This is a genomic window from Luteimonas composti, from assembly GCF_042678665.1.
GTDB lineage: Bacteria > Pseudomonadota > Gammaproteobacteria > Xanthomonadales > Xanthomonadaceae > Luteimonas > Luteimonas composti.
Genome location: NZ_JBHTKU010000003.1, coordinates 110,073 through 166,489, shown reverse-complemented (window position 1 = coordinate 166,489; position 56,417 = coordinate 110,073). Strand labels below are relative to the sequence as shown.

The 56,417-nt window shown below is 71.8% G+C and carries 46 protein-coding genes and 1 riboswitch (2 of these 47 cut by a window edge); of the genes, 22 read left to right on the top strand and 24 right to left on the bottom strand.

Translation table 11 applies throughout. From position 1 onward, the window contains the following. Both thrA and ACFQ2D_RS09530 read right to left on the bottom strand, forming a co-directional pair. Positions 1-2,384, bottom strand: partial view of a bifunctional aspartate kinase/homoserine dehydrogenase I gene (gene thrA, locus ACFQ2D_RS09535; protein WP_280942282.1) — the 5' portion only. The gene continues 169 nt to the left of window position 1, outside the view; the window shows 2,384 of its 2,553 coding nt (coding positions 1-2,384); it begins with the start codon at positions 2,382-2,384; the stop codon falls past the left edge of the window. Between the two features lie 89 nt (positions 2,385-2,473). Further along, the gene (locus ACFQ2D_RS09530; RefSeq protein WP_280942281.1) at positions 2,474-2,653 is read right to left on the bottom strand and encodes a hypothetical protein; all 180 of its coding nucleotides are present in this window, start codon (positions 2,651-2,653) and stop codon (positions 2,474-2,476) included. A 255-nt stretch (positions 2,654-2,908) separates the two neighbouring features. Between ACFQ2D_RS09530 and ACFQ2D_RS09525 the strand changes: the two genes are divergently transcribed. From ACFQ2D_RS09525 to ACFQ2D_RS09515, 3 genes are all read left to right on the top strand, one after another. Continuing rightward, positions 2,909-3,712: a hypothetical protein gene (locus ACFQ2D_RS09525; protein ID WP_280942280.1), complete on the top strand. Its 804-nt coding sequence runs from the start codon at positions 2,909-2,911 to the stop codon at positions 3,710-3,712. A gap of 50 nt (positions 3,713-3,762) precedes the next feature. Beyond that, positions 3,763-3,869, top strand: a riboswitch (TPP riboswitch). A 72-nt stretch (positions 3,870-3,941) separates the two neighbouring features. Beyond that, entirely contained in the window at positions 3,942-5,822 is a 1,881-nt protein-coding gene (thiC, locus tag ACFQ2D_RS09520; protein ID WP_280942278.1) for a phosphomethylpyrimidine synthase ThiC, read from the top strand. A 255-nt stretch (positions 5,823-6,077) separates the two neighbouring features. Continuing rightward, the gene (locus ACFQ2D_RS09515) at positions 6,078-6,674 is read left to right on the top strand and encodes a DUF4136 domain-containing protein (RefSeq protein WP_280942277.1); all 597 of its coding nucleotides are present in this window, start codon (positions 6,078-6,080) and stop codon (positions 6,672-6,674) included. Positions 6,675-6,728: 54 nt separating this feature from the next. On the opposite strand, the gene ACFQ2D_RS09510 is transcribed toward ACFQ2D_RS09515, so the two are convergent. Next, the gene (locus tag ACFQ2D_RS09510; protein WP_280942276.1) at positions 6,729-7,106 is read right to left on the bottom strand and encodes a hypothetical protein; all 378 of its coding nucleotides are present in this window, start codon (positions 7,104-7,106) and stop codon (positions 6,729-6,731) included. Between the two features lie 312 nt (positions 7,107-7,418). Here ACFQ2D_RS09510 and ACFQ2D_RS09505 point away from each other — a divergent pair, with 312 nt between their 5' ends. The 5 genes from ACFQ2D_RS09505 to ACFQ2D_RS09485 all read left to right on the top strand — a co-directional run bounded on the left by ACFQ2D_RS09505 (position 7,419) and on the right by ACFQ2D_RS09485 (position 15,815). Continuing rightward, on the top strand, positions 7,419-9,725 hold the full coding sequence (locus ACFQ2D_RS09505; RefSeq protein ID WP_280942275.1) for a winged helix-turn-helix domain-containing protein: 2,307 nt from the start codon (positions 7,419-7,421) through the stop codon (positions 9,723-9,725). 55 nt (positions 9,726-9,780) lie between these two features. Then, on the top strand, positions 9,781-10,695 hold the full coding sequence (locus ACFQ2D_RS09500; protein ID WP_280942274.1) for a helix-turn-helix transcriptional regulator: 915 nt from the start codon (positions 9,781-9,783) through the stop codon (positions 10,693-10,695). 47 nt (positions 10,696-10,742) lie between these two features. Beyond that, a complete protein-coding gene (locus tag ACFQ2D_RS09495) occupies positions 10,743-13,367 on the top strand; it encodes a TonB-dependent receptor plug domain-containing protein (RefSeq protein WP_280942273.1) in 2,625 nt (874 codons plus the stop codon). Positions 13,368-13,696: 329 nt separating this feature from the next. Continuing rightward, positions 13,697-14,587, top strand: coding sequence for an RNA polymerase sigma factor RpoH (rpoH, locus tag ACFQ2D_RS09490; protein ID WP_280942271.1), 891 nt, complete (start codon positions 13,697-13,699; stop codon positions 14,585-14,587). A gap of 100 nt (positions 14,588-14,687) precedes the next feature. After that, positions 14,688-15,815 carry a helix-turn-helix domain-containing protein gene (locus ACFQ2D_RS09485; RefSeq protein WP_280942270.1) on the top strand — a complete coding sequence of 376 codons (1,128 nt, stop codon included), beginning with the start codon at positions 14,688-14,690 and terminating at the stop codon, positions 15,813-15,815. On the opposite strand, the gene ACFQ2D_RS09480 is transcribed toward ACFQ2D_RS09485, so the two are convergent. The 4 genes from ACFQ2D_RS09480 to tal all read right to left on the bottom strand — a co-directional run bounded on the left by ACFQ2D_RS09480 (position 15,718) and on the right by tal (position 19,823). Next, positions 15,718-16,383 carry a DUF2306 domain-containing protein gene (locus tag ACFQ2D_RS09480; protein WP_280942269.1) on the bottom strand — a complete coding sequence of 222 codons (666 nt, stop codon included), beginning with the start codon at positions 16,381-16,383 and terminating at the stop codon, positions 15,718-15,720. The two genes, ACFQ2D_RS09485 and ACFQ2D_RS09480, sit on opposite strands and share 98 nt — an antisense overlap. 143 nt (positions 16,384-16,526) lie before the next feature. Beyond that, complete coding sequence (gene zupT / locus ACFQ2D_RS09475; RefSeq protein WP_280942268.1) at positions 16,527-17,336, bottom strand: zinc transporter ZupT; 810 nt, start codon at positions 17,334-17,336, stop codon at positions 16,527-16,529. Between the two features lie 80 nt (positions 17,337-17,416). Next, a complete protein-coding gene (locus ACFQ2D_RS09470; RefSeq protein ID WP_280942267.1) occupies positions 17,417-18,700 on the bottom strand; it encodes an NAD(P)/FAD-dependent oxidoreductase in 1,284 nt (427 codons plus the stop codon). Positions 18,701-18,875: 175 nt separating this feature from the next. After that, positions 18,876-19,823, bottom strand: coding sequence for a transaldolase (gene tal, locus ACFQ2D_RS09465; RefSeq protein WP_280942266.1), 948 nt, complete (start codon positions 19,821-19,823; stop codon positions 18,876-18,878). Between the two features lie 129 nt (positions 19,824-19,952). Here tal and ACFQ2D_RS09460 point away from each other — a divergent pair, with 129 nt between their 5' ends. Then, a complete protein-coding gene (locus tag ACFQ2D_RS09460; protein ID WP_280942265.1) occupies positions 19,953-20,714 on the top strand; it encodes an NYN domain-containing protein in 762 nt (253 codons plus the stop codon). Here ACFQ2D_RS09460 and ACFQ2D_RS09455 read toward each other — a convergent pair. Then, a complete protein-coding gene (locus ACFQ2D_RS09455; protein WP_449280311.1) occupies positions 20,708-22,918 on the bottom strand; it encodes a primosomal protein N' in 2,211 nt (736 codons plus the stop codon). The genes ACFQ2D_RS09460 and ACFQ2D_RS09455 overlap by 7 nt on opposite strands. A gap of 792 nt (positions 22,919-23,710) precedes the next feature. On the opposite strand from ACFQ2D_RS09455, the gene ACFQ2D_RS09450 reads away from it, so the two are divergent. Further along, positions 23,711-24,637 carry a sigma factor-like helix-turn-helix DNA-binding protein gene (locus ACFQ2D_RS09450; protein ID WP_280942263.1) on the top strand — a complete coding sequence of 309 codons (927 nt, stop codon included), beginning with the start codon at positions 23,711-23,713 and terminating at the stop codon, positions 24,635-24,637. Next, entirely contained in the window at positions 24,627-25,205 is a 579-nt protein-coding gene (locus tag ACFQ2D_RS09445; RefSeq protein ID WP_280942262.1) for a DUF3106 domain-containing protein, read from the top strand. The genes ACFQ2D_RS09450 and ACFQ2D_RS09445 overlap by 11 nt, the downstream gene beginning before the upstream one ends. A 14-nt stretch (positions 25,206-25,219) precedes the next feature. Here the strand turns inward: ACFQ2D_RS09445 and ACFQ2D_RS09440 are convergent, their stop codons facing one another. Together ACFQ2D_RS09440 and ACFQ2D_RS09435 are read right to left on the bottom strand one after the other, a co-directional pair. Continuing rightward, complete coding sequence (locus ACFQ2D_RS09440) at positions 25,220-25,528, bottom strand: DUF4286 family protein (RefSeq protein WP_280942261.1); 309 nt, start codon at positions 25,526-25,528, stop codon at positions 25,220-25,222. 13 nt (positions 25,529-25,541) lie between these two features. Beyond that, positions 25,542-26,774 carry a DUF3667 domain-containing protein gene (locus ACFQ2D_RS09435; protein ID WP_280942260.1) on the bottom strand — a complete coding sequence of 411 codons (1,233 nt, stop codon included), beginning with the start codon at positions 26,772-26,774 and terminating at the stop codon, positions 25,542-25,544. 169 nt (positions 26,775-26,943) lie between these two features. Between ACFQ2D_RS09435 and ACFQ2D_RS09430 the strand changes: the two genes are divergently transcribed. Both ACFQ2D_RS09430 and sppA read left to right on the top strand, forming a co-directional pair. After that, positions 26,944-28,326 (top strand): MATE family efflux transporter, encoded by a 1,383-nt coding sequence (locus tag ACFQ2D_RS09430; RefSeq protein WP_280942259.1) that lies wholly within the window; start codon positions 26,944-26,946, stop codon positions 28,324-28,326. A 55-nt stretch (positions 28,327-28,381) separates the two neighbouring features. After that, positions 28,382-30,265 carry a signal peptide peptidase SppA gene (sppA, locus tag ACFQ2D_RS09425; RefSeq protein ID WP_280942258.1) on the top strand — a complete coding sequence of 628 codons (1,884 nt, stop codon included), beginning with the start codon at positions 28,382-28,384 and terminating at the stop codon, positions 30,263-30,265. 79 nt (positions 30,266-30,344) lie between these two features. Here the strand turns inward: sppA and ACFQ2D_RS09420 are convergent, their stop codons facing one another. Beyond that, complete coding sequence (locus ACFQ2D_RS09420) at positions 30,345-31,370, bottom strand: sugar kinase (protein WP_280942257.1); 1,026 nt, start codon at positions 31,368-31,370, stop codon at positions 30,345-30,347. Positions 31,371-31,502: 132 nt separating this feature from the next. Between ACFQ2D_RS09420 and ACFQ2D_RS09415 the strand changes: the two genes are divergently transcribed. From ACFQ2D_RS09415 to ACFQ2D_RS09400, 4 genes are all read left to right on the top strand, one after another. After that, entirely contained in the window at positions 31,503-32,549 is a 1,047-nt protein-coding gene (locus ACFQ2D_RS09415) for a LacI family DNA-binding transcriptional regulator (RefSeq protein ID WP_280942256.1), read from the top strand. Between the two features lie 194 nt (positions 32,550-32,743). Beyond that, positions 32,744-33,520, top strand: coding sequence for an SDR family oxidoreductase (locus ACFQ2D_RS09410; RefSeq protein WP_280942255.1), 777 nt, complete (start codon positions 32,744-32,746; stop codon positions 33,518-33,520). Continuing rightward, a complete protein-coding gene (locus ACFQ2D_RS09405; RefSeq protein WP_280942254.1) occupies positions 33,510-34,013 on the top strand; it encodes a methyltransferase family protein in 504 nt (167 codons plus the stop codon). Before ACFQ2D_RS09410 ends, ACFQ2D_RS09405 begins: the two co-directional genes overlap by 11 nt. A gap of 66 nt (positions 34,014-34,079) precedes the next feature. Beyond that, positions 34,080-34,514, top strand: coding sequence for a VOC family protein (locus ACFQ2D_RS09400; RefSeq protein WP_280942253.1), 435 nt, complete (start codon positions 34,080-34,082; stop codon positions 34,512-34,514). 7 nt (positions 34,515-34,521) lie between these two features. Here ACFQ2D_RS09400 and ACFQ2D_RS09395 read toward each other — a convergent pair whose 3' ends face one another. The 11 genes from ACFQ2D_RS09395 to ACFQ2D_RS09345 all read right to left on the bottom strand — a co-directional run bounded on the left by ACFQ2D_RS09395 (position 34,522) and on the right by ACFQ2D_RS09345 (position 50,000). Continuing rightward, positions 34,522-35,172, bottom strand: coding sequence for a DUF4124 domain-containing protein (locus tag ACFQ2D_RS09395; RefSeq protein ID WP_280942252.1), 651 nt, complete (start codon positions 35,170-35,172; stop codon positions 34,522-34,524). Then, positions 35,172-35,918 (bottom strand): DUF4124 domain-containing protein, encoded by a 747-nt coding sequence (locus tag ACFQ2D_RS09390; RefSeq protein ID WP_280942251.1) that lies wholly within the window; start codon positions 35,916-35,918, stop codon positions 35,172-35,174. Before ACFQ2D_RS09390 ends, ACFQ2D_RS09395 begins: the two co-directional genes overlap by 1 nt. A gap of 71 nt (positions 35,919-35,989) precedes the next feature. After that, positions 35,990-37,471 carry an FAD-dependent oxidoreductase gene (locus ACFQ2D_RS09385; protein WP_280942250.1) on the bottom strand — a complete coding sequence of 494 codons (1,482 nt, stop codon included), beginning with the start codon at positions 37,469-37,471 and terminating at the stop codon, positions 35,990-35,992. A gap of 147 nt (positions 37,472-37,618) precedes the next feature. Next, positions 37,619-42,076 (bottom strand): glutamate synthase large subunit, encoded by a 4,458-nt coding sequence (gltB, locus tag ACFQ2D_RS09380; RefSeq protein ID WP_280942249.1) that lies wholly within the window; start codon positions 42,074-42,076, stop codon positions 37,619-37,621. Between the two features lie 177 nt (positions 42,077-42,253). Further along, complete coding sequence (locus ACFQ2D_RS09375; RefSeq protein ID WP_280942248.1) at positions 42,254-42,814, bottom strand: L-threonylcarbamoyladenylate synthase; 561 nt, start codon at positions 42,812-42,814, stop codon at positions 42,254-42,256. A 61-nt stretch (positions 42,815-42,875) separates the two neighbouring features. After that, positions 42,876-45,434 carry a DNA topoisomerase I gene (locus ACFQ2D_RS09370; RefSeq protein WP_386795632.1) on the bottom strand — a complete coding sequence of 853 codons (2,559 nt, stop codon included), beginning with the start codon at positions 45,432-45,434 and terminating at the stop codon, positions 42,876-42,878. Between the two features lie 187 nt (positions 45,435-45,621). Further along, positions 45,622-46,557: an RDD family protein gene (locus tag ACFQ2D_RS09365; RefSeq protein ID WP_280942247.1), complete on the bottom strand. Its 936-nt coding sequence runs from the start codon at positions 46,555-46,557 to the stop codon at positions 45,622-45,624. Between the two features lie 50 nt (positions 46,558-46,607). Then, complete coding sequence (locus ACFQ2D_RS09360) at positions 46,608-47,105, bottom strand: pilin (RefSeq protein ID WP_280942246.1); 498 nt, start codon at positions 47,103-47,105, stop codon at positions 46,608-46,610. Positions 47,106-47,124: 19 nt separating this feature from the next. Beyond that, positions 47,125-47,598 carry a DUF494 family protein gene (locus ACFQ2D_RS09355; RefSeq protein ID WP_280942245.1) on the bottom strand — a complete coding sequence of 158 codons (474 nt, stop codon included), beginning with the start codon at positions 47,596-47,598 and terminating at the stop codon, positions 47,125-47,127. Between the two features lie 32 nt (positions 47,599-47,630). Further along, positions 47,631-48,758 (bottom strand): DNA-processing protein DprA, encoded by a 1,128-nt coding sequence (gene dprA, locus ACFQ2D_RS09350; RefSeq protein ID WP_280942244.1) that lies wholly within the window; start codon positions 48,756-48,758, stop codon positions 47,631-47,633. 75 nt (positions 48,759-48,833) lie between these two features. Then, on the bottom strand, positions 48,834-50,000 hold the full coding sequence (locus ACFQ2D_RS09345; RefSeq protein WP_280942295.1) for a LysM peptidoglycan-binding domain-containing protein: 1,167 nt from the start codon (positions 49,998-50,000) through the stop codon (positions 48,834-48,836). Between the two features lie 142 nt (positions 50,001-50,142). Between ACFQ2D_RS09345 and def the strand changes: the two genes are divergently transcribed. The 4 genes from def to ACFQ2D_RS09325 all read left to right on the top strand — a co-directional run bounded on the left by def (position 50,143) and on the right by ACFQ2D_RS09325 (position 54,089). Further along, positions 50,143-50,658 carry a peptide deformylase gene (def, locus tag ACFQ2D_RS09340; protein ID WP_280942243.1) on the top strand — a complete coding sequence of 172 codons (516 nt, stop codon included), beginning with the start codon at positions 50,143-50,145 and terminating at the stop codon, positions 50,656-50,658. Positions 50,659-50,672: 14 nt separating this feature from the next. Beyond that, positions 50,673-51,596, top strand: a complete 924-nt coding sequence (gene fmt, locus ACFQ2D_RS09335; RefSeq protein WP_280942242.1) for a methionyl-tRNA formyltransferase — start codon at positions 50,673-50,675, stop codon at positions 51,594-51,596. A gap of 99 nt (positions 51,597-51,695) precedes the next feature. Beyond that, positions 51,696-53,000, top strand: a complete 1,305-nt coding sequence (gene rsmB, locus ACFQ2D_RS09330; protein WP_280942241.1) for a 16S rRNA (cytosine(967)-C(5))-methyltransferase RsmB — start codon at positions 51,696-51,698, stop codon at positions 52,998-53,000. 78 nt (positions 53,001-53,078) lie between these two features. Further along, complete coding sequence (locus tag ACFQ2D_RS09325; protein ID WP_280942240.1) at positions 53,079-54,089, top strand: glycosyltransferase family 2 protein; 1,011 nt, start codon at positions 53,079-53,081, stop codon at positions 54,087-54,089. 4 nt (positions 54,090-54,093) lie between these two features. Here the strand turns inward: ACFQ2D_RS09325 and ACFQ2D_RS09320 are convergent, their stop codons facing one another. Then, on the bottom strand, positions 54,094-55,029 hold the full coding sequence (locus tag ACFQ2D_RS09320) for a glycosyltransferase family 32 protein (protein WP_280942239.1): 936 nt from the start codon (positions 55,027-55,029) through the stop codon (positions 54,094-54,096). A gap of 67 nt (positions 55,030-55,096) precedes the next feature. On the opposite strand from ACFQ2D_RS09320, the gene ACFQ2D_RS09315 reads away from it, so the two are divergent. Beyond that, the gene (locus ACFQ2D_RS09315) at positions 55,097-56,218 is read left to right on the top strand and encodes a glycosyltransferase (protein WP_280942238.1); all 1,122 of its coding nucleotides are present in this window, start codon (positions 55,097-55,099) and stop codon (positions 56,216-56,218) included. Positions 56,219-56,224: 6 nt separating this feature from the next. Here ACFQ2D_RS09315 and ACFQ2D_RS09310 read toward each other — a convergent pair whose 3' ends face one another. Then, positions 56,225-56,417, bottom strand: partial view of a PH domain-containing protein gene (locus ACFQ2D_RS09310; protein ID WP_280942237.1) — the final stretch only. The gene runs 1,331 nt beyond the window's last position; only the last 193 of its 1,524 coding nucleotides appear in the window; the start codon falls outside the window, past its right edge; the stop codon is at positions 56,225-56,227.

Genomic DNA, 56,417 nt, shown 5'->3' with positions numbered 1-56,417 from the left:
TGGCAGCAGGCGTGGACCCCGGGCAGCGCCACCACGCCCACGCGCGCGCCCTCGTCGGACAGGTGGGCGATGTGGCGCAGCTGGCGGTCCTGCGCGCGTGCCTCCTCCAGGCGCCGCTGCATCGGCCCATCGAGTTCCTCGAGCCGCGCGAGGAACTCGTCGCGCGGCACGTCGCGCAGCGGCTCGGGGACCAGGCTCTCGATGCGGACGTCGTCCAGCGACAGTTCGCGGCCGGATTCGCGCGCCAGGATCACCAGCTTGCGCGCCACGTCGAGGCCTGACAGGTCGTCGCGCGGGTCCGGTTCGGTATAGCCCAGTTCGCGCGCTTCGCGCACCAGCGCCGAGAACGGGCGGCTGCCGTCGAAGCTGTTGAACAGCCACGCCAGGGTGCCCGAGAGCATGCCGTCGATGGCCAGCACCGTATCGCCGGTGTCGAGCAGGTTGCGCAGCGTGCTGATCACCGGCAGGCCCGCGCCGACCGTGGCTTCGTACATGAAGCGGCTGCCGCCGCGCTGGGCCTCGCGGATGGCGACGTAGCGCTCCCAGTCGCCGCTGCCGGCGTGCTTGCTGGGCGTGACCACGTGGATGCCGGCGGCCAGCCATTCCGGGTAATGGCGCGCGATCGCGTCGCTGCCGCTGCAGTCCACGATCAGCGCGTGCGGGATGTGCTCGGCGCGGATGTGCGCCGCGAACGCGCAGGGATCGAAGGCCTGGGTGGTCATGCCGGTCAGGCGCGTGGTGGCCTCGTCGGGATGGATCGCGAAGTGGTCCAGCGCCATGTAACCGCTGTTGGCGATGCCGCGCAGGCGCAGGTCGACCTGCGAGGTCGCGCGCAGCCGCGGCAGCACCGTCGCCATCTGCGACAGCAGGGCGCGCCCGACCTGGCCGGGGCCGATCAGGCCGACCGACACGGTCTGCGGCGACAGCCAGAACGCCGAGTGCGCGGCCCGCAGCGCGCGCGTGGCGTCGGCATCGGCGATGGCGACCGAGATGTTGCGTTCGCTCGAGCCCTGGGCGATCGCGCGGATGTTGACCCGCGCCTGCGCCAGCGCCGCGAACAGGCGCGCGGCCACGCCGGGGATGCCGACCATGCCGTCGCCGACGGCGGCGAGGATCGAGATCCCGCGGGTCAGGCGCACGCCCTGCGCCTGGGTGTCGGCGATGGCCTCGGCGAAGGCCGCTTCCACCGCGGTGCGGGCGCGCTCGGCCTGGCTGTCGCGGATCACGCAGCAGATCGAATGCTCCGACGAGCCCTGCGAGATCATCACCACCGACACGCCGGCGCGGTGCAGCGCCGCGAACAGCTTCTCCGCCGTGCCCGGCACGCCGACCATCGCGTTGCCGGCCAGTTCCAGCACCGCCATCTCGCGGACGATGGTCAGGCCCTTGACCGGGGAGAGCTCCGCATCGCCCGGCGGGTTGTCCTGCAGGATCCAGGTGCCGGGCGCGGACGGGTTGAGCGTGTTGCGGATGCACAGCGGAATGCCGCGCGACTGCACCGGCGCCATGGTCTGCGGGTGCAGCACCTTGGCGCCGAAGTAGGCCAGCTCGCAGGCTTCCGCGTACGACATCGTCGGCAGCACCATCGCGTCGGGCACCAGCCGCGGGTCGGCCGACAGCACGCCGTCGACGTCGGTCCAGATCAGCAGTTCGTCGGCGTCGAACAGGTTGGCGAAGATCGCCGCCGAGTAGTCGCTGCCGTTGCGGCCGAGCGTGGTGCTGCGGCCTTCGGCATCGCGCGCGATGAACCCGGTGACCACCACCCGGGACGGTCGCCGGCGCGCGCGCCAGTCGGCGAAGCGTTCGCGCGAGGCTTCCCAGTCGACGCCCACGCCCATTTCGCCCGGGTGCACGACCAGCACGTCGCGTGCGTCCAGGCGCTGCCAGCCACCGGCCTCGCCGCCGAGCGCCGCCTGCACCAGGCGCGAGGACACCAGCTCGCCCAGCCCATGCACCTGGGCCACCAGGGGCGCCGGGTCGCCGCCGGCCGCCGCCAGCGCGAGCAGGTCGTCGCGCAGGCCGTCGAAATCGCGGCCGACCGCATCCTGCAGGCCATGCCGGTTGTCCGGATCAAGCGTCGCGGCGGTCTCGAGATGGCGTTCGCGCAGCGCCGACCAGTCGCCGCTCCAGTCCTGCCCGGACGCTGCCTGCACCGCCATCGCCACCAGCGCATTGGTGGTGCCGGCCATCGCCGAGACCACCACCACGCCGACCTCGGCGCCATCGTCGACCAGTGGCGCCAGGCCCGCGATGCGCGCGGCGTCGGCCACGCTGCTGCCGCCGAACTTGTGGACGCGGGTGCTCGCCGCTGGCCGCAGCGCCTCGAGGACCGAGGAAGCGGCGGAGGCGACGGCGTCACCGAGGAGTTGGGATGCGGACGACATGCTCTGGAAGCTCCGGTTGGGCTCCGCGTCCGGTCGAGGTGGAAGCCGTGCGGCCCGCACCCGGATCGGGTGCGGAGCGGCGTGGTCGATCAGTCCTGCACGCGCGTCCGCACCCCGGCGCCAATGGTGCCGGTGGTGGTAATCGTCGCAATCGCAACCGCCTGCGCGGGCGCGGCGGTGCGGAGGGCGGCGATGGTGGGGACGTTCGACATGGCCGCCATGAATACCGGACGCTGGTGCAGTGCGTCAAGACAGGGTTTTGATTGCATCGGGAACCATCGTGGGCGGAAAAGAAAGCAGGTCGCCGCGGCGGTCGCGGAGGCGTCCCGGCGTGTGCCGGCACGCCCGCTGTTCGTGGTGTGCAAACGCCGAGTCGCGCAGGCGCCGGACATCGCGCGATCTGCATGCGGCTGCACACCGCGTGCATGTTTCCGGCCATGCGTTCACGCATGTTGCACCGGCGTTTGCCTTCAATGCGCCGGGCCAGCCGATGGCACCCCGCTTCCCCCCACAGGATCCATGCCGTGAACAAGACGCTCCTTTCTTGCGCCCTTGGCGCGCTGCTGTTGACGCCGGCCCTGGCCGCGCATGCCGACGACGACCGCTTCACCCTGCGCCTGGGCGCGATGAACGCCAAGGCCGAGAGCCAGTTTTCCGCCGAAACCGTGTTCGGCGGCGACGAGTACGCCTTCGAGAGCGAGCGCTACGAACTGGGCGAGAAGACGGTGCCGCGCGTGGAAGGCGTGGTCCGCCTCGGCAACCGCCACCGCCTGCTGTTCAACTACTTCCGCTATGCCGAGGACCGCAGCTATTCGCTGGGCGAGGACATCGACCTCGGGGACACCTCGATTCCCGCCGGCACCAGCGCCGCGCTCGACACCGAGTTCGACCTGGGCGGCGCCGTCTACGATTTCGCCGTGATCGAGACCCCGACCACCAGCGTCGGCCTGCAGCTGGGCGTGCAGCGCGCCAAGCTGACCGCGGAACTGCGCGCCAACAGCGACGGCGAGCTGTACACCGCGCGCGAATCCGAGAGTGGCACGGCGCCGGTCGTCGGCGTGCGCCTCGGCTTCAATACCCAGGACGAGCGCTGGCGCTTCGTCGTGCAGGGCCAGTACCTGGACGCGGACTGGGGCGATTTCGACGACTACGACGGCGACCTGAGCCGCGCCAATGCCCTGGTCGAGTACCGGTTCACCGACAACTTCGGCCTGTATGCCGGCTACGACTGGTTCAAGCTCAACGTGCGCCAGCACGGCGCGGATGGCACGGTGGGCATCGACCAGCGCTTCCGCGGCCCGATCGCCGGCGTGACCCTGGCGTTCTGAGTCGACCGGCCGCGCCGACTGGCATCGGCGTGGCCGGCAGGGTCTAATGGCAGGCGAAGCGGGGGTATCCGCCGGGCCGCAGGCCCGCCGGATTGAGACAGTCCCTTCGAACCTGATCCGGTTCACACCGGCGTAGGGAAGCTTCGCGGCGTCGCCCGTCCAGGGCGTGGCGCGTCTTCGCTTCGTTCCCGTGCCGCGAATTCCTCGCGGCCGCCAACGGACGATGCCGATGAACGCGATTCCCGCAGCCTCGCTGATCCAGCAGACCGGCGAACTCTCCGCCGCCGTCACCCGGCCGATTCCGGGCTCCCGCAAGATCTTCGTCGAAGGGTCGCGGCCCGACCTGCGCGTGGCGATGCGCGAGATCGCCCAGGCGCGCACGCCCACCCTGTTCGGCGGCGAGGAGAATCCGCCGATCACGGTGTACGACACCTCCGGGCCCTACACCGACCCCGATGCGCGCATCGACCTGTCGGCCGGCCTTGCGCCCCTGCGGGCGCGGTGGATCGAAGAGCGCGGCGACAGCGAGCCGCTGGACGGGCCGAGTTCCGAGTTCGGCCGTGCGCGCGAGTCCAATCCGCGTCTCGACGCCGTGCGCTTCCCGGACCGCCGCTTGCCGCGACGCGCCCGCCCTGGCGCCAGCGTCACCCAGATGCATTACGCCCGCCGCGGCATCGTCACGCCCGAGATGGAGTACGTGGCGATCCGCGAGAACCAGCGCCTCGAAGAAGTGAGCGAGGCCGGCCTGCTGTCCCAGCATCCCGGCCGGAGCTTCGGCGCGAGCATTCCGCCGCGGATCACGCCGGAATTCGTGCGCGACGAGATCGCGCGCGGTCGCGCCATCCTGCCCAGCAATATCAACCATCCCGAGAGCGAGCCGATGATCATCGGCCGCAACTTCATCACCAAGATCAACGCCAACATCGGCAACTCCGCCGTGTCCTCCGGCATCGCCGAGGAAGTCGAGAAGCTGGTCTGGGCGATCCGCTGGGGTGCGGACAACGTGATGGACCTGTCCACCGGCAAGCACATCCATGAAACGCGCGAGTGGATCATCCGCAACTCGCCGGTGCCGATCGGCACGGTGCCGATCTACCAGGCGCTGGAGAAGGTGGACGGCCGGGCGGAGGAGCTGACCTGGGAGATCTTCCGCGACACGCTGATCGAACAGGCCGAGCAGGGCGTGGACTACTTCACCATCCACGCCGGCGTGCTGCTGCGCTACGTGCCGCTGACCGCAAAGCGCGTGACCGGCATCGTGTCGCGTGGCGGCTCGATCCTGGCCAAGTGGTGCCTGGCCCACCACAGGGAGAATTTCCTCTACACCCACTTCGAGGACATCTGCGAGATCATGAAGGCCTACGACGTGGCCTTCTCGCTGGGCGACGGCCTGCGCCCGGGCTGTATTGCGGATGCCAACGACGCGGCCCAGTTCGGCGAGCTGGAGACGCTGGGCGAGCTGACCAGGATCGCCTGGAAGCACGACGTGCAGACCATGATCGAGGGCCCTGGCCACGTGCCGATGCAGCTGATCAGGGAGAACATGGACAAGCAGCTGCGCGAGTGCGGCGAAGCACCGTTCTACACGCTCGGCCCGCTGACCACCGACATCGCGCCCGGCTACGACCACATCACCAGCGCGATCGGCGCGGCGATGATCGGCTGGTACGGCACCGCCATGCTCTGCTACGTGACGCCGAAGGAGCACCTGGGCCTGCCCGACCGCGAAGACGTGCGCGACGGCATCATGGCGTACAAGATCGCCGCGCACGCGGCGGACCTGGCCAAGGGCCATCCCGGCGCGCAGGTACGCGACAACGCGCTGTCCAAGGCCCGGTTCGAATTCCGCTGGCAGGACCAGTTCCACCTGGGCCTGGATCCGGAAAAGGCGCAGTCCATGCACGACGAGACGATGCCGAAGGAGGCGCACAAGCTCGCCCACTTCTGCTCGATGTGCGGACCGCACTTCTGCTCGATGAAGATCACCCAGGACGTGCGCGACTATGCCGCCGCGGAAGGGGTGGCGGCGGCCGATGCGCTGGAAGCGGGCATGGCGGCGAAGGCGGCCGAGTTCCGCGAACAGGGTGGGCAGCTGTACCGGCCCGACTGAGGCTCCCACCGGCCCGCGCCCTGGACCCCGTGTTCCGGGCAGAAAAGAAGGGCGCCGGATCCGGCGCCCAAACACTTCGTTGGAGAGAGAGACCCGGCGCGCCGGCCGGGTGGTGGGACGAGTCTGGCGCGAGCGAGGTAATGGCCGCGTGCAGGCGTCGTGGTCCCCGCATAACGCTCGGCGGGGGGCGGGAATCCGTTCACCCGGCGTAGCCGGGCGCGTGCTAGCGTCCGCCGGACCGACAGGAGCCCCGTCATGAATACCTACCGCGTTGCAGTCCGGATCCTGGGGCTTGCCGCCCTGGTGGTCTTCCTCGCTGCCTGTGCCACCGGTCCACGCATCACCACCGAGGCCGATCCCGAGGCAGACTTCGCCCGTTACCGCACCTTCGGTTTCTACAGTCCGCTCGCGATCGAGCCGCATGGCTACAGTTCGGCTGCCAGCGAACGGATGAAGGCGTCGGCACGCGCGCAGATGGAGGCGCGCGGCTACGTGTTCACCGAAGACAAGCCCGACCTGCTGCTCAACATCAACGCGTATACCCAGCAGCGCACCGACGTCAGCTCGATGCCCACCGTCGACTACGCCTACTACTACAGCTATCGCGCGCGCGGCTATTACGTGGTGCCCTACTGGCGCGACCGCACCGACGTGTACCGATACACCGAGGGCACGCTCAACGTCGACCTGGTCGACGCGGCGCGCAACCGGCTGGTATGGGAGGGCATCGCCGTGGGGCGCGTGACCCGCAGCCGCGACGCGGCCGCCCGCGCCGCGCAGATCGATGGCGCGATGGCCGACATCTTCGCGCAGTACCCGTATCGCGCAGGCGTGGTGCCGGCGCCTCGCTAGCCGGCAGGCGGCAGATGGAACGCGGGGCGCTCCCGCGTTCCAGCCGGCGTAGGGTCAGCGGAGCCGGTTCATCCGCGCGCGGCGTTCGTACACTTCAGGCTCGATCCGTTCGACGGCCTGCACGTTGCAGCTCGAGTTGGCGGCGCGCACGGTGGATCCCGTCGGACACAGGCGGTTGGCCTGCCCGGCGGTTTCGAAGCGGATGCTCGAGGTGCGTGCGAGCGCGTGGCATTCGCCGTTGAACGCGACGCGGTAATGGGCGTCGCCATCCTTGAGCAGCAGCTGCGCGTTGGTGCCGGCGCGCACGCCCCTGTGGGAGGCCGACAGGTCGACGCAGTCCGTGAGCGGGTCGGGCCGGCTCGCGGTGGCAGCCGCCGAACACAGCGGGAGGGCGAGCAGGGCTGCAGCGAGGCCGATGGACAGGTGCTTCATCGCGGTACTCCATGGTGGGGACGGAGTGCACGCTACGCATCGCGCTCGCGCCGCGAATCTGCCTGAAGTGCCCGTGACGGTCGCCAGACGCTGGCGCCAGACCGCGCAAGCGGTCCGGGCAGCCAAGGCGAGCGGAGCGGCCTTCCCCGGTTTGCTCCGTCCCCGCGGCTGCATGGACCAATGACACATGCGGGCGCGTGCGCGCAGTGAGAGGCTCGGGTTCCCCGTCTCCGTTTCCATTCCGCGCACGCGCATGCGACCCGTCCCGTTCCCCTCCGACCTGGCGATGCCGGCATCCCCGATGCCGCAGCCATGATCCGTCCTGCCGCTTCCCGGCTCCGGGTCCTGGACTGTGAGGTCGACGCGCTGCGGCGCGTGGTCGCGCGCGCCGACGGCAGCGAAGGGCGTCGCCTGACCCTCAAGGCCATGCAGGTGCTGCTGGTGCTGGTCGAGCACGCCGGCAGCGTGGTCACCCGCGAGACGCTGTTCCAGCAGGTGTGGCCGGACACCATGCCCACCGACGACGTCCTGACCCAGGCCATCGCCCAGCTGCGCAAGGCCTTCGGCGACGACCGCGATGCGCCGCGCTACATCGAAACCATCGCCAGGACCGGCTACCGCCTGCTCGCGCCCGCCACGTGGCTGGAGGAACCGGAGCCCAAGCCGGTGCGCCCCGACGTACGCGAGGACGCGGCGGCGGTTGCCGACGACACCGTGCCCGTCGCTCCGGCTCCTGGCCCGCGCCTGTCGCTCCGCGTCCTGGCCGGCGTCGTGGCGCTGGTGCTGGCGGCCGGCGCCTGGCTGTGGACCCTGGCCGTGCGCGATGCGCCGGCGCGCGGCAGCCGCGAGCGGGCGCCGGAACTGGACCTGGCCTATCGCGCGATCGTGTCCACGCCAGGCCAGGAGCGCCTGCCTGCGCTGTCGCCGGACGGCGCCACGGTGGCCTTCGCCCAGACCGCGGGCGAGGGCGGCAGCGTCCTGATGCTGCAGACGGTCGGGCAGACCGCGGCCCGGCCGTTGACCGCGCCGGGAGAGGTGGAATCCGACACCGCGCCGGCCTGGTCGCGCGACGGCACGCGGATCGCCTTCGTCCGCATCTCGAACGACAGTTGCCGCTTCATGCTCGTGGCCGCCAGCGGCGGCGAACCGCGCGAGGCGGGTCCCTGCCTGCACGGCAGCTGGTCGCAGTTCGACTGGACGCCCGATGGACGGGGCCTGGTGATGGGTGGGCAGCGCAGCGATGGCGCCGCCGGCGCCGCGCTGCACCGGCTCGATTTCGCGACGGGTCGCTGGCAACCGCTGGCCTACGACGTGGGCGAGGGCGACGTCGACCAGCTGCCGCGTTACTCGCCGGACGGGAGGATGCTCGCGTTCCGCCGCAACCTGTCGCTGGCCGACCTGTGGGTCATGTCGGCCGAGGGCGGGACGCCGCGCCCGCTGACGCGGCTGCGCGGCGACATCCGCGGCTGGGACTGGCTGCCGGACGGCAGCGGCCTGGTGCTGAGCCATGTCGCCAGCCAGTCGACGCTGTGGCTGCTGCGGCTGGAGGACGGCAGCATGCAGGCGCTGCCGCGCCCGCCGGTGGGCAATGCGGTGTATCCGGACGTCGCCGCGGATGCCTGGTCGATGGTGTTCGAGGTCGACCAGTCGCGCAGCGGACTGTTCCGCGCGCGCCTGGACGGCGTGGCGGAAGCAGCGCCGGAACCGGTGTTCGCCTCCAGCGGCGTGGACCTGCTGCCCGCGCTGTCGCCGGACGGCCGCACGCTGGCCTTCCTGTCCGACCGGTCGATGGCGGTGCAGCTGTGGCTGGGCGAAGTCGACCAGCCGGCGACGCTGCGGGCGGTCGAGGGCCTGCAGCCGCTGCCGCGGCATGCGCCGGTGTGGTCGGCCGATGGCCGCAGCCTGCTGGTGCTCGGCCGTACCGGGGACGGCGAGCGTCTGTTCGAGGTCGATGCCGGTTCGGGGCGCGTGCAGATGCTGGCCGTGCCGGCCGCGCGCCCGGTGTTCGCCGCCTACGTCGATCGCGCCGACCGCCTGCTGGTCGGCGTGGACGATGGCCGCGGCCGGGTACGCCTGGTGCTGTACGGTCGCGAGGGCTGGCGCGAACTCGCCTCGGAGGACGACGTCGGCCTGGCGCGCTACGACGCCGGCTCCGGCGCGGTCCTGTTCACCCGGCCTTCGGCCCCCGGCCTCTGGCGGACCGACGCGTCATTGCACGGCAGCGTGCGGATCTCCGACGCATTGCCCGACACGCAGCACTACCGTCACTGGGGCCTGCACGCGGGACGCGTGTACTCGATCGGTCCCGAGTCCGGGTGCGCGACCCCGTGGCGCCCGCTGCTGGCACCGGGGCCGGGACGCTGCCTTTTCCGCGAGGGCATGGCCGTCGGCGGCTCGCCGACCGTGGATGCGCAGGGACGCTGGCTCTACCTGGGACTGCCGATGAGCCAGAACGTCGACATCGGCTGGGGCGCGCTGCCGCAGGCGCTGCGCGAACCCCCTGCGGAGTCGTCGAGGGCGGCGCGCACCCTGCCGGAAGTCACGGAAAACGCCGCGCGCAGCATGACTTTCGGATGCGATGCGGCGCGATGTCGGCGCGATTTCGTGCTGGTTTCCTGAGTTTCGGAGCGGGAAGCGTCAAACAGCAGGCTCGATTCCGCACACGGAGACAGCCATGCAGATGCAGACGATCTGGAGCGACCGCGGTGGCATGCAGGCCACCGGTTGCGCATTGCCCGACGACGAGATGCCCACCCTGCTGGCGGCGAGCCGCGGCGGCAGCGTGGCGGTGGTGGACGCCGCCGCCACCGCCTGGCTGGTGCTGCGCGGCGGCGCCACGCTGGACTGCCGCGAAGGCCGCTTCAGCCTCTGCCGCGGGCAGTGGATCGTGCTGGACCGCGATGCACGGCCGCTGCTGCAGGCGGCGCAACAGGGCCTCGTGCTCGGGTTCGCGCTACCCGCGCGGCTGCAGGCCATGGCGGCGGCGGAAGGCGGGCTGTTCGCGGGACTCGGCCAGCTCGAGCCCGGTGCGCGCACCGCGGCGCTGCGGCTGTGGCGGCGCTGCGCCAGGTTCCAGCGCAACGCGCGCGGCCAGCAGGAGGTGGCCTGGCTGCACGCGGAGCCGCTGCTGCGGCTGCTGGCGCGGCAGCAGGCGCCGCTGCGCGAACTGATCGATCGTTGCCCGGGGCGCTCGCTGCGGCGCCGGCGACAGGTGTTCGCGCGGATGCAGCGCGCCTGGATGCACCTGGCAGGCAACCTCGACCGGCCGGTACGCATCGCCGAACTCGCCGAACTGGGCAGCGTGTCGGTCTGGTATTTCACCAAGACCTTCCAGGCGCTGTATGGCGAAGGCCCGCAGGCGGCATCGAGCCGGCTGCGCCTGGCGCAGGCCGCGCGGCTGCTGCGCGGCACGCGCCTGTCGGTGGGCGAGGCGGGCGAGGCCTGCGGCTTCGAGAACAACTGCAGCTTCTCACGCGCCTTCCGCGCGCGCTTCGGCATGCCGCCGTCGCGCTACCGCCTCGCCGCCACGCCTCACGCGGCAAACCGGACCGGCACGCGCCGGCAAGCGGCCTCCGCGGCTGCCCCGTAACGTCGTTGGTGCGTTAACGCACACATAACGAGATCCGGAGAAATCCCATGACATCCCTGTTCCGATCGCCCCGTCGCAGGCTTGCGGCGCTGCCGATCGCCATTGCCTGCGCCCTGCCCGCGCTACCCGTTGCCGCGCAGGATGCCCCCGACGGCGACACCCAGACCCTCGACCGCATCCAGGTCACCGGCTCGCGCATCCGTCGCGCGGACATCGAGGGCGCGGTCCCGGTGACGGTGATCGACCGCGCCGCCATCGATGCCAGCGGCGACGTGTCCGTGGCCGACGTGCTGCGCGACTCCACCTTCTCCTCGTTCGGCAACTTCCGCCCGCAGTCGGGCAGCAGCGCGCAGGCCACGGCCGACATCGACCTGCGCGGCATCGGCTCCGACCGCACCTTGGTGCTGGTGGACGGCCGCCGCGTGCCCTACGCGCCCTCGACCGGCAACAACGCCGACCTCAACACCATCCCGCTGGCGGCGGTGGAACGCATCGAGATCCTGTCCGACGGCGCGTCCGCGCTGTACGGTTCGGATGCCATCGGCGGCGTGGTCAACATCATCCTGCGCAAGGACTACGAAGGCGCGGAAGTCCGCTACGGCATCGGCGATCCCAAGGTCCGCGGAGGAGACACCGAGGAAGCCTCGCTGGTGTTCGGCACCTCGTCCGACCGCGGCAACCTGATCCTCGGCGCCTCGAGCAGCACCCGCGGGATGGTGTACACCCGCGACCAGATCAGCGGCGCGGTGCGCGGCGGCTCGTTCTACGGCAACAACTACTACCTCGAGAGCGCGACCGACCCGGGCGAGGAGGGCGAGCTCGGCGGCGCGCTGCCTGGCTATGCCTGCGACGATCCCAACTTCTGGCGCAACGGCGACAACTGCGTGTACGACTTCAACGCGGTCGCCGCCGACGAGGCTTCGGTCAAGAACCGGTCGCTGTTCGCGCGCGGCAGCCTGCGGATCAACGAGGACTGGTCGTTCTACGCCTCGGGCAGCTACAGCAGCACCGACAGCTTCGGCCGCTATGCACCCACGCCGGGCGCCGTGTACGTGCCCGAGGGTTCGCCCAACGATCCGGTGCCGGGCGATGGCCTGGGCGCCTTCGTCTACCACCGCTACGCGGCGGCCGGCAACCGCGACAACTTCGTCGACAACACCGTCGCCGACATCAACCTCGGCTTCAACTGGCAGGCCACCGACAACCTGTACCTCGACTTCGGCCTGCGCCGCAGCAAGGCCAGGTTCAAGGAGCTGGGCCGCGGCTACATCGTCACGCCGCTGGCCGAGCAGGCGATCGCGGACGGCTCGTACGACCTCTACGACCCGTTCGGCGCCTCCGAGGAAGTGATCAAGGGCTTCACCACCACCACCTCGCGCGACGGCATCTTCGACATCGAGGAGCTGTACGCCAATGCCACGCTCGACCTGTTCGAGATGGGCGGCGGTGCGTCGGTGGTGGCCTTCGGCGCCGAGTACCGGAAGGAGGACTACGCGGACATCTACGACTCGCTGTCCGAGGCCGGCGTGGTGGCGGGTTCCTCCGGCAACTCGGCGGCCGGTTCGCGCGAGATCCACGCCGCGTACGCCGAATGGCTGTTCCCGATCGTCGACAGCTTCGATTTCACCCTGGCCGCCCGCTACGACCGCTACAGCGACTACGGCAGCGACGTCTCGCCGAAGGTGTCGCTGCGCTGGCAGCCGCTGGACAACCTCACCCTGCGCGCCTCGGCCGGCCAGGGCTTCCGCGCGCCGCCGCTGCCCTACGTGCACGGCAAGCGCGCGTTCTCGGCCGAACAGGTCGCCGACTACCGCACCTGCGTGGTGATGGGCTACAGCCCGGCCGACTGCGGCGGCGACGCCAACGGCGACAATATCGCCGACGGACCGGAGAACGAGGACGTCGTGGTGTACCAGGTGGATACCTGGGCCAGCGGCAACCAGAACCTCGAGTCGGAGAACTCGCGGCAGTTCAGCGTGGGCCTGGCCTGGGACGCCACCGACTGGCTGAACCTGACCCTCGACTACTACCGGATCGAGGTCGAGGACCGGATCCGCCAGATCGAGTTCCAGGAGCTGGTCAACTTCGACAACGCCGGCATCCCGCTGCCGACCGGCACCTCGGTGATCCGGCGCAGCAACGGCTCGGTCGCCGAGGTCAACACCGCCTATGCCAACGAGGGCGACCTGGAGACCCGCGGCCTCGACCTCAATATCCGCACCCGCGCCGACCTCGGCGGGGCCGGCCGGCTGGAAAACTGGCTGCAGGTCGCCAGGGTGCTGGACTTCACCGTTACCGACGGCCCGACCGTCAAGGACCGGCTGGGCTGGATCGCCTCGCCCGACCTGCGCGCGACCCTGCGCAACACCTGGACCCTGGGCGCGCTCACCGCGGGCTGGAACCTCAACTACATCGATTCGCAGGAGAATCCGGCGGCCACGCCGTCGTTCGGCTTCATCGGCGGCGGTCCGGGCTCGCGGCTGGGCAGCTACACCACCCACGACCTCTCGCTCACCTACCGGGCGCCCTGGGACGGCAGCATCACGGTGGGCGTGAACAACGCCGGCGACCGCTACCCGGAACTGATGGCCGTGCGCGGCCGGCCCTGGAACTTCGAGCTGTACGACGCCTACGGGCGGACGGTCTACTTCCGCTACGCGCAGAAGTTCTGACCCGGCTGCCAGGGATGGGCAGCGAGGAAGGCCCCCGGCGACGGAGGCTTTCCGCGTCCAGGTGAGGGGCGCGACCGGACGGATCCGTCGGTGGCCGCTGCTGCCGCGGGGTCGGACTGGCCGGCGGGTCCGGTGTCCGGTCACGACCGCTTGATCGCACCCGTCGTATCGTCGGATGCCGGGGCCAGGGACGGCCCGCCGATTCAGGCGCAACCGGTATAATCGTGGAACCTGAATGGCCATTCGCGGCCAATCGTTCCATAGCCAGAACACCGCGGGAACTTTTCCCCGCCTTAGCAGTCGAAGGTACCGACTGCTAGACTCCTTCCATGGATACGCCCATGACCCAAGCGCTTGTTGCCAACAACCTGCCGGTGCCTGCCTTCACCGGGCTGACCCCGCTCGGTTCGCTGGAAGCCTATATCGGCGCCGTCCACCAGATTCCGGTCCTGTCGGCCGACGACGAGCAGGCGCTCGCGCGCCGCTACCGCGACCAGGAAGACCTCGACGCCGCCCGCGAGCTGGTGCATTCGCACCTGCGTTTCGTCGTGCACGTCGCGCGCGGCTACAGCGGCTACGGCCTGCAGCTCGGCGACCTGATTCAGGAAGGCAACATCGGCCTGATGAAGGCGGTCAAGCGCTTCGATCCCGACATCGGCGTGCGCCTGGTGAGCTTCGCGGTGCACTGGATCCGCGCCGAGATGCACGAGTTCATCCTCAAGAACTGGCGCATCGTGAAGGTCGCCACCACAAAGGCGCAGCGCAAGCTGTTCTTCAACCTGCGCAAGAGCAAGACCCGCCTGGGCTGGCTCAACGCGGAGGAAGTGAGCGCCGTGGCCAAGGACCTCAACGTCTCCGAGCGCGAGGTGCTGGAGATGGAGTCGCGCCTGTCCGGTCGCGACATCGGCTTCGATGCGCCTTCCGACGAGGACGACGACCACGCGCCGCCGGCGCCGGCGGCCTACCTGGTCTCCCGCGACGAGGACCCGGCCATGGCCTACGAGCGCAGCGACAGCGAGGACAGTCAGCTCGAGCTGCTGCGCGAGGGCATGGCCCGCCTGGATGCGCGTTCGCGCGACATCATCAAGCGTCGCTGGCTCGACGCCGACAGCAAGGTCACCCTGCAGGAGCTGGCCGACGAGTACGGCGTGTCGGCCGAGCGCATCCGCCAGGTCGAGGCCAACGCGCTGAAGAAGATGAAGGCGTTGTTCGTCGCCTGACCCGCAGGCATCGTTCCCGAACAGGCCCGGCCTCCGCGCCGGGCTTTTTCGTGTCCGCGATACCCTTTGCGCTCCACTGGCGCCCCGGGACGCGCGTGACGTGACGAGCTTCTGGATCCTGCTGTATGCGATCGGCGCGGCACAGGCCGCGATGCTGGCGCCGGCGCTCTGGCGCCGCGCGGCGAACGCCGCCGCGAACCGCGTGCTCGCGCTCTGGCTGGCGCTGATCGGTTTCGACCTTGCGGTGAAGGCCGCGCACATGGCCGCGCCCGATGCCGGCTTCGCCGCGGCCTTCCGCGTGGCGCGGGTGCTTCCTTTCGCCTATGCGCCGCTGTTTTTCCTGTACGTGCGCGCGCTGGTCGGCGGGCGCTCGCCGCGCTGGCGCGACCTGGTCCACGGCGTCTGGCTGGCGCTGATGCTGGGCTGGCTGTCGATGCACTGGCTGGCCGGCGATCCGCTTCCGGCCAGTGGAGACTGGCGCAGGCTGTGGTTCGATCCACTGCTGTTCTCGGTGGCGCTGGCGTACCTCGTTGCCGGGGCACTGCAGGTGCGGCGCTACGGGCGCTGGCTGCGCAGCCGGCGCTCGGACGCGGACCGGCTGTCGCTGCGCTGGCTGATGGTGATGACCGCCTGCCAGTTCGCGATCTGGGCCATCGCCGGCCTGCATGCGATGGTGGAGCTCGGCTGGGCCGACTATTTCCTCATCTACGCCGCGGTCGCGGCCTGGGTCTGCATCGTGGGGTGGTTCAGCCTCGCGCAGCCGCCGGTGGCCGAACCGATGCAACCACCGCAGGTCGGCACCGGGGCCGCAGCGCAGCCGGACGTGGGCGACCTTGAGGATCCGCGCTTCGACGAGGTCGAGGCGCGCCTGTCGCGGCTGATGTCCGAACAGGCGCTCTACCGCGAGCCGGCGCTGGGAATCGCGCAGGTGGCGCGCCGCAGCGGCTACCCCGAATACCTGGTGTCGGCGGTGATCAACCGGCGCCTGGGCGGCAACTTCTGGGAGTACGTGAACCGCTACCGGGTCGAGGCGGTCCGCGCCTGCCTGGACGATGCCGGCGACCGGCGCAGCATCCTCGAGATCGCGTACGAGGCCGGCTTCACCTCCAAGTCGACCTTCAACAGCGCCTTCAAGCGGCTGGTCGGGCGGACGCCCAGCGACTACCGGCGTTCCCGCGCGGTGCCGGACGGGGCCGGCGCAGCAGCCAGGCGCACACCGCCAGGTTGAACAGCCAGCTCGCCCATGCCGTGCCCGCGTAGACCGGCATGAACGGCCAGCCCAGCACGCCGGTGCCCAGCGCGAGCATCACCCGCAGGGTGACGGCGCCGGCGGTCAGGGCCATCGAGTAGGCCATCCAGCGCCGGTGCCGGTCGAACCGGCCCGCGACCGCCAGGCGGATGCCGTTCGCGGTCACCCCGAGCCACAGCAGCGAGAGCAGGCTGAAGCCAAGGCGGCTCGGCCATCCACCCTGTGCATGCTGGGCCAGCGACAGGCCCGATACGCCGCCCACCAGGATCGCGGCCGCCGAGAGCCAGCCGCCGAGGCGGTGCAGGGCGGGCCAGCGCCGGCGGATGCCGCCGCTCAGCTGCAGCGGCACCAGCAGCAGCGCCAGTCCCGCGCCGAAGAAGTGCGCGGGCACGTCGAGCCCCGAGATGGCGAACCGCGCGGCGAAGGGATCGCCGCCGCGGACCGCCATGAACAGGTAGGCGAAGGCGTACGCCGAGGTTGCCAGGCAGGCGAGCGAGAACAGCCCTCGGGCGGCGGACAGGGCGAGGGCAGGCAGGTACGGGGCCATGGCGGTCTCCATCGTGGGGATGGAGGCAGCCTGCGCGGTACGCCGGCGTGCGGTCGTCCGGGCCGGCTGGACTGTACGCCGGTGCGCGCCGCGAGCGGTGCGAGCCGGCCGATCCGGACGCGATCAGGCCGGCCGGCGCCCGCCTACCACTTGAACAGCACCAGGCTGATCGCCAGCGCGCCCATGCCGGTCACCAGCCCGTACACCGTCTCGTGGCCCTTGGCGTAGCGCTTGGCCGCCGGCAGCAGCTCGTCCAGGGCCAGGAACACCATCACGCCCGCGATCAGCCCGAACACCGCGCCGAACACCGCGTCCGACAGGAACGGCCGCAGCAGCACGTAGCCGACGATCGCGCCGACCGGCTCGGCCAGGCCGGACAGCAGGCAGGCGACGAAGGCATAGGTCTTGTTGTTGGTGGCGAAGTACACCGGCACCGCGATCGCGATGCCTTCGGGGATATTGTGGATGGCGATGGCGAAGGCCAGCGGCAGGCCCACGCCGGGGTTCTCGAGCGTGGCGAAGAAGGTCGCCAGGCCTTCCGGAAAGTTGTGCGCGGTGATCGCGATGGCGGTCAGCAGGCCGACGCGCTTGACGTAGTCGCGGTTGTGTTCGCGGAAGTAGGGGTCGTCGACCTCGAGCCGTTCGTGCGGGTTCGGCACCAGGCGGTCGATGGTGACGATCAGCAGCACGCCGGCGAGGAACGAGAGCGTGCCCCAGGTGAAGCCAAGCCGGTCGCCGAACTGGGCGCTGAAGGCCGTGATCGACTTGGTCAGGATCTCTCCCAGCGACACGTACACCATCGCGCCGCCGGCGAAGGCCAGGCCGAACGCGAGCAGGCGCGCATTCGGACCCTTCGACGCGAACACCAGCAGGCTGCCGAAGCCGGTCGCCAGGCCGGCCACGGTGGTGACCGCGAGCGCGACCAGCAGGTTCTGCACGGGAACGTCGATCATGCGCGGGCCGCTTGGGGAGACGCGCCATCCTAGCCCAGCCGCCGTGCGTGCGATGAGGGCTGCGCGCTGGCGGGCAATCGTTACTTTGTATCGGAACGATCGTCGCCGCCCAGGATGATCCGCGCCGCGCGCTGGTGGGTCCAGTACGCCACCGACCAGTTGAGCAGCACCACCGAACGGTTGCGGAATCCGATCAGGAAGAACAGGTGGGCGACCAGCCAGAACCACCAGGCGAGCATGCCGGAGAAGCGCAGTCGGCCGAGGTCGACCACCGCGGCCATGCGGCCGATGGTGGCGAGGTTGCCGAAGTCGCGATAGCGGAACGGCGCGCCGTCGCCCCGCCGGCCGTCGAGGCGCGCACGGATCGTGTCTGCCACGTGCCGGCCCATCTGCTTGGCCGCCGGCGCCACGCCGGGCACGGGACGGCCGTCGGGTCGTGCGATCGCCGCAAGGTCGCCGGCCACGAACACCTCCGGATGGCCGGGAATCGAAAGGTCCGGGCGCACCCGCACACGCCCGGCGCGATCGAGCGGCACGCCCAGGCACTGGCCCAGCGGCGAGGCGGCCACGCCCGCGGCCCAGACCACCGTGCGCGCCGTGACGAACTCCCCGCCGCGCCGGTAGCCGGCCTCGGTGATGTCCTCGACCGGAGCGCCGGTCTGCACCTCGACGCCGAGCTTCTCGAGCTGCGTCCGCGCCCGGTCGGACAGGTCTTCGGGGAACGAGGACAGCACGCGCGGCCCGGCCTCGACCAGGCGCACCCGCGCGCGTGCCGGATCGATGTTGCGGAATTCGCCGCCCAGGGTATGGCGCGCGATCTCGGCCAGGGTACCGGCCAGCTCCACGCCGGTTGGTCCGCCGCCGATGATGGCGAAGCTCAGCCAGGCGTCGCGTTCGGCCGGGTCGGTGGCGGCCTCGGCGCGTTCGAAGGCGAGCAGCAGCTTGCGCCGCAGGTCGAGCGCGTCGTCCAGCGTCTTCAGGCCCGGGGCGTGTCGCGCCCAGTGCGCGTTGCCGAAGTAGGCATGGGTCGCGCCGCTGGCCAGCAGCAGATAGTCGTAGCGCAGGCGGCGCACGCCTTCGGCATGGTCGAGTTCGACCTCGCGGGCGGCGACATCGATGCGCGACACGGTGGCCAGCTGCACCTGCACGTTCTTCTGCTTGCGCAGGATCTGGCGCAGCGGCGCGGCGATGTCGGGCGCGGACAGGCCGGCAGTGGCGACTTGGTAGAGCAGCGGCTGGAACAGGTGGTGGTTGCCGCGATCGACCAGGGTGATGCGGACCTGCGCGGACCTGAGCGCGCGCGCGGCCCAGAGGCCCGCGAAACCGCCGCCGACGATCACCACGTGTGCAGGGCTGGCCTCCATGCGGCCCATTCTATGGGGCGTGCCGCGTGCCCTCGTCGACACCGCATGCACGGCCCGGGTTCGTGGCGCAGGCGGCCTGCCGGCCGCATACAGGCACGGCGCCCGTGGGCGCCGTGTGCGACAGCATCGGAGGCAAGGCGCCGCGCTGCAGCGGCACCATGCGGATCAGGAGGTCTCAGCCGATCTTCGCGGCCAGCTGCGCCTCCAGCTTGCGCTGGTCGGCGGCGAAGTTGCGGATGCCCTGGGCCAGCTTCTCGGTCGCCATCGCATCCTCGTTGTGCTGCCAGCGGAAGGAGGCCTCGTCCAGCGCGGCGGGCGGCGTGCCGCGATCGCCGCTTTCCACCAGCGCGCGCTCGACCGTGCCCTCGGACTCCTCGAGCGCGGCCAGCAGGTCGGGGGAGATGGTCAGGCGGTCGCAGCCGGCCAGCGCCAGCACTTCGCCGGTGTTGCGGAAGCTGGCGCCCATCACCACGGTCTGGTAGCCGTGCTGCTTGTAGTACTGCCAGATGCGGGTCACCGACTGAACGCCCGGGTCGTCCTGCGGCGTGGCCGGCTTGTCCATGCCGTTGGCCAGGTGCCAGTCGAGGATGCGGCCGACGAAGGGCGAGATCAGGAACACGCCGGCTTCGGCGCAGGCCACGGCCTGGGCGAAGGAGAACAGCAGGGTCAGGTTGCAGTGGATGCCTTCGCGCTCCAGGCGCTCGGCGGCGCGGATGCCTTCCCAGGTCGAGGCGATCTTGATCAGCAGGCGGTCGCGGCCGATGCCGGCCTGGTCGTAGAGCTCGACCAGGCGGTGTGCCTTGGCCACGGTGGCCTCGGTGTCGAAGCTCAGGCGGGCATCGACCTCGGTCGAGACGCGGCCGGGGATCAGCTTGAGGATCTCGCCGCCGATCGCCACCGACAGCCGGTCGCCGGCGTCGGCCACCTTCGCCTCGCCGCTGCCGCTGGCGTTCGACACCGCCTGCGCCAGGTGGTCGGCGTAGGCCGGCAGCGCCGCGGCCTTGAGCAGCAGCGACGGGTTGGTGGTCGCGTCCATCGGCTTGAAGCGGGCGATGGCTTCGATGTCGCCGGTGTCGGCGACGACGGTGGACAGGGAGCGGAGCTGTTCGAGCTGGGTCGGCATGTCGGCGTGGCGTCTGCGAATGCGGGAGTCGCCCATTGTCGCCGATCCGCCGTGCCGCTGCCGTGTTGGTTTCAGCCCGTACGATCGACGCGCTACCCTGTGGACCGCATCCGGGGGAACACCTGCCACATGGCCGACAGCGACAAGCGCATCGCCCTGCTGATCGACGCGGACAACGCGCCGGCGGCGAAGATCGACGCGATCCTCAACGAGGTGGCGCGCCACGGCGTGGTCAACGTGCGCCGCGCCTACGGCAACTGGAAGAGCCAGAACCTGGCCGGCTGGGAGAAGGTGCTGCACGAATACGCGATCCGGCCGATCCAGCAGTTCGCGTATTCCCCCGGCAAGAACGCCTCGGACATGGCGATGGTGATCGACGCCATGGACCTGATGTACGCGCGTACGCTGGACGGCTTCGCCGTCGTCTCCAGCGACGCCGACTTCACTCCGCTGGTGATGCGCCTGCGCAACGACGGCTACGCGGTCTACGGTTTCGGCCAGAAGCAGACGCCGCTGCCGTTCGTGAAGGCCTGCTCCACTTTCCTGTTCCTGGAGAAACTCGGCGACGACGGCGACGTGGCGCCCGACCAGGCGCGTCCCAGGACCTCGGGCGAACTCAGGGGCGACCAGGCGCTGGCGCACCAGCTGCGCGGCGCGGTCGCGGCGGTCGCCGACGACGAGGGCTGGGCGCACCTGGGCGGCGTCGGCAGCCACCTCGGCAACCAGGGCTCGTTCGATCCGCGCAACTACGGCTACCGCAGCCTCAGCGCGCTGATCGACGCGATGGAGCTGTTCGAGGTGCGGCGCGAGGGGCAGACGGTGCTGGTGCGCGAGCGCCCGCGCGGCGAACCGCGCCGGCGGCGGCGCCCAGGCAAGGCCGCCGCTCAGTAGAGATCGACCGGGTCCACGTCCAGCGACCAGCGCACCTTGCGCGCCTCGGGCAGGGTGTGGATCGCGGGCACCGCCCGGGCCAGCGCCGCATGCAGCGCGCGCCGCGACGGCGCGAGCAGCAGCAGCTGCGCGCGGTACACGCCGGCGCGCCGCGGCATCGGCGCCGGCATCGGCCCGCTCAGCGATGCGACGTCCGCGTCCGGCGCGCCACGCGGCGGCTCCAGCAGGCGTCGCGCCGCGTGCAGGAATGCCATCGGCGGCTCGGCGTGCTGCGATTCGGCGCGCAGCATCGCCATGTGCGCGTAGGGCGGGAATCCCGCGGCCTCTCGCTGTGCCATCTCGTCGCCGGCGAAGGCCGGATAGCCGCCGTCGATCAGGGTGGCCAGCAGCGGATGGTCGGGATGGTGGGTCTGCAGCAGCACCTCGCCGGCGCGATGCGCGCGGCCGGCGCGGCCGGCCACCTGGATCAGCAGCTGCGCCAGCTTCTCGTGGGCGCGGAAATCGGCCGAGAACAGGCCCTCGTCCACGCCGACCACGCACACCAGGCTGAGGTCGGGCAGGTCGTGGCCCTTGGCCAGCATCTGGGTGCCGATCAGGATGCCGGGGCGGTCGCCGAGTTCGCCCAGCAGCCGCGCCAGCGCATCGCGGCGCTGGGTGCTGCCGCGGTCGATGCGCAGCACCGGCACGTCGGAAAAGCGCGCGGCCAGCACTTCCTCGATGCGCTCGGTGCCTGCGCCCTGCGGCTGCAGCCCCAGGCTGGCGCAGTCCGGGCAGGCCGGTGGCGCGGAGCGGCGATGGCCGCAGTGGTGGCACTGCAGGCGCCGCCCCTGCGCGTGCACGGTCATCGGGCGGCCCTGCTCGGGCGCGCTGCAGCGCGGGCATTGCGCGCTCCAGCCGCAGTCGTGGCACAGCAGCACCGGCGCGTATCCGCGGCGGTTGCGGAACACCAGCACCTGGCCACCGCCGTCGAGCGCGGCGCGGATCGCGTCGAGCATCTGCAGCGACAGCCCGGCCTCGAGCGCGCGCTTGCGCACGTCGACCACGCGCACCGCCGGCGGACGCGCCGCGCCGGCACGGCGCGACAGCCGCAGGTAGCCGTAGCGGCCGGCGCCGGCGTTGTACAGGCTCTCCAGCGAGGGCGTGGCGCTGCCCAGCAGCACCGGCACGTCGAGCGCCTTGCCGCGCACCAGGGCGAAATCGCGCGCGTGGTAGCGGATGCCGTCCTGCTGCTTGTAGCTGCCGTCGTGCTCCTCGTCGATGACGATCAGGCCGGCCTCGGGCAGCGGCGTGAACACCGCCGACCGCGTGCCGACCACGACCCGGGCCTCGCCGCGCCAGGCCGCGGCCCAGGTGCGCGCGCGCTCGCCGTCGTTGAGGCCGGAATGGGTGGCATGCACCGGCACGCCGAGGCGGGCGCGGAAGCGCCCCAGCAGCTGCGGGGTCAGGCCGATCTCGGGCACCAGCACCAGCGCCTGGCGGCCGCGCGCGAGGCAGTCGGCGATCGCCTGCAGGTAGACCTCGGTCTTGCCGCTGCCGGTGACGCCGTCCAGCAGCATCGGAGCGAAGCCACGCGCCGCGCGCAGGGCCTCGATCGCCTCGCGCTGCTCGCCGTTGGGTTCCGGGCCGGGCCGGGGGTCGGGCGCCAGCTGCGAGGCGGGAACCGCGATGCGTTCGACCAGGCCGCGCTTCTCCAGCGCGCGCGCGGCGGTGCGCCAGTCGTCCAGCTGCGCCGCCAGCCCGTCCTCGTCGCGGTCGCCGGCCGAGAGCAGTTCGGCCAGCCGGCGCGGGCGGCTGCCCTGGCGCAGGCCGGGCAGGGCGGTGGCGCCGGCCTCGGTCAGCCGCCAGGCCCAGGCATGGGTATCGGGCAGGGGTTCGCCGCGGCGCAGGGCGGCGGGCAGGGCGGTGGCCAGTACCTCGCCCAGGGGCGCGTGGGTGTAGCGCGCCAGCCACTGCAGCGAGGCGAGCAGTTCGCCGTGCAGCAGCGGCGTCCCGTCCAGCAGGGCGTGGACCGGCCGCAGGCGGCCCTCGGACGCCGGCTCGGCGGGCCCCACTCCGGCCACGACGCCCACCAGTTCGCGCGGGCCGAACGGAACGCGCACCCTGCGGCCGACGTCGTCGTCGCCTGCGGCATGGCCCGGAGGCGGGGCGTAGTCGAACAGCCGCAGCGGCGGCAGCGGCAGGGCGACCTGGAAGACGGGCGGCAGGGCATCGGACACCGCGGAAGTCTAGCGACTGCGCGGCCCCGGGCCTGGCGTGCGGTATGCCTTCGCCCACCGGGTCCGGGAAGGCTCGTTCCGCCGCCCTGCCGCGTTCGCGGTCACGGAAGGGTCCCGGATTGGCCCTTCCTCCGCCCAGGGCGCCCTCCGGTCCTGCCCATTCCCCCGCTCTCGGACGAGGCCTGGGTGGGGGCGCGACCCTCAGCGCGGTGGCGGGCCCGAAGCGACCGCTTGCCCAACCCCACCCTTCGCGCAGGCGGCGGGAAGCCTCGGCGGCGGGGAGCAGACCTGCCGCGGGAGGGTGTCCTCCGCGCAAGGCGACGGGCGCGACGGTGAGAGGCAGCGATACCGGGAAAGCTGCGGCGGCGACTTGCGGGTCCAAGTTGCCTCGCCGCGGACGTAGATGCCGCAAGTCGATGGCGTGAAAGGGATTTCTCCTTATCCACAATTTGTGTGGATAAGTCTGTGCACGAAGCGCTTGCGCACTCGTTTTTGGCCGTGCCGCAAAGGTGAAGAGCTGGGTTGGCGAAAAAAACGCCACCATCTATTTGTCCAGAAAATTCAGTCACTTGTCCGTGAAACAAAGCCTTCACACAAGCCAAAGTCCTTCACGGACGCTCCCATGTGACGTTTTTGTGCCGCATGTGCACAACGTGCGCCTGCACAATCGCGGGCGGATCACCGAGTGAGACGCACGTCAAGCCCGCGGGCGCGTCCGCGCGGGGCCGTATCATGGCCATCGGCGGGCCGCCCCCGGGCCCGCGGAACCGGTTTCCAGCCTTGAACGATCCAGCCGCGGCCCGTGCAGCCCTTACCGCCTTCCTGCGCGGGGTCGAGCGTCGCGGCGTGGTGTTCGCCCACTGGCAGGGGGGCGACCCCGTGGCCGGCGACGCGGCCCTCGCGGCGACCCTGCGCGACTTCGCCAGGACCGCGCCCGGCGCGCCCTTCGCCGAATGGCCGCGCCGGTTCTGGGCGATGCTGCTGGCCGCGCCGCAGCTTCGCGGCAGCGCCCGCCAGGCCACCGACCTGCCGGCGGCGATCGCAAGCCTGGCCAGCGGCCCCCGTGCCGCCCTGCTGCTGCGCGTGGTCGCCGGCCTGGCGGAATCGGAGGCCGCGGCGGTCCTGGGCATCGCGCGTCCCACCTACCGCCTGGCCCTGCAGCGGGCGCTGCCGCGCCGGGACGATGGCGGCGCCGATCCCGACGCGTGGCGCGAACTGTCCCAGGCCGCGCAGCTGGCGGTCCGCGCGGTCCCGGCCGAGCGGCTGGAGACCATCGCCATGCTGCGCGACGGCCTGCGCCCGCGCGCGGTGCGTCCGGTCCCGGCGACGGCCGGCCGGCAGCGTGCGCGCTGGCTGTGGCCGGCGACGCTGGCGGTGCTCGCCCTGACGGCGGCCGCGCTGGCCGCGACCTGGTGGGAGCCGTGGTCGTCGGACGAGCCGGATGGCGAGGGCGCGCGGATCCGGGTCGAGGAGCTGCCGCCCTCCACCCCGGCCGCGCGTTTCGAAGCGACCGATCCGCTCTCGGGCCATCGCGACCTCGACCTGCTGGTCGCGCAGGCCACCGGCGAGTTTCCCGACGACGCCGATCCCGCCTTCGACGCCTGGCTGGTGCAGGCGCTGGCGCAGGACGCCCCCTTGCCCGACCCGCCCGCGACCAGCCCGGTCGATGGAGATGCCGCCTCGCGGGAGCAGGTCGATGCGCCCTGAGCCGCGTCGCATCGCGCGGGCGCTGGCGGCGGTAGGCCTGCTGGCCCTGTGCGTGGCCGTCGCGCAGCCGCGCAATCCTCGGCTCGCGGCGCTCACGCCCGCGCAGTCGGAGGCGCTGCAGCGGCGTGTGCAGGCCTGGGAGGCCTTGCCCGAAGCGCTGCGTCGCGAGCGTCGCGAGGCCTGGCAGGCATGGCGGGCCCTGCCCGCGGAGGAGCGCCAGCGCATGCGCGCCGCGCGCGAAGCCTGGCGCGCGTTGCCGGTCGCCGAGCAGCAGGCGCTGCGCGCGCGGTTCGACATGCTCGACGCCGGCATCGCCCGTGGCTGGCTGCTCGGGCCGGTGCTGGGCGCGGACTGGCCGCGGCTGCACGCCCTGTTCGCGCAGGTGCCCCCGCAGGAACGCGAGGCGCTGCTCGAAGCGCTGCGCGCGCTGCCGGTGCAGGCGCGCGACGATCTCGCGGTGCTGGCGCAGCGCACGCCGCCGCAGGATCGCGATGCACTGCGGGCGACGTTGCTGGCGCAGCCGCCCGCGCAGCGGGCGCAGTGGCTGCGCAGCCGCGTCGATCCCTGAGGGACGGCCCGGTCTCAGCCGGCCAGCGGTCGCAGGATCCGGCGCGAGGCGCGCGCGCGGTCGCCGAAGCGGTGCGCGCTTTCGGCGCGCATCGCGGCCGCGTGTTCGCGCAGGTAGGCGTCCAGCGCGTCCGCATCGCGCAGGCGGTAGTGCACGCACAGCAGCAGGTGGGCGGTGCCGGGCGGCGTCTCGACCACCTCGAAGGCCTCGGCCGATTCGAAGCCGGGCAGGGCGAGGATCCGCTGCATGTGCCCGGGCAGCCAGGCCAGATAGGCGTCCGCGATCCCGCGCTCGACCCGCACGCTCACTTCGTAGAGCACCATGGCAGCCTCCGGGCTACATCCAGACCAGGCTCGACACCGTCGTGAACGCCGCGCCCAGGCTCAGCAGGATCGAGTAGCACACGCCGATCACCCCGAACTTGAGCAGGGTCATCAGCCAGCCCTGGCCGTAGACCCGCTTCTGCATCAGCAGCAGGTACAGCGGCATCCAGCACCAGATCGCCGCCTCGACGAGCTTGAACATGGCCTGCAGTCCCGGCCGCGATGCCGCCAGCCAGTGCTCCAGGCCCATGGTCAGGAACAGCAGCAGCAGCGCCATGCACAGGAAGGCATGGCTGTGCAGCGCCACGATCAGGTGCTCCATGTACAGGCGCCGCTTGAACACGTAGGCGACCTTGAGCATCAGCGCGAACAGCGGCAGCAGCACGAACAGGGTCGAGGGCACGGCGCCGAGCAGCGCATCCTTGAACAGGTCCGGGTCCTCCTGCAGGCGCGGGATGTTCTTCTCCAGCCGCCCGATCTGGCGGTTGATCCAGTCGTTGGCGAACTGCGGCAGCGAATCGATCCGGACCGGATTGGTCTCCGCGTCCCAGGCCTGGCCGCCGCCGAACTGCAGGCGGTTCAGGCGCGGCACCGGCGGCGGGCCGCCGGTATCTTCGGCCTGGCGGAAGGCGGCGATGCGTTCCTCGGCCTGCGCCCGGATCGCCCGCTCGCCGGCCTGCAGCCCGGCGTCGGCGGCGCGCAGGCCGGCGATGGTGGCGGGATTGGGCGGGCTCGCGTGGTCCTCCGCGGCGCTGATCCGGGACGCCAGCTCGGCGCGTTCGGCGGCCAGGTCGGCCAGCGCGGCATCGCGCGCCTGCTCCACCTCGGCCGCGCTGCGCGCGGTCTCGATGCCGGTGTCGCCGCCGAACTGCACCGGGCTGTCGTCGCCGAAGCTCACCGTCAGCGTGCCGATGAAGAAGGCCACCACCGCAATGAAGAAGAACAGCCTGAACGGGCTGACGTAGCGGATGCGCCGGCCGGCGAGGTATTCCAGGGTCAGGTAGCCCGGCCGGGCGAGCAGCGGCCACAGCGTGCGCGGCGTGCGCGAATCCCATTCGAACACGCTGTCGAGCACGTCGCCCACCAGGCTGGAAAAATGCCGCACCAGCCCCTTCACCGGCTGCCCGCAGGCGTAGCAGTGCTCGCCGAGCAGCGGCGTGCCGCAGTTGGCGCAGGCGGCCTGCGGTGCCGGCGGCGTGGTCGGCGGCGTGGTCGGACCGGCGGCGACCGGCGGCGGCGAATTCATCGCGTGACGTCCTCGGAGTGTCGTAACCCGTGCATCCCCACCATCCCGCGGTCGCGGTCGCGCGCCATGACGATGGCGGGATGGACGGTTAAGATACCGGCCGCCGCCGACCCGGCGCCAGCGCGCGACACTGGATCGCTGCCGGCCGCAGTCGCGCCATTCCCCCCGCATGACTCCGCCCGCCCCGCCGGCGCGCTTCCGCGACGAAGTGCGCACCACTGCCGTGCTCGCCGCGCCGCTGGTCGCCGGGCACTTGGCGACCGGCCTGATCAGCTTCGTCGACAACGTGATCGCCGGGCGCCACGGCACCAATACGCTGGCCGGCGTCGCCGTCGGCACGGCGATGTTCTGGCTGCCGATGATGGTGCCGATGGGCACGCTGATGGCGCTGCCGCCGTCGGTTTCGCAGCTCGACGGCGCCGGCCGCCGCGCCGAGGTCGGGCCGCTGTTCCGCCAGGCGCTGTGGCTGTCGGCGATGCTTGGCCTGCTGCTGTTCGTCCTGCTGAGCCTGTCCGTGCATGCGCTCGAACCGATGGGCATCGCGCCCGAGGTGCGGCCGGCAGCCACGGCGTTCCTGCACGGCATCCGCTGGGGCATACCCGCGCTCACCCTGTATTTCTGCATGCGCTACCTGTGCGACGGCCTGCACTGGACGCTGCCCACCATGGCCTTCGGCTTCGGCGGGCTGCTGGTGCTGCTGCCGCTGGGCTATGCGATGACGTTCGGCGCCTTCGGCTTCGCCGAGCGCGGCGCCGGCGGCCTGGGCCTGGCCTCGGCGACGATGATGTGGCTGCAGGTGGCGGGCTTCGTGGCGTACCTGGCGATCTCGCGCCGTTTCGCCGCGCTGCGCCTGTTCTCGCGCTTCGATCCGCCGCGCTGGCGCGAGCTCGCCGGCCTGCTGCGGACCGGCCTGCCGATCGGGGTGACCGTGGCGATGGAGGGCGGCCTGTTCATCGTGACCGCGCTGCTGATCGGCCGCCTGGGCGAACTCGAGGTCGCCGCCCACCAGATCGCGATCAACGTCGCCTCGCTGTGCTTCATGATTCCGTTCGGCCTGGCCGAGGCGACCACCGTGCGCGTCGGCCATGCCGTCGGCGCGGGCCGCGGCCCGCTCGGCGTCCGGCGCGCGGCCTGGGCCGGGCTGGCGCTGGTGCTCGCGACCCAGGCGCTGTCGGCGACGGTGCTGCTGGGCTGGCACGATGCGATCGCCGCCGTTTATACGCGCGACCTTGCGGTGGCGTCGCTGGCCGGGACCCTGCTGGTGTTCGCGGCAGCGTTCCAGTTCCCCGACGGCGTGCAGGTGCTTTCGGCCGGCGCCCTGCGCGGCCTCAAGGACACCCGGGTGCCGATGTTCATCGCCGCGCTGGCCTACTGGGGCGTCGGCATGCCGCTGGGCGCCGGCCTCGGGCTGGGCCTGGGCTGGGGCCCCAAGGGCATGTGGGCGGGCCTGATCGCCGGCCTGCTGGTGGCGGCGGTGCTGATGGGCTGGCGTTTCCTGCGCAGCAGCGGGCGTGTCGCCCTGCCACCCGGCCCGATGACCAAAGACGCATGAAAACCGGCCATGCGCCGGGTAACCTGAGCCTCCGGAACAGCGAGCAGCCAGCCCAATGAGTCAACCTTCTTCGCGCGGCCCCGTGCTGCGCGCCATCGTCGGCGTGTGGAACGGAATGAATTTCGTCCGCCGGCTGATCCTGAACCTGCTGTTCCTGTTCATCCTGCTGCTGGTGCTGGCGGTCATGGTCGGCGGCGGCCGCGGCCTGCGCCCGCTCGACGCGCGCACCACCCTGGTGTTCGCGCCCGAGGCGGTGCTGGTGGAGCAGTACACCACCGATCCGGCGAGCCGCTCGCTGCAGGCCAGCTTCGGCCAGGGCCCGGCCGAGGTGCAGTTGCGCGACGTGCTCAAGGTGCTCGAGGCCGCGCGCACGGACGGCAACATCGAACGCGTCCTGCTGCGCGTGGACCGCATGGGCTTTTCCGGCTTCGCCGCGATCCGCGAGATCGGCGCGGCGGTGCAGGCGCTGCGCGAGTCGGGCAAGCAGGTCGTCGCCTTCGGCGAACGCTTCACCCAGGCCCAGTACCTGCTGGCGGCGCACGCCGACGAGGTCTACCTCGACCCGCAGGGCGAGGTGATGCTGATCGGCCTGAGCGGCTATCGCCAGTTCTACCGCGAAGGCCTCCAGGACAAGCTCGGCATCGACATGCACCTGTTCAAGGTGGGCGAATACAAGTCCGCGGCCGAGCCCTTCATCCGCGACGACGCCTCGCCCGAGTCCAAGGAAGCCGACCTGTTCTGGCGCGGGGACGTCTGGCAGCGCTACTTGGAGGACGTCGCGCGCCTGCGCGGAACGACCGCAGCGCAGCTCGCCGCCGACATCGACGCGCTGCCCGAGCGCGTCGCCGCCGTCGACGGCGACACCGCGCGCCTGGCCGTGCAGCAGAAGCTGGTGGACGGCCTGAAGACGTTCGAGGAAGTGGAGAACCTGCTGGCCGAGCGCGGCCACGCCGACGAGGAAGCGCCGGGTGGATTCCGCCAGGTCGGCTACAACGACTACCTGCGCCACGCCGATCCGCCGCGCGCGGCCGATCCGCGGCCGCAGGTGGCGGTGGTGGTGGCCGAGGGCGAGATCGTCGAGGGCCGGCAGCCGCCGGGCCGCATCGGCGGCGAATCGACCGCGGCCCTGCTGCGCGAGGCGCGCGAGGACGACGACGTCAAGGCGGTGGTGCTGCGGGTCAACTCGCCCGGCGGCTCGGCCTATGCCTCGGAAGTGATCCGGCGCGAGATCCTCGGACTCAAGGCCGCGGACAAGCCGGTGGTGGTCTCGTTCGGCGACGTGGCCGCGTCCGGCGGCTACTGGATCTCGCTCGATGGCGACCGGATCTACGCCGACGCATCGACGATCACCGGTTCGATCGGCATCTTCGGCCTGATCCCGACCTTCCCGCGCGCGCTGGAGAAGATCGGCGTGCACACCGACGGCGTGGCGACCACGCGCATGGCCGGCGCCTTCGACCTGAGCCGGCCGCTGGCGCCGGAAGTCGGCCAGGTGATCCAGTCGTACATCGACAAGGGCTACCGCGATTTCATCACCCGCGTGGCGCAGGGCCGCCAGCGCACGCCCGAGCAGATCGACGAGGTGGCGCGCGGGCGCGTGTGGACCGGCGCGCAGGCGCTCGAGCGCGGCCTGGTGGACGAACTGGGCGGCATCCAGGCCGCCGTGGCCGACGCCGCCGCGCGCGCGAGGCTGGGCGAGGACGGCAAGTGGCGCGTGCGCTACATCGAGCGTGCGGCGACCCCGTTCGAGAAGTTCTTCGCCGCCTTCGTGCAGGGCGGCATCGGCCGCGCCTGGCTGAAGGAGTCGGAGCTGGCCAGGAGCCTGCTCGCGCGCGCGGCACCGCAGGCCGAACGCGACCTGCGCGTGCTCGACCAGGTGCTGCAGACCCGCGACGGCTCGCCGGTGTCGGTGCTGGCGCACTGCTTCTGCGGGCTCTGAAGCCCGCATCGGTGGACACGGAAAGCCCGGCCTTGGCCGGGCTTTCCTGTTGCGGGCGGTGACGCGGTCTGCGCGCTTGTCAGCGCCTCACGTCCAGCCGCTCGCCGCGCACCAGCGCCAGCACGTCCTGCGCATCGCACAGGTTGAAGTCGCCGGGCACGGAGTGCTTGAGGCAGCCCGCGGCATGGCCGAAGCGCAGGCTGTCCAGATCGCCCCAGCCCGACGCCAGGCCGTGCAGCACGCCGGCGGCGAACGCGTCGCCGCCGCCGATGCGGTCGACGATGCCGGGCAGTTCCCGCGCTTCCACCTGGTGCAGTTCGCCGTCGCGCGTGGCCATCAGCGCGCCCAGCGCATGGTGCTCGACGCTGGGCTGGACGCGCGTGGTGCAGGCCAGGCGCTGCAGGCGCGGGAACGCGTCGAAGGCGCGGCGCGCCGCGCGCGCGAAACGCTGCGCGTGGGGGACCGCGTCGTCCTGGTCCCCGGCGCCCAGCACCACGTCGATGTCGCGGTGGTCGGCGAAGGCGATCTCGGCGGCCTCGAGCAGCGGCCGCAGCATGACCGCCGGATCGCCATCCCAGGCCGCCCACAGCTTCGGACGGAAGTTGCCGTCGAAGGACACCCGTGTACCCAGCGCCGTCGCGGCGCGGACGGCGTCGGCCGCCGCGGTCGCGGTCGCGGCGCCCAGCGCCGGGGTGACGCCGGACACGTGCAGCCAGCCGGCGCCGGCCAGCAGCGCCGGCCAGTCGTAGCGTTCGGGCGGCGCCAGCGCGAAGGCCGACCCCGCCCGGTCGTACAGCACCTCGCTCGGCCGGTGGCCGGCGCCGGTGGCGAGGAAGTACAGGCCCATCCGGCCCTCCGCCATCGCGACGGCGCGGGTATCGACGCCATGCCGGCGCAGCTCCCCCAGCGCCGCATGGCCGAGCGCGTTGTCGGCCACCGTGCCCAGCATGGCCACTTCGTGGCCGAAGCGGGCCAGCGACACGCCGACGTTGGCCTCGGCGCCGCCGACCTGCACCTCCAGTCGCGGCGACTGCAGCAGCAGCTCGCGTCCGGGCGCCGCCAGGCGCAGCAGCAGTTCTCCGAAACAGGCGATCCGACCTGGCATGGGCATCCTCCGGCGAAGCCCGCATCATCCCATCCCGCGCCGCCCGCATGCACCCTGGCCGCGCGCGGCGACCGGCGCGCGTGCCGCGCTAGACTGCCGGCGACCGGCGGTTCCCGCCGGGCAGGAGCTGGAATGCCGCCCAATCGCAGGGAAGACGGCCCGCCGGATCTGGCCGGCAAGGCCGCGACCATCAACGACATCGCGCGCCTGGCGGGCGTGTCGAAGAAGACCGTGTCGCGCATCCTCAACCGTTCGCCGCTGGTCCGCAGCGACACGCGCGAGAAGGTCGAGAAGCTGATGCGCGAGGTCGGCTACGTGCCCGACCCCATGGCGCGCGGGCTCGCGTTCCGGCGCTCGTTCCTGATCGGGATGATCTACGACAACCCGACCGCGCAGTACATCGTGGACATCCAGTACGGCGCGCTCGACGCGCTGCGCGATTCGGATTTCGAGCTGGTGGTGCATCCCTGCGACAGCCGCAGCCCGGACTACGTGGCGGGTGTGCGTCGCTTCGTGCAGCAGCAGAAGCTGCACGGCGTGATCCTGGTGCCGCGGGTGTCCGAGGACCAGGCCCTGTGCGACATGCTCGACGCGATCGGCTGCCGCTATGCGCGCGTGGCCGCGGTCTCGCTCGAAGGCCCGGAGCGGATGGTGGTGACCCACGACCGCGATGGTGCGGCGGAAGTCGCCGACTACCTGCAGCGCCTCGGACATCGCGACCTGGCGATGGTCACCGGGCCCGCGGCCTACCGTTCGGCGATGGAGCGCACCGAGGGCTTCGTGGGCGCGCTGCGCCGGCGCGGCATCGAGCTGCCGGCCTCGCGCATCGTCGAGGCCGGCTACACCTTCGAGTCGGGCGTGGCCGCGGCCGAACGCCTGCTGCGCGGACGCAACCGGCCGACCGCGATCTTCTGCGGCAACGACGAGATGGCCGCAGGCGTGTACCGGGTGGCGCTGCGCATGGGCCTGCGGATTCCCGAGCAGCTGTCGGTGGTGGGTTACGACGACAGCACGCTGGCCTCGCGCCTTTGGCCGCCGCTCACGTCGGTGCGGCGGGACACGCGTGACACCGGTCGCATGGCCGCGGCCATGCTGCTGCAGCCCGAATCGGCGGCGCGCCCGCTGGCGAGCGTGCGACCGCACCTGGTCATCCGCGACTCCTGCCAGCCGCCGCCCTGAGCAGGCGGCTACGACGCAGCGCGCGGTTCGGGCGGCGTTTCTTCCTGCGGCGGATCGGGCGGCGGCGCACACGCCGCGCACAGGGCCAGGATGGCGAACGCCGCGATCCGCAGGAGTTGGGGCATGGCTCGCATGGCAGCCTCCGCTGCAGGTCCGGCGCTATGCTACGCCGGTCACGTCAAGGGGACAGGAAAATGGATCCGCATCGCTGGCGCCTGGACGGGCAGCTCGCGCTGGTGACCGGCGGCAGCGCCGGCATCGGTCGCGCGATCGCGCGCGAACTGCTCGGCTTCGGCGCCACCGTGCTGATCGTCGCGCGCAACGGCGACGCCCTGGAAGCGGCGCGCGACGAACTGGCGGAGGAATTTCCCGAGGGCGACATCCGCGCCCTCATCGGCGACGTGGTCGACGAGGAGCAGCGGCGCGAGGTGCTCGACTGGGTCGAGGACCAGGGCGAGGGCCTGAACATCCTGGTCAACAACGCCGGCGGCAACCTCACCCGCGCGGCCAACGACTACACCGAGGACGAGTGGCGCGAGATCTTCGAGATCAACCTGTTCAGCGCCTTCGAACTCTCCCGCTACGCCTATCCGCTGCTCACCCGCCACGCGGCCTCGTGCATCGTCAATGTCGGCAGCGTGTCGGGCCTCACCCACGTGCGCAGCGGCGCTCCCTATGGCATGAGCAAGGCCGCGATGCACCAGATGACGCGCAACCTCGCCGTTGAGTGGGCAGAGGATGGCGTGCGCGTGAACGCGGTGGCGCCGTGGTACATCCGCACGCGCCGCACCTCCGACAAGCTGGCCGATCCCGACTACCTGGACGAGGTGCTGCTGCGCACACCGATGGGGCGCGTGGGCGAACCCGAAGAGGTGGCCGCCGCGGTCGCCTTCCTGTGCCTGCCTGCGGCCGCCTACATCACCGGCGAATGCATCGCCGTCGACGGAGGCTTCCTGCGGTATGGATTCTGAAGCAGCGGGTACGGGCGGCCTGCCGGTCGCCGCGCCATGGCTGGTGCGTTCGACCTCGCCCCTGCACTGCGTGCTGGCTTTCCTCGCCGGCGCCGCGCTGCAGCAGGGGCTGGACCTGCCGGCGCCGCAGGACGGACTGCGCGAAGCGCTGCACCTGGCCGGCACGGTGCTGGCCAATGGCGGCCTGCTGCTGGTGCTGTGGAGCTTCGCGCTGTTCGCCCGGCGCCGCACGACCATCCTGCCAGGCGGTGCGCCGAGCCGCCTGCTGCGGAACGGGCCCTTCGGGCGCACCCGCAATCCCGTCTACCTGGGCATGCTCGCCAGCTATGCGGGCCTGGCGCTGATGTTCGACCTGCCGTGGGCGCTGGCGCTGCTGCCGGTGCCGGTGTGGATCCTGCACGCGGCGATCCTGCCGTGGGAAGAGGCGGCCCTGCATGCCCGCTTCGGCACCGACTACCTGGCCTATCGCGACGCGGTGCCGCGCTGGCTGTAGCAGGGCCGGCTGGCAGGCGCGCCGGGGCGGTGCTATCTAGCGTTCTCCAAACCGCAGGATGCACCGATGGAAACCAGCGAACTGTTCCGCGGCCGCCTGATCGACCACCTGCAGCTGGTGGTGCGCGATCTCGACGCCAGCCGCCGCTTCTACGAAGCGGTCCTGTCCACGCTCGGCATCGGGATCGGCGGCAGCGGCGATACCTGGTTCTGGGCCGACGAGCTGTTCGTTTCCACCGTCGACAGCGAGGCGGCGCTGGGCGAGCCGACCGGGCGCCACCATTTCGCCTTCCAGGCGCGCGACCGGGCGATGGTCGATGCCTTCCATGCCGCGGCCCTGGCCAACGGCGGCCGCGACAACGGCGCGCCGGGTGAACGGCCCTACCACCCCGGTTACTACGCCGCGTTCGTGCTCGATCCGGACGGCAACAACGTCGAGGCCGTGTACCACGGCCCGGCGCGTCGCAGCGCCGACGCGGTGAGGATCGAGTTCGAGGAGTGACCCGCGCTCAGGGCGGCAGCGCGCAGGTCGAGTCGGTGAGGATGCGCGTGACCCGCGCGAACTCCTCCTGCAGCGCCGGCCTGTCCGCGCCGCGCGCATGGCGCCAGGACGATTCGATCTCGCGCTGGCGCCGCTTCCAGCCCTCGCACTCGGCTCGCTGGCCGATGCGCGCGCAGGTGTCGTACTTGTTCTCGCAGGCCTGGCCGGTGCCGCCGGTATCCAGTCGCACGCAGCGCGGACCAGGCGACGGATCCTCGCTGACGTAGCTGTCGTTGTCCCAGGTCTCGCACTGGTAGATGGGCGGCGGCGGCAGGCGCGCATCCTCGGCGATCCGGGCCGCTCGTGGCAGGTCGGGGCGCGGTGGCGCATCGATCGATTCGTCCGCGGGACCGGCCACCTGCTGGAAGTCGGACAGGGGCGGCGGCGTCCACGCCGGTTCCTCGGCCACGACCAGCGGCGCCGGTGGAGGCGCAGGACGGGTCGGCAGCGCCTCGACGCGTCGGATCTCCTGGCGACTGCCGGCCGGGCACGGCGTGCCGTTCTGGATCGTGACCTCGCCGCTGGCGTCGGTGCAGCGGTAGATGGTGCTGGCGTCCTGCGCGGGAGACAGCGACATGCAGGCGAGCAGGCCCAGCAGCCACCATGCACGGCGCCGCATCAGCGGATCCCGCAGTCGGCGGCAAGCCGCGCGTTGATGCCGCGTTCCTCCACGCGCAGGGTGTCGCGTTCGCGTTCCTGGGCATTGAAGAAGCGGCGGCGGATCACGTCGCGCCGGTCGGCCAGGCGCGCGCAGACCTCGGCCTGCGGCAGGGCATGGCAATCGTCGCGCACCCAGGTGCCGCCTCCGCCGAATCCATGGCCGGAAGGGCCATGGCGAGGCGGGCGGAGCGGTGCCCGCCCGTCCTGCGCAGGCGGATCGGGACGCGGAGTGGGCGCACCCACGTAGCCGCCGAGCGGCCGCCTGGCGTAGTAGTCGCCGAGGGCGGTGCTGTCGCGCCCCGGCCGGCCCGGGCGCAAGCCACCGCGCCCCAGCGTCCACAACGGCACCCAGCGCGGATTGCCCTCGTCATCATCGCTGGTATAGCGCTCGCCATCGGGCGTCACGCATTCGTACATCGGCTGCGCGGTACGCGCCACCACCACCGGGGGTGCCGCTGGCGCGATCGCGGGCGGCGTGGCCGCGACCGACCGGTTCAGCGGGGCACCGTCCTGCGGCCGCTGCATCTCGCGCGCCTGTCCTTCGCTGCCCTTGGCGCAAGGCACGTCGCCCAGGGTCACGTGGCCCTGCGCGTCCACGCAGCGGTAGACGGTCACGGGCTCGTCGTCGGCGGCGTGGGTCGCGCCGGCCGCGGCGAGCGGCACCAGCGCCAGCAGCAGTCGACAGGGCAGGGCGCGGGAAGGCATGCGGGCATCTTGCCCGCGCGTGGGAGGAGGCGCAAACGCGCCGGTGCCCCGCCTCAGCGATGGTTCAATCGCTACGCCGCGTCCAGCGCGGCGACCGGCTGCTGCTCGCTGCGCAGCATGCGCGCGATCGCCGCGGCGGCATCGCGGCCTTCCTGCACCGCGGTCACCACGAGGTCGGCGCCGCGCACGCAGTCGCCGCCGGCGAACAGGCGCGGGTGCGAGGTCTGGTAGGGCAGGCGCCCCTCGCCGCCGACGATCAGGCGGCCGTTCTCGCGCGCCTTCACGCCCAGCGTGTCCAGCCACTCCGGCGGGCGCGGCGAGAAGCCGAAGGCGATGATCACCACGTCGGCTTCGATCAGCGATTCGCTGCCGGCGATCGGTTCCGCGCGCTGGCGGCCATTGGCGTCGGGCTCGCCCAGCCGTGTCTCGACCACGCGCACGCCGGAGGCGCGGCTGCCGTCGGCGCTCTCGATCGCCAGCGGCTGGCGGTTGAACAGGAAGCGCACGCCTTCCTCGCGCGCGTTGGCCACTTCGCGCGCCGAACCAGGCATGTTGGCTTCGTCGCGGCGATAGGCGCAGGTGACGCTGGCCGCGCCCAGGCGCACGGCCGAGCGCACGCAGTCCATGCCGGTGTCGCCGCCGCCCAGCACCACCACGCGCTTGCCGGCGAGGTCGGGCAGCGACAGGCTGGTTTCCCAGCCGGCGATCGCGCGGCCGTGCGGCTCGCGGCCGGTGACGATACGCCCGTTCTGCACCAGGAACGGCAGGGCCGGCAGCACGCCGGACAGGTCCTGGCCCGGCAGGCCGCCATCGGTGTAGCGGTACGCGCCCAGGCCCAGGAACACCGCGTCGTAGTCCGACAGCAGGCTGCCGATCGCGACGTCGCGGCCCACCTCGATCCCGAGGCGGAAGCGCACGCCCATTTCCTCGAGCACTTCGCGGCGGGTGTCGATCACCGACTTGTCGAGCTTGAAGCTGGGGATGCCGAACTGCAGCAGGCCGCCGATCTGCTCGTAGCGGTCGAACACCGTCGCCGCGATGCCGGCGCGCACCAGCCGGTCGGCGCAGGCCAGGCCGGCGGGGCCGGCGCCGATCACGGCCACGCGCCGGCCGGTGGACGCGACCTTGGACAGGTCCGGGCGCCAGCCCTGCTCGAAGGCGGTGTCGACGATGTACTTCTCCACCGCGCCGATGGTCACCGCGCCGAAGCCGGCGTTGAGCGTGCAGGCGCCCTCGCACAGCCGGTCCTGCGGGCAGACCCGGCCGCACATTTCCGGCAGGGGATTGGTCTCGTGGCACAGCGCGGCCGCCTCGAGGATGCGCCCTTCCTCCACCAGCGCCAGCCAGTTGGGGATGTAGTTGTGCACCGGACACTTGGCTTCGCAGTAAGGATTGCCGCAGTCGAGGCAGCGTCCCGCCTGGTGTACCGCCTCGGCCTGGCCGAAGCGGCCGTAGAGTTCGTTCCAGTCGCCATCGGTGCGCAGCTGCAGCGGCACCTTGCGCGGCATGTCGCGCGGGACGTCAAGGAACTGGAAGACCTGCTTCTTGCTCATGGGACAGCCGTGATTGGTGATTGGTGATTCGTGATCGGGAAACAACGGCAGCGCGTGCGCTGCCGCAGGCAGGCGGCGTGCCGGCCAGGTGCCGGCTCTCCACGCCTTTCCGGATCACGAATGACGAATCACGAATCACGGTTTTCATCATGCCGCCCTGCGCAGCTCGTGGGCCAGCGCTTCCAGGCTCGCGGCCTTGGGCTTGACCAGCCAGAACTTGCCGACGAAGTCGCGGAACTCGTCGAGGATGCGCGCGCTCCAGGCGCTGCCGGTGAAGTCGGCATGCGCCTGCAGCAGTTCGGTCAGGTGCTGGCGGTAATTGTCGAAGCTCTCGGGCGAGATGCGGACGATGTCGATCAGCTCGTGGTTGTAACGGTCGACGAAGTCGCGGTCCAGGTCGAGCACGTAGGCCAGGCCACCGGTGAAGCCCGCACCGAAATTCAGGCCGGTACGGCCCAGCACGACCACCGTGCCGCCGGTCATGTATTCGCAGCAGTGGTGGCCCGCACCTTCGACCACCGCCACCGCGCCCGAGTTGCGCACCGCGAAGCGCTCGCCCGCGCGCCCGGCCGCGTACAGTTCGCCGCCGGTGGCGCCGTAGAGGCAGGTGTTGCCGAGAATCGGCGCGTGCCGCGACTCGAACGCGCTGCCGCGCGGTGGCGAAAGCACGATGCAGCCGCCGGCCATGCCCTTGCCGACGTAGTCGTTGGCTTCGCCCTCCAGCTGCAGGCGCAGGCCGCCGGCGTTGAACGCGCCGAAACTCTGGCCGGCGCTGCCGGTCAGCCGCAGCGTCACCGGACGTGCCGCCATGCCGGTGTTGCCGTGGTGGCGCGCGATCAGGCCCGACAGGCGCGTGCCGATGCTGCGGTCGGTATTGCGGATGGTGTCGAGATGCTCCCCGCCCACGCCGCGGACGATGGCATCCGAGAGCGCGGCGTCCAGGCGTGCGGCCAGGCCGTCGGGCGGGGCCTGCAGCGCGGGCGCGCCGCACCAGGCGGCTGGCTGGCCGGCATCGCGGGCGAGCATGCGCGACAGGTCGATGTCGACCTCGTCGCGGGTATGGCGCAGCTGCTGCTCGAGCAGGTCGGTGCGGCCGACCACCTCGTCCAGCGAGCGCGCGCCCAGCGAGGCCAGCAGCTCGCGCACGTCCTGGGCGATGTTGCGGAAGAAGTGTTCGACGCGCTCGGGCAGGCCGGTGAAGTGCGCCGAACGCAGGCGCTCGTCCTGGGTGGCCACGCCGGTGGCGCAGTTGTTGAGGTGGCAGATGCGCAGGTACTTGCAGCCCAGCGCGATCATCGGCGCGGTGCCGAAGCCGAAGCTGTCGGCGCCGAGCATCGCGGCCTTGACCACGTCCAGGCCGGTCTTGAGGCCGCCGTCGGTCTGCAGCAGCACGCGCTCGCGCAGCTCGTTGGACTGCAGGGCCTGGCGCGCCTCCGACAGCCCCAGCTCCCAGGGCACGCCGGCATAGCGGATCGAACCCAGCGGGCTGGCGCCGGTGCCGCCGTCGTGGCCGGAGATCGTGATCAGGTCTGCGCCGGCCTTGACCACGCCCGCGGCGATCGTGCCCACGCCCGCGTGCGAGACCAGCTTGACCGAGATCAGCGCCCCGGGGTTGACCTGGCGCAGGTCGAAGATCAGCTGCGCCAGGTCCTCGATCGAATAGATGTCGTGGTGCGGCGGCGGCGAGATCAGGCCGATGCCCGGACGCGCATAGCGCAGGCGCGCGATCAGCGGGTTGACCTTGCTGCCCGGCAGCTGGCCGCCTTCGCCGGGCTTGGCGCCCTGCGCGACCTTGATCTGCAGCACCTCTGCATTGATCAGGTACTCGGGCGTCACGCCGAAGCGGCCCGAGGCGATCTGCTTGATCTTGCTGCGCTTCTCGGTGCCGTAGCGGGCCGGGTCCTCGCCACCCTCGCCGGAGTTGCTGCGCCCGCCCAGCCGGTTCATCGCGATCGCCAGCGCCTCGTGCGCCTCCGGCGACAGCGCGCCCAGGCTCATCGCCGCGCTGTCGAAGCGCTTGACGATCGACGACACCGGCTCGACCTCGTCCAGCGGCACCGGCGCGCCCAGCGGGCGGAAGCCCAGCAGGTCGCGCAGCGCCGCCGGCGGGCGCGTGTTGACGTGGTCGGCGTAGACCTTCCAGTCCTCGCGCGTGCCGGTGAGCACCGCGCGCTGCAGGCTCTGCACCACGTCCGGGTTGTACTGGTGGTACTCGCCGCCGTGCACGTAGCGCATCAGTCCGCCCGGCTCGGGCAGGGCGCTGTCGTCCCAGCCGTGTTCGGCCAGCGACCAGGCGTCGGCTTCCAGGCGGGCGAAGCCGGCGCCGCCGATGCGCGAGGGCGTGCCCTCGAAGCACAGCGACACCACGTCCTCGTCCAGGCCGACGATCTCGAACAGCTGCGCGCCGCGGTAGCTGGCGATGCTGCCGATGCCCATCTTCGACAGGATCTTGAGCAGGCCCTTCTTGACCCCGCGGCGGTAGCTGCGCCCGAACTGGCTGGGCTCGTTGCTGGTCTTGCCGCCGAGCAGGCCGCGCCGCGCCAGCGCCGCCAGGCTCTGGTAGGCCAGGTAGGGGTAGATGGCCGTGGCGCCGAAGCCGATCAGGCAGGCGAAGTGGTGCGGGTCGCGCGCGGTGCCGGTCTCGACGATCAGGTTGGCGTCGCAGCGCAGGCCCTGGCGCACCAGGTGCAGGTGCACCGCGCCGGTGGCCAGCAGCGCATGCACGGCGGCATGGCCGTGGCGCGGGCGGCGGTCGCTGAGGATCAGCAGCTCGACGCCCTCGCGCACCGCGGCCTCGGCCTCGGCGCAGATGCGCGCGATCGCCGCACGCAGCCCGGTACGGCGGTCGAAGTACAGGTCGATGTAGCGATGGCGCGACGCGAACCGCTCCAGCGCCAGCAGCTGGTGCAGCTTGCGCTGCGACAGCACCGGCGAGTTGAGCATCACGTGGTCGACGTTCTCGGCCTGGTCGAGGAACAGGTTGCCCTCGCGCCCGATCTGGGTGGACAGCGTCATCACGCAGTCCTCGCGGATCGGGTCGATCGGCGGGTTGGTCACCTGCGCGAAAGCCTGGCGGAAGCAGTCGTAGAGCGGACGCACGCGCTGGCTGATCGCGGCCATCGGCACGTCGTCGCCCATCGAGCCGATGCCCTCCTGCTCGGTCTCGGCCAGCGGGCGCAGCACCGCCTCCTGTTCCTCGCGCGAGAGCTGGAACAGCTTCTGGAACGCCAGCAGCATTTCCGGCGTGAATGGCGCATCGGTCAGCGCCGGGTCGATCAGTTCGGTATGCAGCCAGCGCATGCCGCGCTTGAGCCACTGCTTGTACGGCGCGCGCGCGCGGTTGATGTCGTCGATCGCGTCGCTGTCGAGCAGGCGGCCGCCTTCGAAGTCGACCGCGATCATCTCGCCCGGGCCGAGCTTGCCCTTGGCCCGCACCTGATCGGGCGGCAGGTCCCACACGCCGGCTTCGGAGGCGATCACGAACACGCCGTCCTTCGACAGCGTCCAGCGCGCCGGGCGCAGGCCGTTGCGGTCCAGCGTGCAGGCCGCGTAGCGGCCATCGCACATCACCACGCCGGCCGGGCCGTCCCAGGGCTCGGAGTTGATCGAGTAGTACTCGTAGAACGCCGACAGGTCGGCGTCCTTGTATTCCAGCGACTGCGTCGCCGGCGGGATCAGGATGCGCATCGCCTGCGGCAGGTCCATGCCGCCCAGCAGCAGCCACTCGAGCATGTTGTCGAGCGACTGCGAATCGGAACCGTGCATCGTGACCGTGGACGAGAACTCGGACACGTCCAGCAGCGGCGACTTCCACACGCCCTTGCGCGCCTGCGCCCAGCGCCGGTTGCCCTCGATGCTGTTGATCTCGCCGTTGTGCGCCAGGCGGCGGAACGGATGCGCCAGCGGCCAGCGCGGCAGGGTATTGGTGGAAAAGCGCTGGTGGAACACGACCGCGCGCGCGGCCAGCGCCGGATGCGAGAGGTCGGGGAAGAGCTGGCGCAGGTGGCTGGGCAGGACCATGCCCTTGTAGCCGAGCAGGCGCGGAGACAGCCCGACCACGTAGAAGTCGGCCAGCGAAGACAGCGCTTCCTCGGTGCGCCGGCGCGCGAGGAACAGGGCCCGCTCCAGCGCGTCGACGTCGGCCTCGCCGGATTCGACGAACACCTGCTCGATGCGCGGCACCGTCTGGCGCGCGAGCTTGCCGCAGGCGGCCATGTCCAGCGGCACCTCGCGCCAGCCGGCCACGCGCACGCCCTCGCGCGCCAGCTGCGCGGCGAACGTGTCGCGGCAGCGGGCGGCGTCGCTGGCCTCGTGCGGCAGGAACACCATGCCCGCGGCCACCGGGCCCGCGTGCAGCGACAGCCCCGCTTCCTGCGCGATCGCGCGCACGAAGCCCTCGGCGCCATGGATCAGCACACCGCAGCCGTCGCCGGACAGGCCATCGGCGGCGACGCCGCCGCGGTGCGCCATGCGCGACAGGGCCTCGAGCGCGATGTCCACGATCGCCCGCTCCGGATCACCGTGGATCTTGGCGATCAGGCCGAAACCACAGCTGTCGTGTTCGCTCGCGGGGTCGTGGAGGCCCCGATCCGGGTGTGCCCGCATCGTCGTGTCGTCGTGGTGGGAGGGACGGGTGTGCGTGGGAAAGCCGGCGTCGTCACCTGGCGGGACGACCGGCGGCGCAGCCACGTGGACCGAATAAAACACAATTGGTGCGGCGCGGCAACGCCGGCGCCGTGATGGTTTCCAGTGCAACCTGGCGTGGCGGAAAAGCCCTTGTTTCTAGCGGATTTTGCGTCCGTCGCGCGCGTCGCGGATGGCGGTCGCCGCGGCCAGTCCGGAGGTTTCCCCGGCAACGATCGCATCCACTCCGGCGGCAATCGCGGCGTCGAGTTCCTGGCGCGTGCGCGGGGCCGGCATGCCGGCGACGTTGGCGCTGGTGGACACCAGCGCGCCGCGCCAGGCGGCGCACAGCGCGCCGACCACCGGATGCGCGCTGACGCGCACCGCAAGGCCGTCGTGCGTTCCGGTGATCCAGCGCGGCACGCGCGCGGCCACCGGCACGATCCAGGTATTCGGCCCCGGCCATGAGGCCAGGATGTCGCGCTTCGCCTGCGGTGCGAGCCGCGGCCAGTCGACCAGGTCGTCGAGCTGCGCCAGCTCCGATGCGACCAGGATCAGGCCCTTGTCCACCTCGCGCTGCTTGAGCGCGAGCAGGCGCAGCACCGCCGCCTCGTCGAAGGGATCACAGCCCAGGCCCCAGACCCCTTCGGTCGGATAGGCGATCACGCCGCCGCGGCGGAGCGCGGCGACGGCGACGTCGATCGTGTCGGGGGCGGGCATGGCCGCAGCTTAGGGCGTGGCGCGCGGGCTGTCAGCGTCCGCGCGCCGCGTATCGTCAAGGTTAGAACGGCGCGTCGTCGGTCTTCTTCACCACGCGCTTGCGGCCGGGTTCGAACTTGGCCGCGGTCACCAGCGGCTTGGCCGGCTCAAGGCCTTCCGACAGCGGTCGCGCCGCCTTCGCCGCGGCCTTCTTCGTCGCGGTTTTCTTCGTGGTCGCCTTCCTGGCGGCCTTCTTGGCCGGCGCCTTCTTCACGGCGGCCTTCTTCGGCGCGGCGTCCTTCTTCGCCGGTGCTTTCCTGGCGGCGGCCTTCTTCGCGCCGAAACCGCGGCGCGCCGGCTTGCCGGTTTCCTCGAGCAGGCGGGTCACCTCCTCCAAGGTCAGCGACGCCGGCTCGCGGTCCTTCGGGATCTTGCCGTTCAGCCGGCCGTCGCTGATGTACGGCCCGAAGCGCCCGTTGAGCACCTGGATGTCGCTGCCCTCGAACTCCTTGATCACGCGGTTGCGGGCGATCTCTTCCTTCTGCTCGATCAGGAACACCGCGCGGTCCAGGTCGATCTTGTAGGGGTCGTCTTCCTTGGCCAGCGAGGCGTAGGTGGCGCCGCGCTTGGCGAACGGGCCGAAGCGGCCGATGCCCACGCTCACGTCTTCGCCGTTGCTCTGGCCGAGCGTGCGCGGCAGCTGGAACAGCTCCAGCGCCTCGTCGAGGGTGATCGAATAGATGCTCTGGCCGGGGCGCAGCGAGGCGAAGCGCGGCTTCTCGTCGTCCTCGACGGTGCCGATCTGCACCAGCGGGCCGAACTTGCCGATCCTCGCGCTGACCGGCCGGCCGCTCTTGGGGTCCTCGCCCAGCACGCGCACGCTGCCGGCGTCGGCCTTGTCGAGCGAGGCCTTCTTCTCGTCCACCTGCTCCTTGAACGGACCCCAGAACTTCTCCATCAGCGGGACCCACTCCTCCTCGCCGCGGCTGACCGCGTCGAGCTCGTCCTCGAGGTTGGCGGTGAAGTCGTAGTCGACGTACTTGGTGAAGTGGTTGCTGAGGAACTTCGACACCGCGCGGCCCACGTCGGTGGGCTTGAACGCGCGTCCTTCCAGCAGCGCGTACTGCTTGCCGGTCAGGGTCTGGATGATCGAAGCGTAGGTGGACGGGCGACCGATGCCGTACTCCTCCAGCGCCTTGACCAGCGAGGCCTCGGTGTAGCGCGGCGGCGGCTGGGTGAAGTGCTGGTCGGCGTGGACGCGGTCGAGCGGGATGCGGTCGCCGAGCTTCATGACGGGCAGCTTGCGTCCCTCGTCCTCGTCTTCCTTGCCCTTGTTGTCCTTGCCTTCCTCGTACACCGCCAGGAACCCGGGCACGACCACCGTGGTGCCGGAGGCGCGGAAGCCGTGCTCGGCGCCGGCGGCCAGGTCGACGGTCACGGTGTTGAGCGTGGCCGGGATCATCTGCGAGGCCACCGCGCGCTTCCACACCAGCTCGTACAGCCGGCGCTCGTCGTCGGACAGGTAGCGCGCGACCTGCGCGGGCGTGCGCAGCGCCGAGGTCGGCCGCACCGCCTCGTGCGCCTCCTGCGCGTTCTTGCTCTTGGTCTGGTAGACGTTCGGCTTGTCCGGCACCGAGGCGGTGCCGAAGTCGCGCGCGATCACGTCGCGGATCTCGCCCAGCGCGTCCTGCGACAGGTTCACCGAGTCGGTACGCATGTAGGTGATGAGGCCGACCGTGCCTTCCTCGCCGATGGCCACGCCCTCGTACAGCTTCTGCGCCACCTGCATGGTGCGGCGGGTGGTGAAGCCGAGCTTGCGCGCGGCCTCCTGCTGCAGGGTCGAGGTGGTGAACGGCGGCGACGGCCGGCGCTTGCGCTCCTTGCTGGCCACGTCGGTGACGTGCAGCGAGCCCTGCGCAGCGGCGGCAATGCGCGAACGCGCGTCCTCGGCGGTCTCGCCGTCGGTGATGGTGAACTGCTCGAACTTCTGCCCATCGAGCTTGACCAGCTTGGCGCCGAAGGGCTGCGAGGGATGCGCGCAGTCGGCTTCGATGGTCCAGTACTCGCGCGCCTTGAACGCCTCGATCTCTTCCTCGCGCTCGACGATCATGCGCAGCGCCGGCGACTGCACGCGGCCGGCCGAGAGGCCTGCCTTGATCTTGCGCCACAGCACCGGCGAGAGGTTGAAGCCGACCAGGTAGTCGAGCGCGCGCCGCGCCTGCTGCGCATCGACCAGTTCGTCGGCGATGCGGCGGGGCTGGTTCATCGCTTCCTTGATCGCGCGCGGGGTGATCTCGGTGAACACCACCCGCTGCAGGTCCTTGCCCTCGAGCAGGCCGCGTTCTCGCAGGATCTCGGCGATGTGCCAGCTGATCGCCTCGCCCTCGCGGTCCGGGTCGGTCGCCAGCCAGATGCCGTCGGCGGCGCGGGCGGCCTTGGCGATGGCCTCGACATGCTTCTCGTTGCGGTCGATCAGCTCGTAGCGCATGCGGAACCCGTCGTCCGGGTCCACGGCCCCCTCCTTCGGCACCAGGTCGCGGACGTGGCCGTACGAGGCGAGGACCTGGAAGTCCTTGCCGAGGTACTTGTTGATCGTCTTGGCCTTGGCGGGCGATTCGACGATGAGGAGGTGCTTGGGCATCTGGAGGGGGTTCCGGTCGTGGCCTGGGGCCGCGGCCATCAGGGGGTGAATGGGGGTCGGAAAGATGACGACGCCCGGGAGGTCCCGGGCGCCAGGTCCGCGCCGTTCAGGGACGGCGCTCTTTATATAGTGGAATCACGCCGCGGGCGACGGTGTCAAGCAACGGCCGCCAGACGGCGGCGCGCCGTCACTGCGCCATGGCCGGAATCGCGATGGCGGCCACGATTCCCACCAGGGCCAGGCCGAGCAGGCCCAGGCCGAGGACCAGCACCACCCAGGTGACCACCCCGAGCTCCCGCCGCTGCAGGTCCGGGCGGTCGGTGAAGGCCCAGCGGTCCACCACCACGGTGTCGCAGATCATGTCGTGCAGGGCCTGGCGCCGCTGGGCCAGGCCGGTGGTCAGGGCCGAGACCAGGGCACCGATGCCGAAACTGAGCACCACCGTGCCGAAGTAGGCGAGGTAACGCGAAAACGCGCGCCAGAAGCCGATCCGCTCCCCTGAGCCGCGGCAGACCTTGATCCCGACTGCCAGCTTGCCCAGCGAGGCCTGGCTGGAGGAGGAGTGCATCCAGGAGAAGTAGACCAGCGGCACCACCAGCCCAACGCCGTAGGACAGCAGGATGATCGCCAGCGAGCCGCCCGTGGACAGCAGGTCGCCGCCCATCATGCCAGCCGCCCCCGCCAGGAGCAGCAGCGGGATCTGGATCGCCCAGGACGCCACGCCGGTGACCAGGCCGTCGATCACCATGGCCGCGAAGCGCTTCCAGAAGCCCGCGTGCACGACCTCGCCGCCGGTGACCACCGACTGGCCCGCGGTCACGCGGGCGGTCGGCGGCGCGTAGGGCGAGTCGGCCGGCCCGGCGGGCGCGGGAGCCGTCCACGTGGCCGGTCCGGGCTCCCCGGCCGGACCCGGTCCTGCGGCGACCAGCGGCGGCGGCGTGCGATCGTCAGCCTGGGCGAGCTCGCCGGCGAACTCGCGCATCGGCCGCCACTCGGCCATGCCCTCGCGCCAGACCAGCGTGTCCCAGCCCAGGCGGCCCTGCAGCCGCAGCCGGACCAGGCTGGCGGCATCGACCGGCCCCTGCCGGACATGGTCGGCGTCGGCGTAGTACCAGATGGACATCGTGCGGTTCCCCCTCTCGTGTGGTTGCGCCGCTCCCCGCGGCGTACGGCTCAGCCGCGGCAGTGCCGGGGCAGGTAACGGTCGTCCGCGTCCGAACTGCAGCGCCATGTGCTGTCGGCGTCGAGTTCCAGCCACAGCAGGCTGCCGTCCAGCGGGCCGCCGCGCGCGTCATTCAACGCGATCTCCATGACGCAGCCGATGTCCGGCGCGCCGAATGCGACACCCGCATGCGCACCTCCCGGCGTGCCGGCATCGAATCCGGGGTCGTCGCTGCCCGGACAGCGTCCGTGCCCGGCGGCGAACGCGGCCACGCGTGGCTTCAGCGACGCGGTTTCGGCCAGGGCGGCGGCGACCATCAAGCGCGCCCGGTCATCCTGGTAGGCCGGCACCGCGGTCGCGGCGAGGATCGCCAGCAGCGGGATCGTCAGCCCGGCCGCGACCAGCAGGGCGACCAGGCAGCCCGAGGGGCGGGGCTGCGGCGGAGCCGGGTCGGCGCGCCGCAAGGGAGGCGGCAGCGGCGGCGGGCCGCTGCCCGCAGGTTCGGACATCGCGGGTCGTCGGCGCCGGTCAGTGCACCGGCTCGGGCTCGTCGGCGAACATCTGGGTTTCCATCCAGGCGTAGGCCGCTTCCATCCCGGGCTGGTTGAACAGCACCATCAGCACCACCCACTTCAGGTCGTCCAGGTCCAGTTCGTCCTGGTCCAGGGCCATGGCGCGGTCGAGCACCAGCTCGCGCTGGTCGGCATCCAGTACCCCGTGCTGCTCGAGGAACAGCAGGAAGCCGCGGCAGTCCACGTCCAGCTTGTCCAGTTCCGGGCCGAAGTAGATCCGGACCGGACCGTCCGCGGCGCGCGCGCCAGCGCCTGGCCGCTGCTGGGCCAGGGCGTCGAGCCAGTCGAAGGCCTTGCTGATTTCCGCCGGGCTGAAGCCGGCCTCGAGCAGGCCGGTCTGGAGCGAGTCGCGATCGCGGACCAGGTCCGCGTCCTCGGTGAAATAGTGTTCGAACAGGTAGAGCAGGACGTCCAGGATGCTCTCTTTCATTTCCCCCCGGCCTGCGCCCGAGGGCGCGCGTGTCATGACGTTCGGGAATACCGGCCGTGCTCCTGCACGACCCGGCCATCCAGCTCCATGAGCAGCAGCATGGACGACGCCTGCGCGGTCGTCAATCCAGTGCGCTCCAGCAGTTCATCCATAGGGCTTGGGTCGTGGCACAGGGCCGACCACAAGCGCTGGTAGTCCGGATCCTGTGATCCCGGTCCCGTTCCAGGGCGGTCCGCAGCCCCTTCGAGCTCCGGGATGGGGGCCGACAGGCGCTGGCGCAAGGCGTCGGCCAGGGTCTCGGCCAGCGGAGCGAGGGCGGCGTTCACCTCGCCCGGGGTTTCGACCAGGGTGGCGCCCTCGCGCAACAGGCGGTGGCAGCCGCGGGCCATCGGATTGCGGATCGAGCCGGGCATCGCGAACACCTCGCGCCCGGCCTCGGCCGCCAGCCGCGCGGTGATCAGCGCCCCGGAGCGGTGCGCCGCCTCGACCACCAGGGTGCCCAGCGACAGACCGGCGATGATCCGGTTGCGGGCGGGGAAGTGCTCGCGCCGGGCGGCGGTGCCCGGTGGATGCTCGCTGACCACCGCGCCCCGGGCGGCAATGGCCCGGTGCAGGCCGGCGTTGGCGCGCGGGTAGGGCACGTCGATGCCGCTGCCAAGCACCGCCACGGTGTGCCCGCCCGCCTCCAGCGCGGCCTGGTGGGCGGCGGTGTCGATGCCGGCGGCCAGCCCGCTGCAGACCGTCAGCCCGGACTTGGCGAAGACGCCGGCGAAGCCGCGCGCGTGCTCGCGACCGGCAGCGGTCGGGGCGCGGGTGCCCACGACCGCCACCGCCGGATGCCAGAGCAGGGCCGGGTCGCCGGCGACGAACAGCGCCAGCGGCGGGCTGGCGATGCGGCGCAACAGGGCGGGGTAGTCCGGGTCGTGCCAGCCGAGCAGGTGGTGGCCGGGTGCGACCAGCCACTCGGCCCAGGCGGCAGGCGGGTCGATCCGCGCAAGGGCGCGGACCTGGTCCCCGTCCAGGCCGGCCTCGCGCCAGGCCCCTGGACCGGCAGCGAGCGCGGCGGCCGGGCCGGCGTGGAGTTCCAGCAGCCGGCGGCGCGGTGCGCTGGCGCCGCCGCAGGCGACCAGGCGGAGCAGGGCGGAATCGTCGGGGCTCATGCGGGCAGCGTGGCCCGCAGACGACGACGGCGCCCTCGGGCGCCGTCGCTGTGTCCTGTCGGAAAACCCCGCGCCTCAGTACGGCGCGTCGGGGTGCTTGAGGTGGTAGCCGATGCGGGTGGGCTTGATGCTGTCCATCACCAGCGCATAGCTGACCTTGTCGTAGGTGCGGAACACCATGGCGTGGCCGGCGAACTCGTCGGGCAGGCGCACCTTGTTCTCGTAGAACACGGTGTCGGCATCGCGGTCGGGCCCCTTCTCGACGCGGTCGATGGTGTTGGTGCCTTCGCGCCACAGCGAGAACACGGTGCCGTTGTCCACGCCTTCGCGCGCGCCGACCGACAGCACGATCACGTCGCGCGGGCCGCCATGGGACAGGGCGTCGGCCACCGCCAGCACGCGGGCGCGGCCGTATTCGAGCTGCTGCGACGGGGCATGCGGGAAGAACTGCAGGTCGTAGGGCTGCGCGTCGACCGGGATCAGCCGGTCGCCGACGCGGACCTCGCGGCCGGTCTCGTCCAGCAGCAGGGTGCTGGCCTGGATGCCGCCGACCTCGCCGCGGGTGATCGTGCCCACGTTGACCCGCTGCAGCTCGTAGCCCAGCAGCTCCTGGCCCTTGTCGGGCGTGACCACGTTGGTCCAGAACTGCTGCGTGTCCAGGATGCGGTGGCCGCGGAAGTCCAGGTCGTCCTTGTGGAACAGGTCGCAGCACAGGCCGCTGCGGTCGAGGTGGGTGTAGCGCTGGGTCGGGCGCACCACCGCGTAGCGCTGGCCGGCGCTGGCGCCGGGCAGGCCACGGACGTAGGCCACCTGGCCCTGGGTGGCGCGCATGCGGTCTTCCTCGAGCCCGACCACGTAGGGCAGGTGGTCGAACTCGTCGACCACGCGCAGGTCCTTGAGGAAGGCTTCGATGTCCGAGAGTGCGATCGCGTTGATCGGCTGCGCGGTCGCCTCGCGCGGACCCGGCGTCGCGGTCACGCGGTTGAGGTAGGCCAGGCTGATCACGTCGCCCGGGTAGATCAGGTGCGGGTTCTGGATCTGGGGGTTGGCCTGCCAGATCTCGGGCCACAGCCAGGGCCGCTGGAGGAACTTCCCGGCGATGTCCCACAGCGTATCCCCACGCTGGACGACATAGGTGTCGGGATGGTCGCCGCGCATGGTCTGCGCGGCCGCGTAGGTGGCCACCGTCATCAGGGCGACCACGCACGTCGTGCGAAGCCCCTGAGAAAGGCGCTGAAGCATACGGGCCATCTGATTGCTCCCCTTGAAGATTTCCCCGTGCAGCGGCCGCACTATAGCGTACAAGTGGCGGCCGGCTGCAAGCCGCGGAGCGCTACAATGGCGGGCCTTCCTGCGCGGTTGTGACCGCCGCCACCTTTCCGCCATGGCCCTGCTCCCGATCCTCGAATTCCCCCACCCCCGCCTCCGGACCGTGGCCCGGCCGGTCGACGCCGCGCAGCTGGAGGATCCGGCGTTCCAGCGCCTGCTCGACGACATGTTCCAGACCATGTACGAGGCACCGGGCATCGGGCTGGCCGCGACCCAGGTCGACACCCACCAGCGCTTCATGGTCATCGACGTCACCGAGGGCCGCGACCAGCCGCTGGTGTTCGTCAACCCGACGATCCGCGAACGCTCGGTGGACCTGCGCGCGCACCAGGAAGGCTGCCTGTCGATCCCGGGCATCTACGCCGACGTGACCCGTCCCGACGGCATCGTCGTCGATGCGCTCGACCGCCATGGCAAGCCGTTCGAACTGCGCGTGGACGGCCTGCTGGCGACCTGCGTGCAGCACGAGATCGACCACCTGGACGGCAAGCTCTTCATCGACTACCTGTCGCCGCTCAAGCGCGACCGGGCGATCAAGAAGCTGGAGAAGCTGCGCAAGGGTCGCGACTGAAGGCGCGGCCGTCCATGCGCATCGTCTTCGCCGGCACGCCCGAATTCGCCGTGCCCTCGCTGCGCGTGGCCGCCGCGCGCGGCGACGTGGTCGCGGTCTACACGCAGCCCGACCGGCCCGCGGGCCGCGGCCGCGGGCTGGCGGCTTCGCCGGTCAAGCTCGAGGCGCAGCGGCTGGGCCTGCCGGTGCTGCAGCCGCAGAGCCTGCGCACGGTCGAAGCGCGCCGCCAGCTGCGCGAACTCGCGCCCGACCTGATGGTGGTGGTGGCCTATGGGCTGCTGCTGCCGCCGAAGGTGCTGTCGATCCCGACCCACGGCTGCTGGAACGTGCACGCATCGCTGCTGCCGCGCTGGCGGGGCGCGGCGCCGATCCAGCGTGCGATCGAAGCCGGCGACGCCGAGACCGGCGTCTGTCTGATGCGGATGGAGCAGGGCCTGGACACCGGCCCGGTGCTGCTGTCGCAGGCCACGCCGATCGGCGCCGACGAGACCGGCGGCCAGCTGCACGCGCGCCTGGCCGAGCTGGGCGCGCAGGTGCTCGGCGACGGCCTGGCCTTGCTGCGCGCGGGCATGAGCCCCGAGCCGAAGCCGCAGCCGGAGGAAGGCGCGAGCTATGCGCGCAAGCTGGAGAAATCCGAGGCGCGCCTGGACTGGCGCCAGCCCGCCGAGGCGCTGGCACGCAAGGTGCGCGCCTTCTCGCCCTGGCCGGTGGCCGAGGGCGAGGTGGCCGGCGAACTGCTGCGCATCCATGGCGCCACTGCATTGCCGCTGGCGCACGCCGCGGCGCCCGGCACGGTGCTGGTCGCCGGGCGTGGCGGCATCGACGTGGCCTGCGGCGAAGGCGCGCTGCGGATCCGCAGCCTGCAGCGGCCGGGCGGCAAGGTGATCACCGCCGCCGACTACCTCAATGCGCGGCGCGACCTCGCCGGCGCACGCTAGACCGGTGGGTTCGATCCGCAGCAGCTGCCACGTCCGGCCCCATCCCGACGGGGCCGTACGATGGGTGGCACCAACGACGACGCGCGGCGCCTTTCGCTCATGAACCGTCCTTCCCGCAGTGGTACCGCCGTGCGCGCCACCGCCGCCGCCGTGCTGCATGCGGTGCTGCAGGGCCGCTCGCTCAAGGCCGAACTGGCCGCCGCGCTGCCGGCCCTCGCCGATCCGCGCGACCGCGCCCTGGTCGAGGCGATCTGCTTCGCCGCGCTGCGCAATCGCGCGCGCTACGACGCCGCGCTCGCGGCCTGGATGCCGCGACCGCTGTCGCGGCGCGATGCGCCGCTGCGCGCGCTGCTGCATGTCGGCTTCGCCCAGCTCGATCCGCTGCAGCTGCCGGCGCATGCCGCGCTGGCGGCGACGGTCGAGGCCGTGCGTGCCGCCGGCCGCACCCACCAGGCGGGGCTGGCCAATGCGCTGCTGCGCCGCGCGCAGCGGGAAGGCCTGCCGGCCGCCGCGGCGGACGCGGCCTGGCCGTCGTGGCTGCGCGAACGCGTGCGCGCCGACTGGCCGGACGCGGCGGACGAGGTGTTCGTGGCCAGCGCCGCCGCCGCGCCGACCTGGCTGCGCGTGAACCGGACGCGCGCAGGGGTGGGCGCCTATGCGGCCAGGCTGGAGCAGGCCGGGATCGCGCATGCCCGGGTCGAAGGCCTGTCCGATGCGATCCGCATCGACGATGCGGTATCGCCGACCACGCTGCCGGGCTTCTCCGACGGCGATGTCTCGGTGCAGGATGCCGCCGCGCAGCGCGTCGCCGACGCGCTGGCACCGCCGCCCGGCGCGCGCCTGCTCGACGCCTGCGCCGCCCCGGGCGGCAAGTCCGCGCACCTGCTCGAGCGCGACCCGGCGCTGCGGCTGACCGCCATCGACGTCGACCAGCGCCGGCTGCGCCGCGTCCAGGACACCTTCGCGCGCCTGCGCGTCGGCGCGGACGCGCGCCTGCTCGCCGCCGACGCCGCCGATCCCGAGTCCTGGTGGGATGGCGAGGCGTTCGACGCGATCCTGCTCGATGCGCCTTGTTCGGCCACGGGCATCGTCCGGCGCCAGCCCGACGTGCTGCTGCACCGGCGCGAGTCGGACCTTGCCGCGCTCACCGCGCTGCAGGCGCGCCTGCTCGACCGCCTGTGGCCCCTGCTCGCGCCGGGCGGCCGGCTGCTCTACGCCACCTGCTCGATCCTGCACGCGGAGAACGCCGCACAGGTCGAGGCTTTCCTCGCACGCACGCCCGATGCGGCGGCCGAGCCGCTGGACGAGCGCTTCGGCCGCATGGCAGGCGCGGGCCGGCAGCGGCTGCCTGGCGAGGCGGGCATGGACGGATTCTTCTACGCCCGCCTGCGCAAGGCCACCTGAAGCGCCTGGTCATCCGGGCGGCAGGGGCCCACGGTAGACTCGCGCCGATCTTCCCATCCGCCTCACTGGAACCGCCCGATGCCGCAGACCGCGAACGCGCCCTGGTTGAGCGTGCTGGTGCCGGTCTACAACGTCGAACCCTACCTGCGCGAGTGCCTGGAGTCGGTGCTGCGACAGGCCGATCCGGGCGTGGAACTGATCGTCCTCGACGATGCCTCGCCCGACGCCTCGATGGCCATCGTGGCCGCGCTGCAGCAGGCCCATCCGGGCCGCATCCGCAGCCTCGCCCACGCACGCAACCGCGGCCTGTCCGCCGCGCGCAACAGCCTGATGGACGCCGCGACGGGCCGTTACCTGTGGTTCCTGGATTCGGACGACGTGCTGATGCCCGGCGCGATCGACGGGCTGCGCGGCATCGTCGAACGCGAATCGCCGGACCTGGTCCTGTGCGACTTCCGCCTGCTCCGCGCCTCGTTCGGATTGCGGCACCGCCTTCGCGGCGAACTGCACCGGCGCAGTTTCGCCGGGCGCCCGGGCGACGGATCGGACGATCGCGACGCGCTGCTGACCGGCCTGCTCGAAGGGCGACAGCTGCACGCATGGTCGAAGATCGCCACGCGCGAGGCCTGGCGCGGCGCACGCTTCCCGGAAGGGCGGTATTTCGAGGACATGGCGGTGGTCGCGCCGCTGTGCGCGTCGGTCGGGCGCTGGCGGCATGCGCCTCGGCCGTGGGTGGGTTATCGCCAGCGCGGCGACAGCATCATGGCGCGGATGACCCCGGACAAGTCGCGCGACCTGCTGCTGTCGTTGCGCGAATTCCATGACGGGGTGATGGCGCTGCCAGGCGGTGTCTCGCAACGCACGCGGCGCGCGCTGGAGTACTTCTGCCTGCGCACGTTCGCCTCCCTGGCGCGCAAGGTGCCGCGCGAGGACGAGGCGCTGGCCCACGAATGCCACGACGCGATCGGCATGGTGTTCCCGCAGGGCATGCCGGCGGTGCTGGCCGAATACCGGTCGCGCGGGTGGTGGCTGCGGGCCTGGCGCGCGCAGCGCAGCCTCGCGGCGCGCGGCTGGCTGGTGCCGGGCTGACGGTTCAGGGCAGGTAGCGTCCGACGATGCTGTCTTTGCGATAGAGGTGGTGGGCGAAGTAGCCCTCGAGCTTGTTGCGCTCGCCGCCGCGCAGTTTCAGCAGCCGCGGCGGACGCGCTGGCGCCGGATGCGCGAGCAGGCGCCGGTACAGCCGCAGGCGCCGCCAGTGCGACACCCGCTGCAGGAAGTAGGCCGTATCCTCGGCGCGCCACAGCAGCAGCCGGTAGGGCCGGCCATCGTCGAGCACCGCCTGCGCGCAGATGTGGACGATCAGGTAGGCCGGCCGCGAGATCCGCTGCACCAGCCGCTCGTAGCGTCCGTCGCGGCGCAGCGCGGCGAGGTAGGCGTCGTCGCCGGCGCGCAGCGCCCGGCACAGTTCGGCGAGCCAGGCCTGGACGAACGGCATGCCCGGCGGCGCCGCCATGCACCAGCTGTCGAGCACCGGCGTGCGGCCGGCCACGCAGAACCCGTCCAGGTAATAGCCCAGGTACTCGGCACGCGTCGCCGCCTGCGCCTCGACCAGCCAGTCCAGCGACTCGGTGAGGATGGTGCTGGCATCGATCCAGACGCCGCCGTGGCGAGCGAGCAGGTACAGCCTCAGCCAGTCCGAGCGTCGCGCTGGAGCCAGCCGGTCGAAGCCGTCGGGCAGGTCGGCTGGATCGACATGGCGGTGCAGGGTGCTGCCCAGGACCAGTTCGATCTCCCAGCCGGCGCACTGCCTGCGCCAGTTCTGCAGGCAGCGGTGCACCACCAGGGGCACCTGGTCGTCGTGCCAGTAGGACCAGAGCCGGCGCGGGATCCGCGCGTCGTTCGCGATCGGCCCGGCACCTTCGAGCAGGATCGAGACCGGCTGCAGCGGCGTGGATTCCACCGGCCGGCGCAGCCACAGCATCCCGGCGATGGCCAGCAGGACGCACGCGCAGGCAAGCAGGGGAACCATGTGGGCCAGGGATGGGGGCGAATGCGCCGGGCGGTATCGTATGGAGTCCTCGCGTGAATTCCCCGTCATGACCCCACCCCGTCCGCGCGTCCTCCATTTCGTCACCGGCGGCTTCTCCGGAGGCGCCACCCAGGTGGCGATCCAGCTGGTGAACGCGGGCGTGGCCGGCGGACGCGTCGAGCCGCTGCTGGTGCTGCGCCGCAAGCGCCGCGGCGACCCGGCGCGGATCGAGGAACTGCGCGCGGCGGGCACGCCGCTGCAGGTGGTGCCGGGCTGGTCGCACCTGGCGACCATCCGTGCGCTGGCGAAGCTGTGCCGCGAATTCCGGCCCGACGTGCTGGTCGCGCACGGCTTCAGCGAGCACCTATGGGGCCGTTACGCCGGCCTGCTGGCGGGCGTGCCCCACCTGGTACACGTCGAGCACAACACCCGCGAGCGCTACACGCGCTGGCGGCTGGCGCAGACGCGCTGGCTGGCCGCGCGCACCTCGCGCATCGTCGGTTGCTCGGAGGGCGTGCGCCAGGTGCTGCTGGACATGGGCATGCCGCCCGACCGCACCATCGCCATCCCCAACGGCATCCGGCTCGACCCCTTCGCCGATGCCGACGCGCATCCCCTGTCCGCGCGCGTGCCCGGCATCGTGATGGTCGCGCGCTACTCGCGGCAGAAGGACCACGCCAGCCTGCTGCGCGCGCTGGCCCTGCTCGGCGAGCGCGGCCTGCACCCGCCGCTGCTGCTGGCCGGCGGCGGCAAGGCCCTGCACCGCGCGCCGGTCGAGCGCCTGGCCGCCGAACTCGGCCTGCAGCAGCAGGTGCGCTTCCTCGGCGTGGCGCGCAACGTGCCGGAGCTGCTGCACACGCACCGCATCGCCGTGCTCAGCACCCACTACGAGGGCATGCCGCTGGCCCTGATCGAGGGCATGGCGGCCGGCTGCGCGGTCGTCGGCAGCGCGGTCCCGGGGGTGCGCGAAGTGATCGGCGACGGCGTGGACGGCCTGCTGGTGCCCGAGGCCGACCCGAAGGCGCTGGCCGACGCGCTCGAGCGCCTGCTGCGCGACGACCCGCTTGCGTCGCGGCTGGGGCAGGCCGCGCGCGCGCGCGCGCTGCGCGAGTACGGCCGCGAACGCATGAACGCGCGCTACGAGGCCCTGTTCCTCGAACTCGCCGCGCGGCCACCGGCGCGCGCCTGAGGTCGCCTACCAGCGCAGCCTGCGCCGTGCCACGTCGCGACCCAGGTCCCGGTGCAGTGCCTGCGCCTCGTCCAGCGGCAAGTAGCGGATGCGCAGCGGTGGGGCCAGGCCGCCGGCACCGGCGGTGTCGAGCCAGACCGAAGCCATGCCGAAGCGCCGGTCGAGCGGCGACTGGCGCAGCTGCAGCGCCTGCAGCTTG

Excerpts from the sequence above, each read along its gene's own strand:
- ACFQ2D_RS09360 (WP_280942246.1), bottom strand. The coding sequence starts at position 47,105 with ATGTCCGAACCTGCGGGCAGCGGCCCGCCGCCGCTGCCGCCTCCCTTG.
- sppA (WP_280942258.1), top strand. The coding sequence starts at position 28,382 with ATGAGTCAACCTTCTTCGCGCGGCCCCGTGCTGCGCGCCATCGTCGGC.
- ACFQ2D_RS09400 (WP_280942253.1), top strand. The coding sequence starts at position 34,080 with ATGGAAACCAGCGAACTGTTCCGCGGCCGCCTGATCGACCACCTGCAG.
- ACFQ2D_RS09325 (WP_280942240.1), top strand. The coding sequence starts at position 53,079 with ATGCCGCAGACCGCGAACGCGCCCTGGTTGAGCGTGCTGGTGCCGGTC.
- ACFQ2D_RS09510 (WP_280942276.1), bottom strand. The coding sequence starts at position 7,106 with ATGAAGCACCTGTCCATCGGCCTCGCTGCAGCCCTGCTCGCCCTCCCG.
- ACFQ2D_RS09410 (WP_280942255.1), top strand. The coding sequence starts at position 32,744 with ATGGATCCGCATCGCTGGCGCCTGGACGGGCAGCTCGCGCTGGTGACC.
- ACFQ2D_RS09365 (WP_280942247.1), bottom strand. The coding sequence starts at position 46,557 with ATGTCCATCTGGTACTACGCCGACGCCGACCATGTCCGGCAGGGGCCG.
- ACFQ2D_RS09355 (WP_280942245.1), bottom strand. The coding sequence starts at position 47,598 with ATGAAAGAGAGCATCCTGGACGTCCTGCTCTACCTGTTCGAACACTAT.
- fmt (WP_280942242.1), top strand. The coding sequence starts at position 50,673 with ATGCGCATCGTCTTCGCCGGCACGCCCGAATTCGCCGTGCCCTCGCTG.
- ACFQ2D_RS09500 (WP_280942274.1), top strand. The coding sequence starts at position 9,781 with ATGCAGATGCAGACGATCTGGAGCGACCGCGGTGGCATGCAGGCCACC.
- rpoH (WP_280942271.1), top strand. The coding sequence starts at position 13,697 with ATGGATACGCCCATGACCCAAGCGCTTGTTGCCAACAACCTGCCGGTG.
- ACFQ2D_RS09505 (WP_280942275.1), top strand. The coding sequence starts at position 7,419 with ATGATCCGTCCTGCCGCTTCCCGGCTCCGGGTCCTGGACTGTGAGGTC.
- ACFQ2D_RS09390 (WP_280942251.1), bottom strand. The coding sequence starts at position 35,918 with ATGCCTTCCCGCGCCCTGCCCTGTCGACTGCTGCTGGCGCTGGTGCCG.
- ACFQ2D_RS09370 (WP_386795632.1), bottom strand. The coding sequence starts at position 45,434 with ATGCCCAAGCACCTCCTCATCGTCGAATCGCCCGCCAAGGCCAAGACG.
- ACFQ2D_RS09445 (WP_280942262.1), top strand. The coding sequence starts at position 24,627 with ATGCGCCCTGAGCCGCGTCGCATCGCGCGGGCGCTGGCGGCGGTAGGC.
- ACFQ2D_RS09515 (WP_280942277.1), top strand. The coding sequence starts at position 6,078 with ATGAATACCTACCGCGTTGCAGTCCGGATCCTGGGGCTTGCCGCCCTG.
- dprA (WP_280942244.1), bottom strand. The coding sequence starts at position 48,758 with ATGAGCCCCGACGATTCCGCCCTGCTCCGCCTGGTCGCCTGCGGCGGC.
- def (WP_280942243.1), top strand. The coding sequence starts at position 50,143 with ATGGCCCTGCTCCCGATCCTCGAATTCCCCCACCCCCGCCTCCGGACC.
- gltB (WP_280942249.1), bottom strand. The coding sequence starts at position 42,076 with ATGCGGGCACACCCGGATCGGGGCCTCCACGACCCCGCGAGCGAACAC.
- ACFQ2D_RS09315 (WP_280942238.1), top strand. The coding sequence starts at position 55,097 with ATGACCCCACCCCGTCCGCGCGTCCTCCATTTCGTCACCGGCGGCTTC.
- ACFQ2D_RS09495 (WP_280942273.1), top strand. The coding sequence starts at position 10,743 with ATGACATCCCTGTTCCGATCGCCCCGTCGCAGGCTTGCGGCGCTGCCG.
- tal (WP_280942266.1), bottom strand. The coding sequence starts at position 19,823 with ATGCCGACCCAGCTCGAACAGCTCCGCTCCCTGTCCACCGTCGTCGCC.
- ACFQ2D_RS09530 (WP_280942281.1), bottom strand. The coding sequence starts at position 2,653 with ATGCAATCAAAACCCTGTCTTGACGCACTGCACCAGCGTCCGGTATTC.
- ACFQ2D_RS09345 (WP_280942295.1), bottom strand. The coding sequence starts at position 50,000 with ATGCTTCAGCGCCTTTCTCAGGGGCTTCGCACGACGTGCGTGGTCGCC.
- ACFQ2D_RS09395 (WP_280942252.1), bottom strand. The coding sequence starts at position 35,172 with ATGCGGCGCCGTGCATGGTGGCTGCTGGGCCTGCTCGCCTGCATGTCG.
- ACFQ2D_RS09470 (WP_280942267.1), bottom strand. The coding sequence starts at position 18,700 with ATGGAGGCCAGCCCTGCACACGTGGTGATCGTCGGCGGCGGTTTCGCG.
- ACFQ2D_RS09435 (WP_280942260.1), bottom strand. The coding sequence starts at position 26,774 with ATGAATTCGCCGCCGCCGGTCGCCGCCGGTCCGACCACGCCGCCGACC.
- ACFQ2D_RS09430 (WP_280942259.1), top strand. The coding sequence starts at position 26,944 with ATGACTCCGCCCGCCCCGCCGGCGCGCTTCCGCGACGAAGTGCGCACC.
- ACFQ2D_RS09480 (WP_280942269.1), bottom strand. The coding sequence starts at position 16,383 with ATGGCCCCGTACCTGCCTGCCCTCGCCCTGTCCGCCGCCCGAGGGCTG.
- ACFQ2D_RS09420 (WP_280942257.1), bottom strand. The coding sequence starts at position 31,370 with ATGCCAGGTCGGATCGCCTGTTTCGGAGAACTGCTGCTGCGCCTGGCG.
- zupT (WP_280942268.1), bottom strand. The coding sequence starts at position 17,336 with ATGATCGACGTTCCCGTGCAGAACCTGCTGGTCGCGCTCGCGGTCACC.
- ACFQ2D_RS09320 (WP_280942239.1), bottom strand. The coding sequence starts at position 55,029 with ATGGTTCCCCTGCTTGCCTGCGCGTGCGTCCTGCTGGCCATCGCCGGG.
- thiC (WP_280942278.1), top strand. The coding sequence starts at position 3,942 with ATGAACGCGATTCCCGCAGCCTCGCTGATCCAGCAGACCGGCGAACTC.
- ACFQ2D_RS09405 (WP_280942254.1), top strand. The coding sequence starts at position 33,510 with ATGGATTCTGAAGCAGCGGGTACGGGCGGCCTGCCGGTCGCCGCGCCA.
- ACFQ2D_RS09440 (WP_280942261.1), bottom strand. The coding sequence starts at position 25,528 with ATGGTGCTCTACGAAGTGAGCGTGCGGGTCGAGCGCGGGATCGCGGAC.
- ACFQ2D_RS09375 (WP_280942248.1), bottom strand. The coding sequence starts at position 42,814 with ATGCCCGCCCCCGACACGATCGACGTCGCCGTCGCCGCGCTCCGCCGC.
- ACFQ2D_RS09460 (WP_280942265.1), top strand. The coding sequence starts at position 19,953 with ATGGCCGACAGCGACAAGCGCATCGCCCTGCTGATCGACGCGGACAAC.
- rsmB (WP_280942241.1), top strand. The coding sequence starts at position 51,696 with ATGAACCGTCCTTCCCGCAGTGGTACCGCCGTGCGCGCCACCGCCGCC.
- ACFQ2D_RS09385 (WP_280942250.1), bottom strand. The coding sequence starts at position 37,471 with ATGAGCAAGAAGCAGGTCTTCCAGTTCCTTGACGTCCCGCGCGACATG.
- ACFQ2D_RS09415 (WP_280942256.1), top strand. The coding sequence starts at position 31,503 with ATGCCGCCCAATCGCAGGGAAGACGGCCCGCCGGATCTGGCCGGCAAG.